Genomic DNA, 57671 nt, shown 5'->3' on the forward strand with positions numbered 1-57671 from the left:
CCCGATCGTGAAGAACCTGCACGATGCGGCCATTGCGGCGATCGTCGAGCGCACCGGCGCGCAGGACGGCGACATCGTGTTCTTCGCGGCGGACCGCGCGAAGGTCGTGAACGACAGCCTCGGAGCGCTGCGTCTGAAGATCGGCCATTCGGAGTTCGGCAAGGCGAACGATCTCGTCGAGAAGGGCTGGAAGCCGCTGTGGGTGATCGACTTCCCGATGTTCGAGTACGACGAGGAAGAGAACCGCTTCGTCGCCGCGCACCATCCGTTCACGAGCCCGAAGGACGAGCATCTCGAGTTCCTCGAAACCGATCCGGCCCGCTGCCTCGCGAAGGCGTACGACATGGTGCTGAACGGCTGGGAAATCGGCGGCGGCTCGGTGCGTATCTATCAGGAGCACGTGCAGAGCAAGGTGTTCCGCGCGCTGAAGATCGGTCCGGAGGAAGCGCGTCTGAAGTTCGGCTTCCTGCTCGACGCGCTGCAGTACGGCGCGCCGCCGCACGGCGGTATCGCGTTCGGCCTCGACCGCATCGTCACGATGATGGCCGGCGCCGACTCGATCCGCGACGTGATCGCGTTCCCGAAGACGCAGCGCGCGCAGTGTCTCCTGACGCAGGCGCCGAGCGAAGTCGACGAACGCCAGCTGCGCGAGCTGCACATCCGCCTGCGTCAGCCGGAGCAGAAGGCTTAACGGGTTTCAGGCGGGGCTTCAAGCGGCTGGCATGACGCGGCTGACATAGCGCGGTACGATGTCAGCCGTTCAAGGCCACGCATCGCGTGCGCCTCGAAGCTCCACCAACCAGGCGCCGGCGCAACACCGGCACCACTCGAAGAAAGGCGCATCTCGCGCCTTTTTCGCTTTTTGGATACAGTCGAAGCCTAGAACCTTTGACCCGACATGTGCTGCCCGTCCGCCTTCCCCGTGAGGCGACGGCGAGCGAGACAGCGTCGAGACCATGCCGAAACCGCCGAAGATTCCCGAGTCCGTCCTTGTCGTGATCCATACGCGCGAGCTCGACGTGCTGCTGATCGAGCGCGCGGGCCGTGCCGGCTTCTGGCAGTCGGTGACGGGCTCGAAGGATCGCGTCGACGAGCCGCTCGTGCAGACGGCGATCCGTGAAGTGGCCGAAGAGACCGGCATCGCGATCGGCGGCCCCGACGTGCCGCTCGATGCGCTCGTCGACTGGCGGCATCACATCGAATTCGAGATCTATCGGGTCTGGCGCCACCGCTACGCGCCGGGCGTCACGCACAACACCGAGCACTGGTTCAGCCTCGAAGTGCCGCACCGGCTCGACGTCACGCTCGCGCCCGACGAGCACACCGCCTTCCAGTGGCTGCCGTACGAAGCGGCCGCGGCGGCCTGCTTCTCATGGTCGAACCGTGACGCGATTCTCGAACTGCCTGGCCGGTTTCCCGGACACGCACTGGAGCGCCGCCGATGACGTCGGGCGTGCGCCGTTTCGCCCGCCTCCGGCAGAGTCTGCTGGGCCGTCGCTACTGGCTGCGCTACCGCTTCACCGCCGGTAACGACGTCCGGCTGTTCCGCTCCGGCACGAGCCTGTTCGAAGCGCTGATCAGCCGGATCGACGGCGCGACCCGGGACGTAATTCTCGAAACCTATATCTTCTGCGACGACAGCGCGGGCCGCCCGGTGTCCGACGCGCTGACGCGCGCCGCCGCGCGCGGCGTGCGCGTGCGCGTGATCACCGACGGCATCGGCACGGACCGGCTGCCGCTCTTCGACGAATGGCCGAAGGCCGGTATCCAGCATCGCATCTATAACCCGCATCTGTTCGGCCGCTTCGGCTTCTCGCGCACGCACCGCAAGCTCGCCGCGATCGACGGCGATTTCGCGTACTGCGGAGGCATCAATATCGTCGACGACTTCGACCAGAACGGCACACAGCTGCCGCACGCGCGCTGGGACTTCGCGGTCGAGCTGCGAGGGCCGGTGGTGTCCGACGTGCGCGACGCGCTCGAATCGCAGTGGCGGCGCATCCGTATCGGTCACCGGCCGCCGTCCGATCTGCGCCCCGATCTGAACGCCGACATGGCGCAGCAGCAGCTGGGCGGTCGCGGCCGGCGGCGCCGCTTCGGCGGCCGGCATTCGCCCGCCGGGGCGGCCGTCGCGTTCGTCGCGCGCGACAACCTGATCAACCGCCGCGCGATCGAAAAAGCGTATCTGACCGCGATCGGCCAGTCGCGCAGCGAGGTGCTGCTCGCGAATCCGTACTTCATGCCCGGCCGCAAGCTGCGTCGCGCGTTGATCTTCGCGGCCCGGCGCGGCGTCGACGTGCGGCTCGTGATCGGCCGCAAGGAGTTTCGCGCGCTCGATTACGCGGTGCCGTTCCTGTACCGGTCGCTGCTGAAGGCGGGCGTGCAGATCGCCGAATACGAGAAGACGATGCTGCATGGGAAGGTGGCGGTCGTCGATTCGGGTTGGGCGACGGTCGGCTCGTCGAACCTCGATGCGCTGAGCCTCGTGCTCAACAACGAGGCGAACGTCGTGCTCGTCCTGCATCCGGAGATCGACGCGCTGCGCGACGCGATCCTGACCGCGTTCGCGGAGGCGCGTCGCATCGACTTCGCAGGCTACGAGGCGCGCCCGGCCGGCGAGCGTCTGCTGAACTGGTTCGCGTACACCGCGTACCGGTGGGCGATGAAGCTGATCACGGTGGGCGGCTACGACTAGCCGACGATTCAAAAAAATCAGCCCCATCCAATTGTCGATGGCCCAGAATTGATGTCCGGTTAGAAACCGGTTTCTAATAAAGTCCTTGTTTCCCAGGCGGTCGATGCCAATAATGGTACGACCGTTCGATTTTATTGTCGGTCACACAGAACGGTACAAAGCTATGCGAAAAGGCGAACAGACGCGGGCCGCAATTCTGGAGGCAGCGCTCGATCTGGCAAGTCGTGACGGGCTCGAGGGCCTGACGATCGGGCTGCTGGCCGAGCGCATGCAGATGAGCAAGAGCGGCGTGTTTGCGCATTTCGGGTCGCGCGAGGACTTGCAGGTCGAAGTCGTGCGCGAGTACCACCGGCGCTTCGAGGAGGAAGTGTTCTTCCCGAGCCTGCGCGAGCCGCGCGGCCTGCCGCGTCTGCGGGCAATGCTGTCGCGCTGGATGGAAAAGCGCATCCAGGAGGTCACCACTGGGTGCATCTACATCAGCGGCGCCGTCGAATACGACGACCGCGCGGACAACCCGGTGCGCGAGCAGCTCGTCTCCAGCGTCACGACGTGGCGCGCGGCGCTGTTGCGGGCCATTTCGCAGGCGAAGGAAGAAGGGCATCTGCGCGCGGACACGGACCCGCAGCTGATGCTGTTCGAACTGTATAGCTTCACGCTCGGTCTGCATCACGACGCGCGCTTCCTGCATCTGCCGGACGCTGTGCGCCTGACGTGGGCCGCGCTGGAAAAACTGATCGTTTCGTATCAGAGCGAAAGCCGCTAGCGGCGCCGGCGCATCGACCGGCGTTCACCGTCCCGCAGCCACCCGCTGACAGGACCGGCGCGAACGGCCTCGCTCATGCCTACACCTTTGGAGATGAGTCATGGGACAGTACGCCGCGCCGCTGCGGGACATGCAATTCGTGCTGCACGAGCTGCTCGACGTCGAAGCCGAGCTGAAGCAGATGCCGAAGCACGCGGATCTCGATGCCGACACCATCAACCAGGTGCTCGAAGAGGCCGGCAAGTTCTGCGCTGAAGTGCTGTTCCCGCTGAACCAGAGCGGCGACCAGGAAGGCTGCACGTACGTCGGCGACGGTGTCGTGACCACACCGAAGGGCTTCAAGGAAGCGTATCAGCAATACGTCGAGGCCGGCTGGCCCGCGCTCGGCTGCGATCCCGAGTTCGGCGGCCAGGGGTTGCCAGCGTTCGTCAACAACGCGCTGTACGAAATGATGAACTCGGCGAACCAGGCCTGGACCATGTACCCGGGTCTCTCGCACGGCGCGTACGAATGTGTGCACGAGCACGGCACGCCCGAGCTGCAGCAGACCTATCTGCCGAAGCTCGTATCGGGCCAGTGGACCGGCACGATGTGTCTGACCGAGCCGCATTGCGGCACCGACCTCGGCATCCTCCGCACCAAGGCCGAAACGAACGGCGACGGCTCGTACTCGATCAGCGGCACCAAGATTTTCATCTCGAGCGGCGAACACGATCTCGCCGAGAACATCGTGCACCTGGTGCTCGCGCGTCTGCCGGATGCGCCGCAGGGCACGAAGGGCATCTCGCTCTTCATCGTGCCGAAGTTCGTGCCGGATGCCGACGGCAAACCGGGCGCGCGCAACGGCGTGAAGTGCGGCTCGATCGAACACAAGATGGGCATTCACGGCAACGCGACGTGCGTGATCAATCTCGACAACGCGAAGGGCTGGCTGGTCGGCGAGCCGAACAAAGGACTGAACGCGATGTTCGTGATGATGAACGCCGCGCGTCTCGGCGTCGGCATGCAGGGCCTCGGCCTCACGGAAGTCGCGTACCAGAACTCGCTGACCTACGCGAAGGAACGCCTGCAGATGCGTTCGCTGACGGGCCCGAAGGCGCCTGAGAAAGCGGCCGACCCGATCATCGTGCATCCGGACGTGCGCCGCATGCTGCTCACGCAGAAGGCTTATGCCGAAGGCGCGCGCGCGTTCACTTACTGGTCCGCGCTGCAGATCGACAAGGAGCTGTCACACGCGGACGAAAGCGTGCGCAAGGAAGCCGCCGACCTTGTCGCGCTGCTCACGCCGGTCATCAAGGCGTTCCTGACCGACAACGCATTCGAAGGCACGAACATGGCCATGCAGATCTACGGAGGCCATGGCTTCATCGCTGAATGGGGCATGGAGCAGTACGTGCGCGACGCGCGCATCAACATGATCTACGAAGGCACGAACTCGATCCAGTCGCTCGACCTGCTGGGCCGCAAGGTGCTCGGCGACATGGGCGCCAAGCTGAAGAAGTTCGGCAAGCTCGTCAGCGATTTCGTCGAGCAGGAAGGCGTGAAGTCGGAGATGTCGGAGTTCATCAATCCGCTCGCGGACATCGGCGACAAGGTCCAGAAGCTGACGATGGAAATCGGCATGAAGGCGATGCAGAACCCCGATGAAGTGGGCGCTGCTGCCGTGCCGTATCTGCGCACCGTTGGCCACCTGGTGTTCTCGTACTTCTGGGCGCGTATGGCACGCCTCGCGCTGGACAACCAGGCGTCCGGTGATCCGTTCTACAAGTCGAAGCTTGCCACAGCGCGGTTCTACTTCGCGAAGCTGCTGCCCGAAACGGCCGCGACGATCCGCGCCGCGCGCGCCGGATCGAAGACGCTGATGGACATCGACGAAGCGCTGTTCTGAGCAAGCGCGGTGATACGGCGTTGATGAACCAGCGGCCCCGCATCGCTCCCACTACCAAGCCATCACCATTCCCGCGCGGCAGCCACACATCTGACCGCCCATGCCCGGCACGCGGCGAGCACGTCGCGGCGTCGCCCGAGGCACCGGCGAACCACGCCTGCCGCGCCACCGCATCACTTTCTGGAGGAACGACGTGAGCAATCTGATCATTCGCAAGGTGGCCGTGCTCGGCGCCGGCGTGATGGGCGCGCAGATCGCCGCGCACCTGATCAACGCCAAGGTGCCGGTGCTGCTGTTCGACCTGCCCGCCAAGGAAGGTCCGAAGAACGCGATCGCGCTGAAGGCGATCGAGAACCTGAAGAAGCTGTCGCCAGCGCCGTTCGGCGTGAAGGACGACGCGCAGTACATCCAGCCCGCGAACTACGACGACGATATCGCGAAGCTCGCCGAGTGCGACGTCGTGATCGAAGCGATCGCCGAGCGCATGGACTGGAAGCATGACCTGTACAAGAAAGTCGCGCCGCACCTCGGCGCGAACGCGATCTTCGCGACGAATACGTCGGGTCTGTCGATCACCGAGCTCTCAAAGGGCTTCGACGACGAGCTGAAGGCGCGTTTCTGCGGCGTGCACTTCTTCAATCCGCCGCGCTACATGCACCTTGTCGAGCTGATCCCGACCGCCACCACGCGTCCGGAGATCCTCGACCAGCTCGAGACGTTCCTGACGAGCGTGGTCGGCAAGGGCGTCGTGCGCGCGAAAGACACGCCGAACTTCATCGCGAACCGCGTCGGCATCTTCTCGATCCTTGCGGTGATCACGGAGGCCGCGAAGTTCGGCCTGCGCTTCGACGAGGTCGACGATCTGACGGGCAGCCGCCTCGGCCGCGCGAAGTCCGCGACGTTCCGCACCGCGGACGTCGTCGGTCTCGACACGATGGCGCACGTGATCAAGACGATGCAGGACAACCTCGCCGACGATCCGTTCTTCCCGGTGTACGAGACGCCGCCCGTGCTGGCCGCGCTAGTGCAGAAAGGCGCGCTCGGGCAGAAGAGCGGCGCGGGTTTCTACAAGAAGGAAGGCAAGGCAATCAAGGTGCTCGACCCGAAGGCGGGCGAGTACGTGGAAGGCGGCGCGAAGGCCGACGAGATGGTCGGCCGCATCCTGAAGCGTCCGCCGGCGGAGCGCCTGAAGCTGCTGCGCGAATCGGACCATCCGCAGGCGCAGTTCCTGTGGTCGATCTTCCGCGACGTGTTCCACTACATCGCGGTGCATCTCGAATCGATCGCCGACAACGCGCGCGACGTCGATCTTGCGATCCGCTGGGGCTTCGGCTGGAACGAAGGCCCGTTCGAAGGCTGGCAGGCAGCCGGCTGGAAGCAGGTTGCCGAGTGGGTGCAGGACGACATCTCGGCGGGCAAGGCGCTCGCGAACGCGCCGCTGCCGGCATGGGTGCTGGAAGGCCCGGTCGCGGAGAGGGGCGGCGTGCACACCAGCGAAGGCTCGTGGTCACCGGCGGAGCAGCGCTTCGTGCCGCGTTCGTCACTGTCCGTCTATGAGCGCCAGGTGTTTCGCGCGCCGCTCGCGGGCGAGACCGGTGTCGATCCGAAGAACTACGGCAAGACGCTGTTCGAGACCGAGCACGTGCGTGCGTGGGTAGACGACCGAGCGGGCGAAGACGACGTCGTGATCGTCTCGTTCAAGAGCAAGATGAACACGATCGGGCCGGGCGTGATCGAAGGCCTTGAGCAGGCGATCGACGTTGCCGAGCAGGGCTACAAGGGCGTCGTGATCTGGCAGCCGGCGTCGCTGAAGCTCGGCGCGCCCGGTGGCCCGTTCTCGGCCGGCGCGAACCTCGAAGAAGCGATGCCCGCGTTCATGATGGGCGGCGCGAAAGGCATCGAGCCGTTCGTGAAGAAGTTCCAGCAGGGCATGCTGCGCGTGAAGTACGCGAACGTGCCGGTGGTGGCCGCGGTGTCGGGCATCGCGCTCGGCGGCGGCTGCGAGCTCGCGCTGCATAGCGCGAAGCGCGTCGCGCATGTCGAGAGCTATTTTGGGCTAGTCGAAGTGGGCGTGGGTCTCGTGCCCGCGGGCGGCGGCCTGAAGGAAGCGGCGCTGCGCGCGGCGGAAGCGGCGAACGCCGTCGGCGCGGGCGGCAGCGATCTGCTCAAGTTCCTGCAGAAATCGTTCGAAAACGCCGCGATGGCGAAGGTGTCCACTTCGGCGCTCGATGCGCGCGCAATGGGCTATCTGAAGCCGTCGGACACGATCGTGTTCAACGTGTTCGAACTGCTCGACACGGCGAAGAAGGAAGCGCGCGCGCTGGCCGCCGCGGGCTACCGTCCGCCGCTGCGCGCGGCGCAGGTTCCGGTGGCTGGCCGTTCGGCGATCTCGACGATCAAGGCGTCGCTCGTGAACATGCGCGATGGCCGCTTCATCAGCGATCACGATTTCCTGATCGCGGGCCGCATCGCGGAAGCGGTGTGCGGCGGCGACGTCGAGGCGGGTAGTCTGGTCGACGAAGAATGGCTGCTCGCGCTCGAGCGCCGCGCATTCGTCGAGCTGCTCGGCACGCAGAAGACGCAGGAACGGATCATGGGCATGTTGCAGACCGGCAAGCCGGTGCGCAACTGAGCGGCGCGGGCAAAACACTGGATGGAGCTGAGAACATGAGCAACAAACAACTGCAGGACGCTTACATCGTCGCCGCGAGCCGCACGCCGATCGGCAAGGCGCCGCGCGGCGTGTTCAGGAACACGCGCCCCGACGAACTGCTGACGCACGCGATCAAGGCCGCGGTCGCCCAGGTACCGGGCCTCGACACCAGCGTGATCGAAGACGCGATCGTCGGTTGCGCGATTCCCGAAGCGGAGCAGGGCCTGAACGTCGCGCGGATCGGCGCGCTGCTGTCGGGCCTGCCGAATTCGGTCGGCGGTGTGACGGTGAACCGTTTCTGCGCTTCGGGCGTGACCGCGCTTGCGATGGCGGCGGACCGCATCCGCGTCGGCGAAGCCGATGCGATGATCGCGGGCGGCTGCGAGTCGATGAGCATGGTGCCGATGATGGGCAACAAGCCGTCGCTGTCGCCGCACATTTTCGATCGCGACGAGAACGTCGGCATCGCGTACGGCATGGGCCTGACGGCCGAGAAGGTCGCGGAGCGCTGGAAAGTGAGCCGCGAAGCGCAGGACGCGTTCGCCGTCGAATCGCATCGCCGTGCGCTGGCGGCGCAGCAAGCCGGCGAATTCGCGGACGAGATCGCCGTGTACACGCTCGCCGAACGTTTCCCCGATCTGGCGACGGGCGAGATCAAGGTGAACAGCCGCGAAATCGCGCTCGACGAAGGTCCGCGCGCGGACACGACCATGGACGGCCTCGCGAAGCTGCGCGCGGTGTTCGCGAACAGGGGCTCGGTGACAGCGGGCAACAGCTCGCAGACGTCGGACGGCGCGGGCGCGCTGATCGTCGTGTCGGAAAAAATCCTGAAGCAGTTCAACCTGACGCCGCTCGCGCGCTTCGCGAGTTTTGCCGTGCGCGGTGTGCCGCCGGAGATCATGGGCATCGGGCCGAAGGAAGCGATTCCGGCCGCGCTGAAGGCGGCCGGCCTGAAGCAGGACGACCTCGACTGGATCGAGCTCAACGAAGCGTTCGCCGCGCAGTCGCTGGCGGTGATCCAGGACCTGGGCCTCGACACGTCCAAGGTGAACCCGATGGGCGGCGCGATCGCACTGGGCCATCCGCTCGGCGCGACGGGCGCGATCCGTGCGGCGACGGTGGTGCACGGCCTGCGCCGGCGCAACCTGAAGTACGGCATGGTGACGATGTGCGTCGGCACCGGCATGGGCGCGGCGGGCATCATCGAACGTCTGTAACGGTCGTACCTGCGATGCGCGGCTTGCGCGTCTCATGCGTCGCGTGACGCACTCCCAACGGTTCGCGGGCCTGTGGCTTGCGGACCGTTTTCGTATTCAGAAGGCACTGAGGAGATGACGATGGATATCCTGGTCGAGCGCGGCAACGGCGTGCTCACGATCGCGTTCAACCGGCCGGAGCGCAAGAACGCGATCACGGCCGCGATGTACCAGACGATGGCCGATGCGCTCGTCGCCGCGAAGACCGACACGGCGGTGCGCGCGATCCTGATTCACGGCAGCCCCGGCATCTTCAGCGCGGGCAACGATCTCGAAGACTTCCTGAAGTCGCCGCCTGCCGGCGAGAACGCGCCGGTGTTCCAGTTCCTGCGCGCGATCAGCGCGGCGGAGAAGCCGGTCGTCGCGGCGGTGACGGGGCACGCGGTGGGTATCGGCACGACGCTGCTGCTGCACTGCGACCTCGTCTACGCGGCTGACAGCGCGACGTTCTCGCTGCCGTTCGCGCAGCTGGGCCTGTGCCCGGAGGCAGCGTCGAGCCTGCTGCTGCAGCGCGTCGCGGGTTATCAGGCGGCGGCGGAAAGGCTGCTGCTCGGCGAAGCGTTCGATGCGCGCGAAGCACACCGGATGGGCATCGTGAACCAGGTGCTGCCCGCGGCCGACGTGCTGCGGCATGCGCAGGCGCAGGCGGCGAAGCTGGTCGCGCTGCCAGCGTCGTCGCTGCGTGTGACGAAAGCGCTGATGAAACGCGCGGCGCAGCATGAGATCGACACGCAGATGGTCGAAGAGGCGGTGCACTTCGGCAAGATGCTGCTCGCGCCGGAAGCGCGTGAAGCGTTCAAGGCGTTCTTTGAGAAGCGCAAGCCGGATTTCAGTTCGTTTTCGTAGGGGGAGGGGAGGCGCGTCGCGCCGTACTGCGGCCCCCCACCTCCCTCACTCGCTGTAATCCACATAGCTCCGTTCGCGGCAGAAGCTCGCGAGCCGGATACCGGCCGTGCGCGCGATCGTGATCGCGAGCGACGACGGCGCCGAGATGGTCGCGACCATCGGCACGCCGACGCGCGCCGCCTTTCGCACCAGTTCGTAGCTTGCGCGGCTCGACAGGAACACGAAGCCGTCATGCGTGTCCTGGCGGTCCAGCACCAGCTGGCCGATCAGCTTGTCGAGCGCGTTGTGCCGGCCCACGTCTTCGAACGCGCAGCGGATCGCGCCCTGCGCGTCGCACCACGCGGCCGCGTGCAGGCCGCCGGTCAGCTTCGTCAGCGCCTGATGGGCGGGCAGTTCGCGCGCCGCGCGAGCGATCGCATCCGGCGCCAGGCGCGCGAGAAAGCCGGTGTCCGGCACGCGCTCGGGCTGCAGGTCGAGCAGATCGATGCTCTCGATTCCGCACACGCCGCAGCCGGTGCGGCCCGCGAGCGCGCGGCGCCGCTCCTTCAGCGCGACGAAATGCTGCTGCACGATCTGCAGATGAACTTCCGCGTGCGGCAGGTCGCCCGCTTCGAAATACGCGACTTCGATATCGTGGATGTCGCTGCCGCGTTCGACGATCCCTTCCGATATCGCGAAACCGACCGCGAACGCCTCCAGATCGCGCGGCGTGCACATCATCACCGCGTGCGAAATGCCGTTGAATACCAGCGCGACCGGCCACTCCTGACCGACCTGATCGGTGAGCGATTCGGTCGCACCGTCACGATGCCGCCGCACCTGCTGTGCGATGACGCCGGGTTGCCCGGCCGTATCCAGATCGTTCAAGTGAAGCCTCCCGTTGCCGACCCGCCGCCATCCGACGCGTCGCGAATAAGGTTCTAAAATACCTCAAGCCGGCCCCGCGCGCCGGCCGCGGCTCGCACGGGCCGCACTGCGCGATTCTGCCGCACCGCATCGATTGCACGCACACCGAGCACACCGAGGACACTGCCATGGGCCTGAGCGAAGCGCCGATCCTGTTCGGTTTCGAAACCGTCTCTTCCGAGAATCTCACCTACATCCCGATGTCGGTGCGCTTCAACCTCGACCGCTTCGGGCTGCGGATCTCGCTGCAGCAGTGGCAGGCGCTGCCGCACGAAGACCGAGTGCTGCTGGCGCGCTTCCCGGTCGAGGAAGACGCGGCGATCGAGCCGAACTTCGATCATGCGCTGTTCGAAATGCTGCGCACGCACGCGAATGTCGAGCCGGAGTGGTTCACGCCGGAGGAATCGCCCGCGTGGCGCAACACCGACAGCGTGCCGGAAGGGATCGCCAACCAGGCGGCGCTCGCCAACGTCGGCACGCCCACGCCTGCCCAGTGGGCGCGGCTCGACGGCTTCCAGCGATACGTGCTCGCCAAGCTGTCCCGCAAGCCGGAAGGCAACCACGACTTCATTCCCGCGATGAAGGAGTTCGGTCTGCTCCAGTAACGGGTGGTAACGCTTCCAGAATTTGTAGGATAAGTCTCAACTCTGTCCCCTCGCTGCCGTTATCCAGAAGTTGGCACGTAGCAGCCGGCACCTTGCGGCATCCACTTCCACGCAAGGCGCCCGAGGCAGGCCGCGCCCCGTCCGGGCTGCGGCGCCGCTGGCGCGCACCGCCGGCTGCACGGACGAAGCTGGGAACCCATGAATCCTTTCCTATCGAAGCGGCTGCTGATCAATATCGCAGTCGTGGTGGTGGCAGTCGGCGCGAACGCGGTGGTGGCGTACACGCAGATCCGCGGCCAATGCCAGGCCGACGCGCGCACGATGCACGCCACCGCCATCCGTCAGACGCTCGACGCCTGGCGCGCGACCCTCGACGAGGGAACGGCTGCGCTCGGCCGTTTCGCGTCGAACGGCGCGCTCGAACCCGCCGCGCGGGCCAGCGAGCGCACGCGCACTTTCACCGGCCTCGAAGCGACGTTGCGCGACGCGTTTGCCGCCGACCCCGACGCCACGGCTCGCCTCGACCGGGTCTCGACCGAGACGCTGCAGTTCGAGCTGGATCTTCAGTCCGCACTGGCTCGCGGGGCCGACGCCGAACATCGGGAGGCCGCGCAGACAGGGTCAACCCCGGCAGCCGCCGTCCAGCTCGCAACAGCCCGCACGGCGGCCGCGGCGGCGTACGTGCGCATCGACCTCGCTACCGCGCACATCAACCACGACATCGCTGCGCTGCGGCAATGGGAGGACGCGCAGCTGAAGGCCGTCGTCGACCAGTCGACTCTGGCTGCGCGCCGCGGCGTGCTGATGCTGATCCTGACCATGCTCGGCGGCACGACGCTGCTGATCTACACGTTCGGCGTGCGCGAAAGCGCCGCGCGCGAGAAGCTGCGCATCGCGCGCTCGCTGTGGAGCAGCGACGGACGGTTCCGCGCGCTGTTCGACGCGCACCCGGTGCCGATGTACATCTTCGACCGCGAGACGCTGCACTTTCTCGCGGTGAACGCGGCCGCGACCGAGCAATACGGCTATACGGAAGCGGAATTCCTCGGCATGACGCTGGGCGCGATCCGCTCCGGCGACGAGTTCTCGCGGCTCGAAACCTACCTGCAGCGCAGCGTCTCCGCCGGGCATCAGAGCAGCACGATGGCGGGCATCTGGCAGCACCGGCGCAAGGACGGCTCGCAGGTGAGCGTGGACATCTCGTACCACGCGCTCAGCTTCATGGGCCGCGACGCGATCTTCGTGCTGGCCGACGATGTCACCGACCAGATCAACGCCGAAGCCGAGGCGCAGCGCTCGAAGCAGATGCTCGAGACGGTGATCCACAACATTCCGCAGCGCATTTTCTGGAAAGACCGCGAGTCGCGCTATCTGGGCTGTAATGCTGCGTTCGCGCGCGATGCGGGCCTCGCGTATCCGGAGCAGCTGATCGGCAAGACCGATTTCGAGCTGCCATGGCGCGCCTACGCGGACACGCTGCGCGCCGACGACCATGAGGTCGCCACGTCGGGCGTGCCGAAACTGCATTACGAAACCAGTCTGACGATCGACGGTGGCCCCGTCACCGTGATCACGAACAAGCTGCCGCTCACCGACAGCGACGGGCGCGTGATGGGCGTGCTCGGCGCCTATACGGACGTGACCGAGCGCCGCCGCGCCGATCTCGCGCTGCGTCTGCAGAGCCGCGCGCTCGATGCGAGCGTGAACGCGATCCTGATCACCGCGCCGTCCGACAACGGCAACCTGATCGAGTACGTGAACCCGGCGTTCAAGCGGATCACCGGCTACGACCCGTCCGAGGTGATGGGACAGGACTGCCGCGTGCTGCAGCGCGACGACCGCGACCAGGAAGGGCTCGCCGCGATCCGCCAGGGCCTCGCGATGAACCGCGAGGTCAGCGCCGTGCTGCGCAACTATCGCAAGGACGGCGCGCTGTTCTGGAACCAGCTCTACATCGCGCCGGTGCCGGACGCGGACGGCCAGACCACCCACCACATCGGCGTGATCAACGACGTGACCGAGCTGATCCGCTATCAGGAGCAGCTCGAATATCAGGCGAACTACGACGGGCTCACCCGGCTGCCGAACCGCAACCTGCTGCGCGACCGTCTGCAGCAGGCGCTGGTCGCGGCCACGCGCCGCGAACTCGGCGTCGCGGTGGTGTTCATCGACCTCGACGGCTTCAAGAACGTCAACGACAGCCTCGGCCATAGCGTCGGCGACCGGTTGCTGTCGGTGGTCGCGGAGCGGCTCGCGCGTTGCGCGCGGGCGAGCGATACGGTCGCGCGGCATGGCGGCGACGAGTTCGTGGTGGTGGTCACCGATACCGTCGACGAGCAGTCGCTGATCGCGTGGATGGAGCGCGTGCGCGCGGCGATCTCCGAGCCCGTGTGGCTCGACGGCACCGAGCTCTATGTGGGCTGCAGCATGGGCGCGAGCCTGTTCCCGCAGGATGGCGAGGACGTCGAAACGCTGATGAAGAAGGCCGACCTCGCGATGTACCGCGCGAAGGACATGGGCCGCAACACGTTCCAGTTCTACCAGCCGGAGATGAACGCGAGCGCGGGTGCGCGCCTGTCGCTCGAACGCCGGCTGCGCCGCGCGCTGCGCGACAACGAGTTCCTGCTGCACTACCAGCCGCAGGTCGATCTCTCGACGGGCCGCATCGTCGGTCTGGAGGCGCTGGTGCGCTGGCGCGATCCCGAAGTCGGGCTGGTGCCGCCGTCATCGTTCATCCCCGTTGCCGAGGAGAGCGGTCTGATCGGACCGTTGTCGGAGTGGGTGCTGCGCGAGGCGTGCGCGCAGAACAAGGCGTGGCAGGACGCCGGCCTGCCGCCGGCGCGCGTGTCGGTGAATCTTTCCGCGCGGCAGTTCGAACAGCACGACATCTCGCGGCTCGTCACCGACGTACTGGAGGAGACCGGGCTCGAGCCGCGCTATCTGGAGCTGGAACTGACCGAGAGCGCGATCATGCGCAATGCCGAAGGCGCGGTGTCGATGCTGAACGAGCTGCACGCGCTCGGCATCGGGCTCGCGATCGACGACTTCGGCACCGGCTACTCGAGCCTCAGCTACCTGAAGCGCTTCCCGGTGGACCGGCTGAAGATCGACCGCTCGTTCGTGTCGGACATCGGCGAATCCGATGACGACGAAACCATCACGTCCGCGATCATCGCGCTCGCGCATTCGCTGGAACTGGAGGTGATCGCGGAGGGCGTGGAGACACTCGAGCAGCTCGAGTTCCTGAGGGCGCGTGCCTGCGACGGCATGCAGGGCTTCTACTTCTCGAAGCCGGTGCCGCGCGACGCGGTGTCGGTGCTGTTGCAGCAGTACCGCTCGACGCCGGCGCTCGAAGCGGTTTAAAGCGCGGCCGCTGGTGTGTGCGCCGGCCGCGCGGATGATCAAACGATCAGCCGATCGACGGCAGCGCGCGCGGGCGGCGATCGCTGTCCGTCGCGACGTAGGTGAGCATCGCTTCGGTCACCTTGACGACCTCCTGTGCGAGGCTCATCCGCTGCGCGTACACCTCGACCGACACGGTGACCGACGTGTTGCCGGTCTTCACGATGTCCGCATAGAAGCTCAGCAGATCGCCGACGAATACCGGCTGCTTGAACACGAACGAGTTGACCGCGATCGTCGCGACCCGACCGTTCGCGCGGCGGCTCGCCGGGATCGAGCCGGCAATGTCGACCTGCGCCATGATCCAGCCGCCGAACACGTCGCCATGCACGTTCGCATCCGACGGTTGCGGCACGACGCGTAGCGCGCAGGATTTCTGGGGAAGTTGGAGCGATTCGGTCATCGTGGCACCCTGAAGAAAATGATGAGCCGCAGCGGAGGCGCATTTGGCGCGATCCCGTGGCAACTGCGCACGGCAACGGCCCGCGTTCGCGGCCGGATTGCGGCGACGGGACCGAAAGCGGCGCCAGCCGGCTTCTGCGACAATAGATCGATCAGGAATTGTACGGGAAAGCTCGCGACCGGAACGGCTCGTCACAAAAGCCGCGTCGCGTTGACTCGCAGGCGCAGCCGCTGCGCCACACCGTGCAATCCAGGCCCCGTCCCCCAATCGAATTCCATGCGCCGCTATTCCGCTTCGTCCGAGCCGCCTCCACCGGTCTCGAACCAACCTCGCAACGACTGGCAGACCATCCTGTCGCTGCTGCCGTATCTGTCTGCGTACAAGGCGCGCGTCACGTTCGCGCTGACCTGCCTGATCGGCGCGAAGGTCGCGAACCTCGGCGTGCCGGTCGTGATGAAGCACATCGTCGACAACCTCGCGGGCGTCCGGCATCTCGCGGCGCTCGGCCGCGCGGACCAGGCGCCCGGCGTCGTGCTCGTGAGCGGCATGGGTCTGCTGGTGATCGCGTATGCGGTGGTGCGGCTGTCCACGTCGCTCTTCACCGAGTTGCGCGAGATCCTGTTCTCGAAGGTCACCGAGAGCGCGGTGCGGCGCCTCGCGCTGCAGGTGTTCCGGCATCTGCATGCGCTGTCGCTGCGGTTTCACCTCGAACGGCAGACGGGCGGCATGTCGCGCGACATCGAACGCGGCACGCGCGGCATCACGCAACTGATCTCGTATTCCCTTTACAGCATCCTGCCGACGCTCGTCGAAGTCGGACTTGTGCTGACCTTCTTCGTGGTGCGCTACGAGGCGTACTACGCGATCGTCACGCTGATCGCACTCGTGCTGTACATCGGGTTCACCGTGAAGGTGACCGAGTGGCGCACGCATTTTCGCCGCACGATGAACGAGCTCGATTCGCGCGCGAACTCGCGGGCCATCGATTCGCTCCTGAACTACGAGACCGTCAAGTACTTCAACAACGAGGAGTGGGAAGCGCGCCGCTACGACGAAAACCTGCAGCGCTATCGCGCGGCCGCGATCAAGTCGCAGCATTCGCTGTCGGCGCTGAATTTCGGGCAGCAGGCGATCATCGGCACAGGGCTCGTGTTCATCCTGTGGCGCGCAACTCAAGGCGTGATGGCGGGGCGCCTGACGCTCGGCGATCTCGTGCTGATCAACACGTTCATGCTGCAGCTGTACATTCCGCTCAACTTTCTCGGCGTGGTGTACCGCGAGCTGAAGCAGAGCCTGACGGACATGGACCGCATGTTCTCGCTGCTCGGCCAGACGCGCGAAGTGCCCGACGCCGAGGGCGCCACGCCGCTCGCCGTGCGCGGCGCGGAAGTGCGCTTCGAGCACGTAAACTTTTCATACGAGGCGTCGCGCCAGATCCTGCACGACGTCAGCTTCACGATTCCGGCGGGCACGACGACCGCGGTGGTCGGCCATAGCGGCTCGGGCAAGTCGACGCTCGCGCGGCTCCTGTTCCGCTTCTACGATCTTGATCGCGCGGCGGGCGGCGCGATCCGCATCGACGGTCAGGATATTCGCGATGTGACACAGGATTCACTGCGCGCGTCGATCGGCATCGTGCCGCAGGACACGGTGCTCTTCAACGATTCGATCTACTACAACATCGCGTACGGCTGGCCGTCCGCGACGCGCGACGAAGTGATCGCGGCGGCGCGCGCGGCGCATATTCACGAGTTCATTGAGAGCCTGCCGAAGGGCTATGACACGCCGGTCGGCGAACGCGGGCTGAAGCTGTCGGGCGGCGAGAAGCAGCGCGTCGCGATCGCGCGCACGCTGTTGAAGAACCCGCCGGTGCTGCTGTTCGACGAGGCCACGTCGGCGCTCGATTCGCGCTCGGAACGCGCGATCCAGCACGAACTCGACCAGATCGCCCGCGACCGCACGACGCTGATCATCGCGCACCGGCTGTCCACGGTCGTGCACGCACAGCAGATCATCGTGATGGACCACGGGCGTATCGTCGAGTGCGGCACGTACGACGAATTGCTGCGCGCGGGCGGTCTGTTCGAGCAGATGTGGGCGCTGCAGCAGCGCGCGGCGCATGGCGAAGCGGCGATCGAGGCCGCGCAGGCGGCGGAGGCGAGTGGCGTCGCGGCTGTGGGCAGCCTGCCGGTCGGGAAGTAGGCGCGTTGGTGTTGCTGGTTCAGCCAGCCGCGGCTTTCAGTGCAACATCGAGCGCGCCGAGCTGCGCCGCCGTGCCGATGTTGTCCCAGCGTCCTTCATACAGCTCGCCGGTTGCGAGCCCACGGCCGATCGTGTCGAAGTAGTACGGTGTGAGCGGTCTGCGCGTGCCGCGCGACAGATCCCGGAACATCCGCGTGTCGTAGACGGCGATGCTGCCGAACGTCGCGCGCGCGCCGCCTTCGAGCGCCAGCGTGCCGTCGTCGCGCAGCACGAAGTCGCCGTTCGGATGGAACGGCGGATTCGGCACCATCACGAGATGCATGCCCGGCTCGGCGGCCGCGGCGAGGCGCGCGGCCGGGTCGCGCAGGCGCGCATAGTCGAAGTCCGCGTAGACGTCGCCGGCTACCGCGACGAAGACTCGCGGCGCGCCACCGGTTTCCAGCAGCGGCAGTGCGTGCGCGATGCCGCCGGCCGTTTCCAGCGCGTCGCCTGTTTCGGCCGAATAGCGCAGCGCGACGCCCCACTGCGAGCCGTCGCCTAGCGTCGCGGCGAACTGCTCGCCGAGCCACGCGTGATTGATCACGATCGTCGTGAAGCCGGCGCGCGCGAGCCGTTCGATCTGCCAGACGATCAGTGGCTTTCCGCCCGCTTCGAGCAGCGGTTTCGGGCAGGTGTCGGTGAGCGGACGCATGCGTTCGCCGCGTCCGGCGGCGAAGATCATCGCGAGATCGAGCGGTGCGGTCATCGTGTGGCTCAGAACGTGTAGCCGACGTCGACGCTGCGGCCTTCGAGCCGGTCGAGCAGCGCGCCGAACGGCGCGAGCGGCCGGTACCGTCCGCACACCTTGCGCGCATACTTGACGAAGCGCGGCAGATCCTTCAGATAATGCGGCTTGCCGTCGCGATAATTGATGCGCGCGAACAGGCCGAGCACCTTGATGTGCCGTTGCAGACCCATCCATTCGAGCTGGCGGTAGAACTCGCCGAAGTCGGGATCGACCGGCAGTCCGGCCTTTTTCGCACGCTCCCAGTAGTACGCGAAGCAGTCGAGTTCGAACGCTTCGTCCCAGCTGATGAACGCGTCGCGCAGCAGCGACGCGACGTCATACGTGATCGGGCCGTACACCGCGTCCTGGAAATCGAGCACGCCGGGGTTCGGCTCCGCGATCATCAGGTTGCGCGGCATGAAGTCGCGCAGCATGAACACCTGCGGCTGCGCGCGGGCGCTGGCGATCAGGAGCGCGAAGGTGCGGTCGAGCACGCCGCGGGTCGGCTCGTCGACTTCGAGGCCGAGATGGCGGCCGATATACCACTCAGGCATCAGTTCCATTTCCCGGCGCAGGAACGCTTCGTCGAACGGCGGCAGTACGTCTTCGCGCGATGTGGACTGCCAGCGGATCAGCGCGTCCAGCGCCCCGCGCATCAGCGGACGGGCGTTGTCTTCGTTCAGCACGTTGATGTACTGCGTGGTGCCCAGATCCGTCACGAGCATCAGGCCCGCGTCGAAATCGGTCTCGAGGATACGCGGCACGTGCACGCCGGCCGTGCCCAGCAGCTGCGCGACCTGCACGAACTCGCGGCACTTCTCGGGCGGCGGCGCATCGACGGCGATCGCCGTACCGCCTTCGAGGTTCGCCGCGTTCAGCCGGAAGTAGCGCCGGAAGCTCGCGTCCGACGAAGCGGGTGCGAGCGTCGCAACGTCGAGCCCGTAACGCGCGGCGTGCGTGCCGAGCCAGCTGGCCAGCAGCGCGACGCGCGCGTCCGTGGCGCACGGCGCAGCGGATGCGGCAGCGGAAACGGCGGTGGAAGGGACAGGAGAGGCAGTGGAAGTGGATTGAAACGTCATGAAAACCGGGCGCAGAGTCAGGTGGGCAACGTCTTGCCATATAATACCCCACGACTTTTTTGACGCGATCCGCGCCAGCCCGCTGTCATCCGGTTTGATCGCCCGCCTTATCCACGTGACCTCTGGCCTGTGAGCGGGTCGGTTCGCCAATCCATACATGCCGCCAAGACAGCTTTCCAGAACGACTCCCTCTTGTGACGGTGTGCCGCGCAAACGGCGGCTCGTCGCGGCGTTAATCGCCGTGCCGGGTCTTGTGCCCGCGCTCGCGCATGCCCAGTTGAGCGGCGACGCGGCCCAGCCGCAGGCGCTCGATGCGCCATGGGGATTGCGGCTCGCCCCCCAGCTCGAAGAACATCCGTTGCAGGGCGGCCAGGCGCCGGCCACCTTCGTGCTGGGCGATTCGACCACCGGCACGGCTGACCAGGACGTCGCGGCGAAGGGCTCGGCGGAACTGCGCCGCGGCGTGGCGACGATCAAGGCCGACGCGCTGCATTACGACGAAGACACCGACATGGCCGACGCGTACGGCAGCGTGCACGTGTCGCAGAACGGCAATACCTTCGTCGGTCCCGAAGCGCATCTGAAAGTGGAATCGAGCGAAGGCTACATGACCGCGCCGAAGTACCACTTCCAGATGACGGGCGGTTCCGGCAGTGCGGAACGGGTGGACCTGCTCGACAACGAGCGCTCGGTGTTCACGAGCGGCACCTATACCGCGTGCCAGTGCGAAACGAACCCCGCGTGGTACATCCGCGGCAGCGAGTTCGACTTCGACACCGGCGCCGACGAAGGTGTCGCGCACAACGGCGTGCTGTTTTTCCAGGGCGTGCCGATCTTCGGTAGCCCGTGGCTGTCGTTTCCGCTTTCCGGCGAGCGCCGTAGCGGTCTGCTGCCGCCGGTGTTCTCGGTCAGTTCGACGAACGGCCTCGAGCTGTCGGTACCGTACTACTTCAACATCGCGCCCGACCGCGATCTGACGCTCACGCCGCGTCTGATCTCGAAGCGCGGGGTGCAGACGCAGGCGATCTACCGCTATCTGTCGCCGAACTATTCGGGCACGATCACCGGCGAATTCCTGCCGGACGACGCGATCACGAAGACGAACCGGTACGCGCTGTACATCCAGCACAACCAGAACTTCGGCGATGGTTTCGGCGGCTACGTCTACTACAACAAGGTCTCGGACAACACCTATCCGGAAGATCTCGCATCGTCGACGAACCAGTTCCTGAACGGCACCCAGCTGCTGTACCAGCAGGAAGCCGGTTTGACCTACAACAACGGCCCGTGGTCGGTGCTCGCTCGCTACCAGCACTGGCAGACGCTGACGCCGTCGGTCGCACCGTACGGACGCGAGCCGGAACTGAACGTCAAGTACGCGAAGTACGACGTCGACGGTTTCGACTTCGGCGCGGTGGCCGATTATTCGCGCTTTCGCATCACTACGCCGGACACGACCCAGGGTGACCGGATCACGTTCGATCCGTACCTGTCGTATTCGGTCGTCGGCCCCGGCTACTTCGTCACGCCGAAGGTGCAGTGGCACTTCGCGTCGTACGATCTGAGCAATATCGGCACGGGCGCGCCCGCCGGCCAGCCGAAAGACTTCACCGAGCAGGTGCCCACCTTCTCGTTCGACACGGGCCTGATCTTCGACCGTTCGGTGCGGATCTTCGGCGAGGACTATATCCAGACGCTCGAACCGCGCCTGTATTACGTCTACACGCCGTATCACAACCAGAATTTCGCGCCGCTGTTCGATACCGCGGACTCCGACTTCGGCCTCGCGGAAATCTTCACGCCGAACACGTTCGTCGGCGACGACCGCATCGCCGATGCGAACCGTCTGACGGCCGCGGTCACCACGCGCTTCATCAACCCGGAAACCGGCGACGAGCGCGCGCGCTTCGTGCTCGCGCAGCAGTACTACTTCCAGGATCAGCGCGTGACGCTCGAGCCGGGCGAAAGCAACGCCCAGGCCACGCACTCCGACCTGATCGCGGGCGCGTCGCTCAAGCTCGGCGCCGGTTTCGCGTCGGAAACGGCGTTCCAATATAATGCTGACAATAACCAGCTGGTGAAATCGAGCATCGGTTTCGGCTTCAGCCCGGAAACCGGCAAGGTCGTGAACGTTTCGTACCGCTACACGCGCGCGAATACGACCCTTGACAACACGCCGATCAACCAGTTCCTCGTGTCTGGCCAGTGGCCGCTGACGCACCACATGTACGGCGTCGCGCGCTTCAACTACGACATGAACGGGCACCGGATCGTCGATGGCCTGCTCGGCCTGCAGTACGACGCCGACTGCTGGACGCTCGGCGTCGGTCTGCAGCGCTACGCGAACGGCGTCAATACGTCGGGCGAGCAGACGTCGGCCACGCGCTTCCTGGCGCAGATCACGTTCAAGGGGCTGTCGAACGTCGACAACGGGCTGTCCGCGGCTTTCCGCGCCAGCGTGCCGGGCTATACGCCGATCCCGGCGCCGCCGCCGCCCGAAGCGCGGTTCACGAACTACGAATGACGGTCGGCAGACCGGCTTGCGAGACCAAAGGACGGGCGGGCGCCCGATATCACTGGAGTATCTGTGGCAATCATGAAAAAGCTTAGCTTCACACTGTCCGCGGCATGGCTCGTCGCCGTCGCTTCCCTGATGCCCGCCGCTTCCGTGCAGGCTCAGGCGCTCAGCGACAACAATGGCCAGACCGTCGATACGATCGCGGCGGTGGTCAACAACGGCGTGATCACGCAGCGCGAGCTCGACCAGCGCGTCGGCCTGATCACGCGCCGCCTTCAGCAGCAGCACGCGCCCGTTCCGCCGGTCGACCAGCTTCGCCAGCAGGTGCTGAACCAGATGGTGCTCGAACGCATCCAGCTGCAAAAGGCGAAGGAAGACGGCATCACTGTCGACGACGCCGCGGTGAACCGCACGCTCGAGCGCCTCGCGCAGGCGAACAACATGTCGCTCGAAATCTACCGTGCGCGCATCGAGGCGGAAGGGGTGCCCTGGTCCACCTTCACGAACGACGCCCGCAACGAGCTGACGCTCTCGAAGCTGCGCGAGAAGGAAGTGGACAGCAAGGTGACGGTGTCCGACGCGGAAGTCGCGAACTACATCGCGAGCCAGCGCGGCCCGAACGCCGGCCTCACCAACGACCTGCGCTTCGAGCACATCTTCCTGAACGCACCGCTCAACGCGTCGGAAACCGATATCGAAGCGGCGCAGCGCAAGGCGCAGTCGCTCCTGTCGGAAGCGCAGAACGGCGCGAACTTCGAGAAGCTCGCGAAGAACAACTCGCAGGCGCCGGATGCTTCGAAGGGCGGCGACATGGGCTATCAGCCGCCTTCGTCGCTGCCGCCGAAGTTCGTCGAAGCCGCGGCGAACCTGCGCGCGGGTGAAGTCAACTCCACGGTGATCCGCACGGATAGCGGCTTCGAAGTGCTGCGCCTCGTCGATCGCCGCGCCAGCGACAGCACGCAGACCGGCGACGCGCCGAAGATCGTGCAGACGCACGTGCGCCACATCCTGCTGCGCGTCGGCGACGGCCTGTCCGAACAGCAGGCGCGCCAGAAGCTGCTCGATATCCGCCAGCAGATCGCGAACGGAGGCGACTTCGGCAACTACGCGCGTACGTACTCGCAGGACGGCTCGGCGTCGCAGGGCGGCGACCTCGGCTGGATCAGCCCGGGCGAAACGGTGCCGGAATTCGAGCGTGCGATGAACAGCCTGAAGGACGGCCAGATCAGCGAGCCGGTGCGCAGCGAATACGGCTATCACCTGATCCAGGTGCTCGGCCGCCGCGATGCGGAAGGCTCGGTCACCCAGCAGATGGATCTCGCGCGTCAGGCGATCGGCCAGCGCAAGGCCGAGCAGGCGTACTCCGACTGGCTGCGCGAACTGCGTGACAGCGCGTACGTCGAGTACAAGATCAGCGGCATGCAGCCGCCGCAAGTGCACTGACCATGAGCCGGGCCGCTACGCATCCGCCGGTGCAGATCGCGATCACGACCGGCGAACCCGCCGGCGTCGGTCCCGAACTGACCGCGCAGGCGCTGGCGGGCGCGGCCGCGCATTGGCCCGACGCGCGCTTCACCGTGCTCGGCGACGCCGCGCTGCTCGCTGGGCGGGCGAAGGCGGTCGGCGTCGACTGGGCGTCGCTTGCGTCGGGTGAGCGCATCCGCGTGCTGAACGTCGCGCTCGGCGCGCCTTCGGTGGCGGGCAAACTCGATGCGGCGAACGGCCGCTACGTGCTCGCGCTGCTCGACCACGCAATCGACGGTGCGCTCGCGCGCACGTTCGATGCGATCGTCACGGCGCCGCTGCAGAAGAGCACGATCAACGATGCCGGTGTGCCGTTCACCGGCCACACCGAATATCTCTCCGAACGCACCGGCACGCCACGCGTCGTGATGATGCTGGCCGGCACCGGGCAGCGTCCGCTGCGTGTCGCGCTCGCCACCACGCATCTGCCGCTGAAGGATGTGTCCGCGGCGCTTTCGATCGAAGGTCTCGTCGACACGCTGCGTATCATCGATCACGACCTGCGCGAACACTTCGGCCTGCCCGCGCCGCGCATTCTCGTGACCGGCCTGAATCCGCACGCGGGTGAAAACGGCTACCTCGGCCGCGAGGAAATCGACGTGATCGAGCCGGCGCTGAAAGCGGCCAACGCGAAGGGCATCGACGCCCGCGGGCCGTATCCGGCGGACACGCTGTTCCAGCCGCGCTATCTGGAGCACGCGGACTGCGTGCTCGCAATGTTCCATGACCAGGGCCTGCCGGTGCTGAAGTACGCAACCTTCGGCGAAGGCATCAACGTGACGCTCGGCCTGCCGATCGTGCGAACCTCCGTGGATCACGGCACCGCGCTCGATCTCGCCGGCTCGGGCCGCGCGGATGCCGGCAGTCTGATCGCCGCGATCGATACGGCCGTCACGATGGCGCGCAATCGCCGCGGCAACTGACCTCTTTCGTTTTTTCCATTGTCGATGTCGAACAGCAGACAGCACCAGGGCCATTTCGCGCGCAAGCGTTTCGGGCAGAACTTTCTGGTCGATATGGGCGTGATCGATGCGATCGTCGACATCATCCGTCCGCAGCGCGGCGAACGCATGGTCGAGATCGGGCCGGGCCTCGCTGCGTTGACCGAACCGCTCGCCGTGCGCATCGCCACGCCAGAGTCGCCGCTGCACGCGGTCGAACTGGACCGCGATCTGATCGCGCGGCTCAAGAAGCAGTTCGGCGACAAGCTCGAACTGCACGAGGGCGACGCGCTCGCGTTCGACTTCGGCTCGCTCGCGCTGCCAGGCGTGCCGGGGGTGCCGGACCACAAGCCGACGCTGCGCATCGTCGGCAACCTGCCGTACAACATTTCGAGCCCGCTGCTGTTTCATCTCGCAACGTTCGCGCACTGCGTCGTCGACCAGCACTTCATGCTGCAGAACGAGGTGGTGGAGCGCATGGTGGCCGAGCCGGGCAGCAAGGCGTTCAGCCGTCTCACGGTGATGCTGCAGTACCGCTACGTGATCGACAAACTGCTCGACGTGCCGCCCGAATCGTTCCAGCCGCCGCCGAAGGTCAATTCCGCGATCGTACGGATGATTCCGTACGCGCCGCATGAACTGCCGAAGGTCGATGAAGCCACGCTCGGTGCGCTCGTCACGGACGCGTTTTCGCAGCGGCGCAAGATGCTGCGCAACACGCTGTCGAACTGGCGCGAGCGGGTCGATTTCGACGCGCTCGGCTTCGACCTCGCGCGGCGCGCGGAAGACGTGCCGGTAGACGAATACGTGCGAGTCGCACAGACCGCGAAGCCGGCCGCGCAGGGCGAGTAATCGCCGATGCCGACTATCGGCTGCTAGCCACGAGCCGATCCCCGCCGTGCTGGCGCGTTCACGAGCGCGATGCCCGCGAGCACCAGCAGCGCCGCGGTCAGGAACCGCGTGCTGAACGATTCTCCGAGCAGCAGCACGCCGAACGTGACGCCGAAGAGCGGCGTCATGAACGAAAACACCGACAGCCGTGACGCGATATAGCGCGTGAGCAGCCAGAACCACAGCAGATAGCTGACGAACGCCACCACCACGGCCTGATACGCGAGGCTCATCGCCGCAAGCGGTGTGACGCTCGCCACCTTCACCTGTCCGAGCAGCAGCGCAAGACCCAGCAGCACGATCGCCGACACCGCGAGCTGATAGAACAGCGTCTTGCTCGCGCTGATATGCGCGAGACGCGTGCCGCGCACGACGAGCGTCGTCGCGGCCCACGCGATGCCGCCGAGCACGCCGAGCGCATCGCCGGCAACGCCCGCGAGCGGCGCACCATGCGCGGTGTGCGCCGCCTGCGCGACGTCTGCGCTGCGCACGAAGCCATCCGCGAACGCGAGCGCGATGCCCGCGAACGCGACGGCGATGCCAGTCCATTGCAGCCGCCGCAACCGCTCGCCCGGCACGAAGCAGTGCAGACTGAGCGCGGTAAAGCACGGCGCGGTGTAGAGGAACACGGCCATCCGCGATGCGCTCGTCAGTGTGAGGCCGAAGAAGATGCAGATGAATTCGGTGGCGAACAGCATGCCCGCCAGCACGCCGGCGCCGAGCGTGCCGTCGCGGCGAAAGAGCGGCGTGCCCCGCGTCGACGCCCACGCCCAGACGAGGAGCGTGGCGATCGTCGAGCGCAATCCAGCCTGAAACACGGGCTCGAACGTCGCGTTCGCCGTCTTGATCGCAACCTGCTGCATGCCCCAGATCGCGCACAGCAGAATCATCAGCAGGATCGCGAGGCTGTCGAGCGGGCGTCGAGTGTGCAGAGCGGCGGCGGTCGTGCTCATGAGCGGAATGCTGTCTCGTGTGATTTTTGACTGGAAGGCGCCGCGCGCAATGCGTGCGTTGCTGAACGGGGCCGCGCCTCATGCGACGCGCCCGTGCATTCTGACATCGGATCGCGGTGCCGGCGAGCCGACGGCGGTCGGGCGTTTTTGGTAGAGTCGGTGGTTTCGACGCAAGCAACACGGAGCCCCACGATGCGCCTGCTTCACACCATGCTCCGGGTCGGCGACCTGGACCGTTCGATCAAGTTCTACAGCGAGCTGCTCGGCATGAAAGTGCTGCGCCGCAACGACTATCCGGAAGGCCGCTTCACGCTCGCGTTCGTCGGCTATGAAGACGAACGCGACGGCACCGTGATCGAGCTGACCCATAACTGGGACACCGCTTCGTACGATCTCGGCACGGCGTTCGGTCACCTCGCGGTGGAAGTCGACGACGCCTATGCCGCGTGCGCGAAGATCAAGGAGCAGGGCGGCACGGTTGTGCGCGAAGCGGGCCCGATGAAGCACGGCACGACCGTGATCGCGTTCGTGACGGACCCGGACGGCTACAAGATCGAGTTCATCCAGAAGAAGACGCAGTAACGTCCTCTACTGATCGCCGGGTATTGCCGCCACGCAGGGAACACGATGACTCCGATCGCCACCTTCGCCGACGAGATCGCCGCCGTGAACGCGGCGGTGCAAACGTGGTTCAACGGCACAGAGGAAGCCGGTTTTCTCGACCGGCTGATGGATCATTTCAGCGACGACTGCTCGGTCGTGCTGCCCGACGGCACGCTGCTCGACAAGGTCTCGCTACGCGACGTCTTTGCGGCGCGCGGTGGACTGCGACCGAAGCTGACGATCGAGATCACGGAGATCGCACTGGTTGCCGAATGGGATGGCGGCGCGGTGGCGAGCTACGTCGAGCGCCAGAACGATGGGGTGGGTAATCGCAACGCGCGCCGCTCGACCGTGCTGTTCGTTCGCGACGAAGAGGGCACGCCGCGCTGGTGCCGGCTGCACGAGACATTCTTCAAGGAGTAGCGGCACACACGGCTTTTGCCGCTGTGCTTTTACAGCGTGGGCAGTAACTCGGGCGGATGATGCTTGAGCGTTTGCCGCGCTTCGCGGAATTCCGGAAAGATCGATTCCACCGTCTGCCAGAACGCGGGGCTGTGATTCATCTCGCGCAGATGCGCCAGCTCGTGCGCGACCACGTAGTCGACGATGGCGAGCGGAAAGTGGATCAGCCGCCAGTTGAGGCGGATGCGCCCGTCGCTCGAGCAACTGCCCCAACGCGTCGCCGCTGACGACAACCCATACGCACGGTAGCTCACGCCCAGCTTCTCCGCGTACACCTCGAGCCGTTCGCCGAACAGGCGTTTCGCTTCGGTCTGCAGCCAGCCTTGCACGCGGTCCTTGATCTGCTGCGGGTCGGCCGTGAGCGGCAGCGGCAGCGCAAGCGTGCCGCGCGCGGCATCGTAGGCGAGCGAGCCGGTCGGCGAGGCGAGCGTGACCGTGACCGGCTTGCCGAGGAACGGCACCTGCGCGCCGTCCTTCCAGTCGATCTTCGGCAGCGCGCGTTGTTCGACGCGCGTCTGCCACTCGGTGAGCTTCGTGAAGATCCAGCGCTGCTTGTCGGCGATCGCCGTCTCGATGTCCGCGATCGTGACCCAGCGCGGTGCGGTGATCATCAGCCCGGTACTGTCGATCGCGAAGCCGATCGTGCGGCGCGACGAGCGCTTGAGCGCGTAGTGCAGCGTCTGCGTGCCGAACGTGATGCTGCGCAGCTTCGAGCCATCCGGCGCGCGCAACACGACGGGGTTGTGGGGAACGGCGGGAGCGGGTGTGACCGGCGACAGCGGCGCGCTGCGCTCGTCGAAGAGCGGCAGGTCGAGTTGCCGGCTGTCGAGCGCCGCAGCGGGCTGCGGCCTGGAAGACTTCTGCATCGGTTTCCGCTTGGCGCCCAACAGTCCGCGTAACAGGTCGAGCGGGCGGATCGGGCGCATCAGATTCGGGCTGCGGCGGGCGTGCTGTCCGCGGCGCTATACGCGTTCGGATCGATACGGCGCATCTCTGCTTCGATCCAGGCTTCTACACGCGTATTCAGTTCGTCGGGTGTGAGACCCGCCGACTCGATCGGCTTGCCGATCGACACCGTGACTATACCAGGATATTTATAAAACGAATTGCGCGGCCACACGTGCCCCGCATTGTGTGCGATCGGCACGACAGGCGCGCCCGTTGCGATCGCGAAACGCGTTCCGCCCGTCTTGTACTTGCCTTGCTTGCCGACCGGCGTGCGCGTGCCTTCGGGGAACATGATCACCCACGCGCCTTCGCTCATCCGGTGCTTGCCCTGGCGCGTCACCGAGCTGAACGCGTTCTTGCCTTCCTTGCGATCGATGTGGACCATCTTCAGCATGCCGAGCGCCCAGCCGAAGAACGGCACATACAGCAGCTCGCGCTTGAACACGTAGCAGAGCGGACGCGGCATCAGCGCGGGAAAGGCGAGCGTTTCCCACGCGGACTGATGCTTCGACAGCAGCACGGCTGGGCCGTCCGGCAGATTCTCCCAACCTTGAATCTCGAAGCGGATGCCGTTCAGGTAGCGCGTGACGAAGATCGTCGCGCGGCACCAGCCCACCGCCATCCAGTAGCGCTTGTCCGCATGCAGGAACGGAAATGCGATGAAGCACGCGGTTGCGTACGGCACCGTGAACGCGGCGAAGTAGATGAGGAGCAGCAGCGAGCGGATGAAGAGCATCGGCGTGGTCATGCAGTGATGAGGACGCGCGCGCTGCGCGTCACTCGTGTTCTTCCGAAAGAAAGTCGAGTGCGAACGCGCGGAGGTCGTCGTGGACCTTTGTGCCCGGCGGCAGGTTGCCGGCCGCGAGCGTCTTTTCGCCCTTGCCGGTGCGCACGAGGTGCGTCGGAAAACCGAGCGCCGCGGCCGCCTGCAGGTCGCGCAGCGAATCGCCGACGGACGGCGTGTGCGCCGGATCGATCTCGAAGCGCTCCGCGATCATCTTCAGCATGCCGGGCTTCGGCTTGCGGCATTCGCAGTGATCTTCCGATGTATGCGGGCAGAAGAACACCGCGTCGATGCGCGCGCCGACCGCGGCGGCCGCGCGATGCATCTTCAGATGCATCGCGTTCAGCGTGGCCATGTCGAACAGACCGCGGCCGATGCCGGACTGGTTGGTCGCGACCGCGACGCGGTAGCCGGCGTGGTTCAGACGCGCGATCGCCTCGAGGCTGCCCGGCAGCGCGATCCATTCGTCCGGCGTTTTGATGTACGCGTCCGAGTCGACGTTGATGACGCCGTCCCGGTCGAGCACGATCAGCTTGCGGTTCGGATTGCCCATGACGATGCCTGCGTCAGGCTGCGAGCCGCGAGATATCCGCGACGCAGTTCATCTGCTGGTGCAGCGCGCCGAGCAGCGCGAGACGGTTCGCGCGCAACGCCGGGTCGTCCGCGTTCACCATCACGTCGTTGAAGAACGTGTCGACCGGTTCGCGCAGCGCCGCGAGCGCCGACAGCGCGCCGGTATAGCGGCGCTCGGCGAGTTGCGACTGCACCGCTGGCGTGACCGCTTCGAGCTGCGCGTGCAGCGCCTTCTCGGCCGCTTCCACGAGCAGCGCGGACTGCACGCTGTTCGTGGTCGCGCCTTTCGACTTCTTCAGGATGTTCGAGATGCGCTTGTTCGCCGCCGCGAGCGCCGCGGCTTCCGCCAGCGTCGCGAATTCGCGCACCGCATCCAGACGCGCGACGATGTCGTCGAGGCGTGTCGGGTTCAGCGCGAGCACTGCGTCGATTTCGCCCGCGGCATAGCCGCGTTCGCGCAGGATGCCGCGCAGGCGGTCCACGCAGAACTCGACAATCGCGACCGTCGATTCAGTCACAGCCGGTACGGCCGCGAACTGCGCATGCGCGGCGCGCAGCACTTCGACGAGATCGAGCGGCAACTGCTTTTCGACGAGAATACGCAGCACGCCGAGCGCGTGACGGCGCAGCGCGAACGGGTCTTTCTCGCCGGTGGGCTGCAGGCCGATGCCCCAGATGCCGACGAGCGTTTCGAGCTTGTCCGCGAGCGCGACGATCGTGCCGGTGGTGGTGGCGGGCAACGCGTCGCCGGAGAAGCGCGGCTGGTAGTGCTCGGTGCACGCGAGCGCAACCTCTTCCGGCTCGCCGTCGTGGCGCGCGTAGTAGGTGCCCATCGTGCCCTGCAGCTCGGGGAATTCGCCGACCATGTCGGTGATCAGGTCGGCCTTCGCCAGGTGCGCGGCGCGCTTCGCGAGCGCGACGTCGGCGTTCAGCATCGACGCGATCGCGCCCGACAGCGCTTCGACCCGCTCCACGCGTTGCAGCGCCGAGCCGAGCTTGTTGTGATAGACGACGTTCGCGAGCAACGGCACGCGGTCGGCGAGCGTCTTCTTCTTGTCCTGCTCGAAGAAGAACTTCGCATCGGCGAGACGCGGGCGCACCACGCGCTCGTTGCCTTCGACAATCTCGCCCGGCGTCGTCGTCTGGATGTTCGACACGATCAGGAAGCGCGAGCGCAGCTTGCCGGCTTGATCCGTCAGCGCGAAATACTTCTGGTTGGTCTGCATCGTGAGGATCAGGCATTCCTGCGGCACCTGCAGGAACTCGTCCTCGAAGCGGCACGAATACACGACCGGCCATTCGACGAGCGACGTCACTTCGTCGAGCAGCGACTCGGGCATCACCACGTCGTCGCCTTCCGCCTGCGCGAGCAGATGCGTGCGGATCGCTTCCTTGCGGTCAGCGAAACTCGCGACCACGTGGCCGCGATGCGCGAGCGTTTCCGCGTAGTGGTCCGCGTGCTGGATCTGCACGAAGCCTTCGGACAGGAAGCGATGGCCGAGCGTCGTGTCGTCGGCGTCGATGCCGAATGCCGAGACCGGCACCACGCGTTCGCCATGCAGCACTGTCAGACGATGCACCGGGCGCACGAACTGCACGCTCGATCCATCCGGACGCTGATACGTCATCACCTTCGGGATCGGCAGCTTCGAGATGGCGAGCGCTTCGTCGAGCGCGCCCTGCAGGCCGTCGGCGAGCGTCGCGCCCGGCGCGGCATAGCGCAGGAAGAACGCTTCGGCCTTGCCGTCCGATGCGCGTTCCAGATCGTTCACCGAGAAATCGGGAAAGCCGAGCGCGGCGAGCTTTTTCGCGAGCGGCGCGGTGGGCTGCCCGTTCGCATCGAGTGCGACCGACACCGGCAGCACTTTCTCGCGTACGTGTTTTTCCGGCGCGACGTCGCGCACGTTGCGGATCGTGACGCCGAGGCGGCGCGGCGTCGCATAGCGTTCGAACGACGGCTCGCCGTCGATCAGGTCGCGCGCCGCGAGGCGCTGCACGATGCCTTCGGCAAATGCGTCGCCAAGACGCGCGAGCGCCTTCGGCGGCAGCTCTTCGGTCAGCAGTTCGACGAGCAGGGTAGCGGTATGGGCTTGAGTCATTGTGTTCGTGTTCCCGTTATTGCTGGGCGTCGGGACGGCCGGGTTCGTTCTTCATCGGCGGCGCCCACGCCGGCCGGGCGGCGTCCTGTTCGTCGGTGGTGAGACCCGGCACGCCATGCACCGGGTTGCCGAGCATCGGGAAGCCGAGCTTTTCGCGCGAATCGTAATAGGCCTGCGCGACCTGACGCGACAGATTCCGGATGCGGCCGATGTACGCCGCACGCTCCGTGACCGAGATCGCGCCGCGCGCGTCGAGCAGATTGAACGTGTGCGCGGACTTCAGAACCAGTTCATAGGCCGGCAGCGCGAGCTGCGCTTCGATCATGCGCTTCGCTTCCGCTTCGTAGTTCGAGAAAAACGTGAACAGCAGATCGACGTTCGCGTGCTCGAAGTTGTAGGTGGACTGCTCGACCTCGTTCTGGTGGTACACGTCGCCGTAGGTGAGGCGGCGCAGCTCGGGGCCGTTCGGTCCCTGCTCTTCCCATTCCGTCCAGATCAGGTCGTAGACGTTCTCCACCTTCTGCAGGTACATCGCGAGACGTTCGAGACCGTAGGTGATTTCGCCGAGCACCGGTTTGCAGTCGAGACCGCCCACCTGCTGGAAATACGTGAACTGCGTGACTTCCATGCCGTTCAGCCACACTTCCCAGCCGAGACCCCATGCGCCCAGCGTCGGATTTTCCCAGTCGTCTTCGACGAAACGCACGTCGTTCTGCTTCAGATCGAAGCCGAGCGCGGCGAGCGAGCCGAGGTACAGGTCGAGGATGTTTTCCGGCGCCGGCTTCAGCACGACCTGGTACTGGTAGTAATGCTGCAGGCGGTTCGGGTTCTCGCCGTAGCGGCCGTCCTTCGGGCGGCGCGATGGCTGCACGTAGGCGGCGCGCCACGGTTCCGGGCCGATCGCGCGCAGGAACGTGTGGACGTGCGACGTGCCGGCGCCGACTTCCATGTCGATCGGCTGCAGAAGGGCGCAACCCTGCCGGTCCCAGTAGGACTGCAGCGTCAGGATGATTTGCTGAAACGTGAGCATGAAGTTGTCTTTCTGGCGTGGGGCCGCGACGCGCAGGCGGGTGCGCGCGGGACGGCCGTGGAGCAGACAGCTGCTAAACCGATGATTTTAGCGGAAAGGGCGGGCGGCGACGCTTTTTTGCCGCCGTGCGCGATGCGGCCGCAAACGGATGCGGAGCCACGCGCGGCGACCCCGCTCCGACCGTTATGCCTGACCGTTCCTGCGGCGCAATCCCGGTCCGAACGCGAAACCGAACGCCAGCAGCAGCACCGACACGGCGAGCACCGTGTTGTTGCCGGCGCTCACGTATGGCGTGCGTCCCGTCATGCCCTGCACGTGCGCTTCGATCGAGCCGATCGTGAACGGCGGCATGCGCGCGATCACGTTGCCGTGCGCATCGATCGCGGCGGTGGTGCCGGTGTTGGTGGCGCGCAGCATCGGGCGGCCGGTTTCGAGCGTACGCATCCGCGCGATCTGCAGATGCTGGTCCAGTGCGATCGTGTTGCCGAACCAGGCCAGGTTCGTCGAATTGACGAGCACGCCGGGCGGCGTGTCCGTGTCGCGGATCGACGCCGCGATCTCTTCGCCGAAGATGTCCTCGTAGCAGATGTCGACGGCGACCGCCTGGTTGTGCACGAAGAACGGCTTCTGCACGACCGCGCCGCGCGCGAAATCGCCGAGCGGAATTTTCATCAGGTCGACGAACCAGCGGAAGCCGTACGGCACGAACTCGCCGAACGGCACCAGATGATGTTTGTCGTAGCGGTACAGCGTGCCGCTGTTCGGCGTGATGCCGAACAGGCTGTTCGTGTAGTTCACGACGCGGCCCTCCGGCGTGACGTCGCCGCCGATCGCGCCGAACAGGATCGACGTACCGGTGCTATCCGAGAACTGCCGGATCGCCTGCGCGAACGACGGCGGCACCGCCTGCACGAGTACCGGAATCGCGGTCTCGGGCGTGACGACGAGGTCGGCGCGCCGTTCGGTGATCATCCGCTGATATTCGTCGATCGCGGCGATCACGCCGGCTTCCTCGAACTTCATGTCCTGCTTCACGTTGCCCTGCAGGAGGCGCACCGTGAGCGGCGCATTCGCGGGCACGGTCCATTGCACGAGCGGCAGCAGGAGACCCGCGACGATCAGCGCAACCGCCACGAGCGCGGGCGCCAGTGCGCGGGCGGTTTCACTGCGTGTTGAGTTTGCTTTCGCTTTCGAACCGTTGTTGCCAGCGCCGTTGCCTGAGCCTCGAGCCGCACGCGCATGCAGCAGCGCCTGCACGATCAGCGCGGCGACGAGCGCGAGCATCCAGCCGACGCCATACACGCCCGCGATCGGCGCGAAGCCGGCGAGCGGCCCGTCGACCTGCGCATAGCCGCTCGACAGCCACGGAAAGCCGGTGAACACGTAGCCGCGCAGCCATTCGCCGATCGCCCACGCGCTCGCGAACGCGAACGCGCCGTGCCACGTCGGCGCGAACGGAAGCTGCGGACGCGGGTCCGCGCGGCCGTTGCTCGCGTGCCCCGCGCAGAACGACCAGACACCGGCGGCCAGGCCCGGATAGATCGCGAGGTACAACGAGAACAGCACGAGCGCCGCACCCGCGAGCGGCGCCGCCATGCCGCCGTAGTCGTGCATGCTGACGTACAGCCACCAGACGCCCGTCACGAGATTGCCGAAGCCGAAGCCGAAGCCGGTGAGCGCCGCGCTTTTCCAGCCGGTGGTGCGGGTGAGCCACAGGTAGAAGAACGCGAAGATCGCGATTTCGAGCCAGCCGCCGTGCGGCGTCGGCGCGAAAGAAAGCGTATTGGCCGCTCCCGCCGCGACCGCGACGAGATAGTGCCAGCGGGGCAGCGCGCGGCCGCCTTCTGCGGCGGCGGACGACGTCACGCCGGGGCGCAGACGGGAGGAGATCGGGTCGGCCATGCGTGATGCGGGAAAAGAATAGACGGGTGGATCAGGTGCCGACGTGCTGCGCTTCGCGTTCGCGCTGACCCGCGAGCGGGTCGCGGCGCACGAGCAGCATATGGATCTGGCGGGCGTCGGCGCGCAGCACTTCGAAAATCAGGTCGTCGATGCGCACTTTCTCGCCGCGATGCGGCACGCGCCCGAAATGATGGGTGACGAGTCCGCCGATCGTATCGACTTCCTCGTCGGAGTACTGCGTGTTGAAAGATTCGTTGAACTGCTCGATTTCCGTCAGTGCGCGGACGCGGTAACGGCCGTCCGGCGACGGGATGATGTTGCCGCTTTCCTCGTCGAAATCGTATTCGTCTTCAATGTCGCCGACGATCTGTTCCAGCACGTCTTCGATGGTAATCAGGCCCGCGACGCCGCCGTATTCGTCGACGACGATCGCGATGTGATTGCGGTTCATCCGGAAGTCATGCAGCAGCACGTTGAGCCGCTTCGATTCGGGGATGAATACCGCGGGGCGCAGCATGCCGCGCACGTCGAACTCTTCTTCCGCGTAGAAGCGCAGCAGGTCTTTCGCGAGCAGCACGCCGATCACGTTGTCGCGATTGCCTTCGTACACCGGGTAGCGCGAGTGCGCCTTTTCCAGCACGAACGGCATGAAATCGTGCGGATTGTCCGCGATGTTGATCGCGTCCATCTGGGCGCGGGGAATCATGATGTCGCGCGCGCTGAGATCTGCGACCTGGAACACGCCTTCGATCATCGACAGCGAGTCCGCGTCGATCAGATTGCGCTCGTGCGCGTCTTGAAGGATTTCCAGCAGTTCGGCGCGCGAGTCGGGCTCGGGCGAGATGAGGTCGGTCAGTCGCTCGAGCAGAGAGCGCTTTTCCTGAGGCTTGTCGGTGTGTCGTCGACTGGGATAGGCGTCGTTCATAGTGTGGCGCCCGTCCAGTCTGGGCGCGCTGTTGCAGGAAGTTAAGGATACACCACGCTCATGGCAGGACCATGTCCCGCCGGCTCAGGCCAAACGGACGATGCGCGGCGCGCGGTGGCGCGTCGGTGTTACCGGGGTTGCGTCGGGTCTGCGTCGGGGATGCCTGAGTCCCCATGCTAGCGCAGATCGGCCGCGCGGCGCAGGTACGTCAAAAAAGGGGCGGGTGACGGCACGCTCGTTCGCGGGAAGCGAAATTACCGCGCCTGCCGCCGGCACCGCGCCAGCAGCGCTTCCAGCGCACGGTCGGGCATGCCGCTGTCGCGCAGCGCTTCGACGGTGCGGCTCACGTAGTCGAGCGTCGTGCCGTAGCGGCCGGTCGCGCAGCCGAACACCGTCTGCACGGTGAGGTCGGACAGCTTGCCGGTGTAGGTCGGCACGTCGCGACGCATCACGAACGCGAGCGCGGCCACGCGGCGGCCGTCGGCGAGCGAACAGGGCAACCACATCGGCCGGTACGAGCCCATCGCCATCTCGCGGCGCCACAGCGTGACGAGATGCGGCATCGCGCCCTCGGCCGCGAGCCGGAACGCGATGCCGCTGCACGAGCCGCCGCGGTCCAGCGCGAGCACGAGCCCAGGCTGCTCGGGTGTGCCGCGGTTCACGCGCGACCACAGATACAGCCCGCGGTGATAACCATGCACCTTCGCGCGCACGCTTTCGGCGGTTGGCAGCCCGGGGTTCCAGATCAGCGAGCCATAACCGAAGAGCCACAGGTCGGACGCGCGGTCCCAGTTGCCGAGCGTGCACTCGAGCGATTCCGTGAGTTCGGCTTCGGTGAGGAGACGCGATTCGCCGAGCGAAGGCGGGTAGTTCGGGCAACGCGCGTCGACGGCGTTCAGCGCGTCGACGGCGTTCAGCGCATCGGCGGCGGCTTGCGCGCCGGCGGCGGAACTGGAGAGATCGGCGGGATCGGAAGTGTCGGACGGATCGCGGGCAGTCACGGTGTGCTCAAGACAGCAGCTACAGATACGGGTCAGGATACCCGAGCGAGGTCAGGACCTCGGTTTCGATCGACTCCATCTCCTCCGCTTCGTCTTCCTCTTCGTGATCGTAGCCTTGCGCATGCAGCGTGCCGTGCACGAGCAGATGCGCGTAGTGCGCGGCGAGCGGCTTGCCCTGCTCCGCGGCCTCTTTCTCGACGACCGGACAGCACAGGATCAGATCGCCCGCCACCGGGTCGTCCTCGGACTCGGCATACGCAAAGGTCAGCACGTTCGTCGCGTAATCCTTGCCGCGATAGGTGCGGTTCAGCGTGCGGCCTTCGTCGGCATCGACGAAGCGCACGGTGAGCTCCGCGTCTGCGAAGAGCGCGGCCTTGATCCAGCTGGCCACCGTCGCGCGCGGCAGAACGGCCTTGTGCGACGGGAAGGCCCTGGCTGCGGGGAACTGCACGGTCAGTTTGAGTTTGGGCGCGCGGGGCATGCAGGTTCGATTGTCGTGGCTGCGGGTGGCGGCTCGTGGTTGCGGAAGCGGGACGGCGTCAGGCCGCGCCCTTCGTGTCTTCCTGCTTCGCGTGCGCGTCGTAGGCCTCGACGATCCGCGCGACGAGCGGATGCCGCACCACGTCCGCGCTCGTGAAGCGCGTGAGCGCGATGCCGCGCACGTTGTGCAGCACCTGCTGCGCTTCGATCAGGCCGCTCTTGTTGCCGCGCGGCAGGTCGATCTGCGTGGTGTCGCCGGTGACGACCGCCTTCGAGCCGAAGCCGATGCGCGTGAGGAACATCTTCATCTGCTCGGGCGTCGTGTTCTGCGCCTCGTCGAGAATGATGAACGCGTGATTCAGCGTGCGGCCGCGCATGTACGCGAGCGGCGCGATCTCGATCATCTGGCGTTCGAACATCTTCGCAGTCTTGTCGAAGCCGAGCAGGTCGTACAGCGCGTCGTAGAGCGGCCGCAGGTACGGGTCGACCTTCTGCGCGAGATCGCCCGGCAGGAAGCCGAGCCGCTCGCCTGCTTCCACTGCCGGACGCGTTAGCACGATGCGCTTCACCTGGTCGCGTTCGAGCGCATCGACCGCGCACGCCACCGCGAGGTAGGTCTTTCCGGTGCCGGCCGGGCCGACGCCGAACGTCACGTCGTGCGAGACGATCTGCTTCAGGTATTCGCGCTGCGCCGGCGTGCGGCCGCGCAGATCGGCGCGGCGCGTGTAGAGCCGCGGGCCGGCCTCTTCGGCGTCTTCGCCGCTGACCGAAGCGGGTTCGTCGAACGGATGATCGGGGTCGCCGCGAAAGCGCGGGTCGAGTTCCTCGTCGCCGCCGTTCGTGGCCGCGGGGCTGCCCGGATGCCGCGCTTCGACGAGCGCGAGCTGGATGTCGTCGACGGACAGCGGTTCGCGGGCGCGGTTGTAGAAGTTCTCGAGCGCGGTCATCGCGACCTTGGCGCCTCGTCCGCGGATCGCGATGCGGTGGCCGCGGCGTTGCAGCGTGACGTCGAGCGCCTGCTCGATCTGCCGCAGGTTTTCGTCGAGCGGGCCGCAGAGGTTGGCAAGCCGCGCGTTGTCGTCGCGCGGCGCGTTGAATTCCAGTTGCTGGATGGGCTTCAAGGTGATCGAAAGCTCCTGTGTCGGCGCGATGGCCGTGTTGCCGTGAGCGGGTCAGCCGGACATCGGTAAATGGTGGCTGCGCGTCACGGCTTCAATCCCTGCGTCAGTGGGTGGTAACGGGGACGTCGTCGTGCGCGAGCACCAGTTCGCCGCGCAGCGAATGCGGATACGCGCGCACGATCTTCACGTCGACCATCTGGCCGGTCAGCCGTGCGTGCGACGCCGCCGGCGCCGGGAAATTGACCACCCGGTTGTTCTCGGTGCGACCCGCGAGTTCGTTCGGGTCCTTGCGCGCCGGCCGCTCGACGAGAATGCGCTCGACCTTGCCGACCATCGATTCGCTGATGCGCGCGACGTTTGCCTCGATCGTGGCCTGCAGGTGTTGCAGACGGTGCAGCTTCAGTTCGCGCGGCGTGTCGTCATGCAGGTTCGCCGCCGGCGTGCCAGGACGCGGGCTGTAGATGAACGAGAAGCTCGTGTCGTAGCTCATCTCGTGCACGAGCGCCATCGTCTTCTGGAAATCGTCTTCGGTTTCGCCCGGGAAGCCGACGATGATGTCGGTGGACAGCGACAGGTCCGGACGGATCGCTCGCAGCCGGCGGATCACCGACTTGTATTCGAGCACCGTGTAGCCGCGCTTCATCGCCATCAGGATGCGGTCCGAGCCGTGCTGCACCGGCAGATGCAGGTGGTTCACGAGCTTCGGCACCTTCGCGTAGGTGTCGATCAGGCGCTGCGTGAATTCCTTCGGATGCGACGTCGTATAGCGGATCCGCTCGATGCCGGGGATATCGGCGACGTATTCGATCAGCGTCGCGAAATCGGCGATTTCATGCGAGCCCGGCGCCACCATGCCGCGATACGCGTTCACGTTCTGTCCGAGCAGCGTGACTTCGCGCACGCCCTGGTCGGCGAGACCGGCAATCTCCGTCAACACGTCGTCGAGCGGGCGCGACACTTCCTCGCCGCGCGTGTACGGCACGACGCAGTAGCTGCAGTACTTGCTGCAGCCTTCCATGATCGACACGAACGCGCTCGGGCCATCGACTCGCGCCGGCGGCAGGTGGTCGAACTTCTCGATTTCCGGGAACGAGATGTCGACCTGCGGACGGCCGCTCGCGCGGCGCTGGTCGATCATCTGCGGCAGACGGTGCAGCGTCTGCGGACCAAACACCAGATCGACGTACGGCGCGCGCGAGACGATCGCCGCGCCCTCCTGGCTCGCGACACAGCCGCCGACGCCGATCAGCAGGTTCGGGTTCGCTTCCTTCAGCTCGCGCACGCGGCCTAGGTCGGAGAAGACCTTTTCCTGCGCCTTTTCGCGGACCGAACAGGTGTTGAACAGGATCACGTCCGCGTCTTCGGGCGTATCGGTCTTGACGAGGCCTTCCGCCGCGCCGAGTACGTCGACCATCTTGTCGGAGTCGTACTCGTTCATCTGGCAGCCGAAGGTCTTTACATAAACTTTCTTGGTCATCGAGATTCGCCGTTCGCGGTGGTTTATCCGGGGGCGTCGTTCAAAGGGTGAAAAGGGTGCGCGGCCATCTGGCAGGGCCCACTGCCGCGACTGCCAGTGCGCGCGATCGTGCGAGCGATTCCGGGCTCGACCGGTTCGCCGAGGCGCTGTGACTGACGTGGAGTGTAGTCCGGCATTATAGCCGGTCACGCCCCGCGCTTCATGCCGCGGACCGCTGCGGCGGCAAGCCCAGCAACGCTTCCAGTTCGTCCGACACCTGCGCGAACCGTGCGGCGAGAAAATCGAGCAGCACCCGCACGCGCGGGGCCATGAAGCGGTTGCGATGGTAGAGCGCGTGCAGCGGCGCGTCGGGGTAGCGCCAGTCGGTCAGGAGCGGCTTCAGCCCGTCGCAGCGCAGGTCCGCCTCGACGTCCCACATCGACTTCACCGCGATGCCGTAGCCGCGCAGCACCCACTCGCGGGCGACCGCGCCGTCGTTCGTGTCGCGCGCCGATTCCAGCGGCACCGTGTACACCTGCTCCTCGCTGCCGCGCGTGAAGCGCCAGTCGTTGATCGCGCCGGACGCCGTTACCAGCACGATGCAGTCGTGATCCGCCAGATCGCGCGGCTCCTTCGGCACGCCGCGGCGCGCGATGTAGTCGGGCGACGCGCACACCACCCGCGAGTTCGGCGCGAGCGGCCGCGCGACGAGCGAGCTGTCGGACGGCACGCCGAAGCGGATCGCGAGATCGATGTCGTCCTGCACGAGGTTCGACAGCGAATCGGACAGCACGAGTCCGAACGTGACGTCCGGGTATTGCTCGTTGAACTCGTCGAGCCAGTGCATCAGCAGGTTGCGGCCGAAATCCGACGTGGTCGAGATCCGTACCTTGCCGCGCACCGCCGTCTGGCCGGCCTGCACGGCGGCTTCGGCGTCCTCGAGTGCCTGCAGCGCCTGCTCGCAGCCCGCAAGGTAGAGCCGGCCTTCGTCGGTGAGGCGCAACTGGCGCGTGGTGCGCTCGAAGAGACGCGTCTTCAGCTGCGCTTCGAGCTTCGCGAGCCGCGCGCTCGCGGCCGCGGGCGTGAGACCGAGCCGTCGGCCCGCCGCGGACAGACCGCCTAGCCGCGCCGCTTCCACGAACAGCCGGATGTCGCCGAGGTTGTCCATCAATTATTCGATCATATTTGAAAATGCTTCAAATGCTACGCCAATTATCAAAATCGATCTGCAGGCCGACAATGCACGCGTTTACCCTGACTCCTTTCCGGAGAGCCGCATCATGCCTATCCCACTCCTCGCGCTGGCGATCAGCGCTTTCGCCATCGGCACCACCGAGTTCGTCATCATGGGCCTGTTGCCCGAGGTGGCGCGCGACCTGTCGGTGTCGATTCCGTCCGCCGGTCTGCTCGTCAGCGGCTATGCACTTGGCGTCGCAGTCGGCGCGCCGCTGCTCGCCGTGCTCACCGCACGCATGACGCGCAAGGGCGCGCTGCAACTGCTGATGGCGGTGTTCATCGTCGGCAACGTGCTGTGCGCGACGGCCGCGAGTTATTCGCTGCTGATGGTCGCGCGCGTCGTCACGTCGTTCGCGCATGGCTCGTTCTTCGGCATCGGCGCGGTGGTGGCGGCTTCGCTCGTGCTGCAGGAAAAGCGCGCTAGCGCGATCGCGCTGATGTTCACCGGCCTGACGCTCGCGACCGTGCTCGGCGTGCCGTTCGGCACCTTCATCGGCCAGCAGTTCGGCTGGCGCGTCGCGTTCTGGATCGTGTCCGGCTTCGGTGTGCTGTCGCTCGCGGGTATCACGGCGCTCGTGCCGAACCGTCACGATGCGGCGCCTGTTGGTCTGGGACATGAAGTGCGCGTGCTGCGGGATCCGCAGGTGTGGATCGCGCTCCTGATGACGGTGCTCGGCTTCGGCGGTGTGTTCGTCGTGTTCACCTACATCGCGCCGATTCTCGAGCAGGTGAGCGGTTTCTCGCCGCGCGGCGTGACGCTGATGCTGGTGGTGTTCGGCATCGGCCTGACAGTGGGCAATACGATCGGCGGCAAGCTCGCGGACCGCGCGCTGATGCCGTCGCTGATGGGCATTCTCGTCGTACTTTCGATCGTGATGGCGGTGTTCGCGCATACCGCGCACTCGACGGTGGCCGCGGCGATCACGGTGTTCGTGTGGGGCATCGCGGCATTCGCGACGGTGCCGCCGCTGCAGATGCGCGTGGTCGAGAAGGCAGCGGCCGCGCCGAATCTCGCGTCGACGCTCAACATCGGCGCGTTCAACGTCGGCAATGCGGGCGGCGCGTGGTTGGGCGGCCTCGCGATCGGTCATGGTTTCGGCTACGACGCGCTGCCGTATGTAGCTGCGGTGGTTGCGGTCGCCGCGCTGCTGCTGACGTGGCTCGCCGCGCGGATGGATGCGCCGGCGAGGATCGCGCAGCAGGCTTGCTGAGCGAGGCGTGCCAACGTCCTCTGCAATGCTGATAACAGTGTGACGATAACTTCGTTGGGACACGCGAAAGCCGATGCTAGTCTTGCTTCCACTCAACGCCAGCCGCTGGTTCATTGCAGCGCATCCGGCGGCGTTCCTGGAGGCCATCATGAATTCTCCGCTTGCGCTGGTTCGCGATGCGGTGACGGACGCGCACGACGGCGCTTCGGTTGCCGAAACGTTCGACGGGCTCGAACAGCTCGTCGGCGTGAATCTCGCGCGGCTGCGCGCCGAGCGCCAGCTGTCGCTCGATGCGCTGGCGCGGGCGTCCGGCGTATCGCGCGCCATGCTCGCGCAGATCGAGTCGGGTCGCAGCGTGCCGTCGATCAAGGTGCTGTGCAAGGTCGCGGCGGCTCTGAAGGTCTCGGTGGCGGCGTTTCTGAGGCGGCACGCACTGCAGGGTTTCGAACATCTGCCGGCGGACCGCGCGACGCGCGTCGTCAGCTCGAACGGACGCTATTCGGCGCGGCCGCTGTATCCAGAAGGCGAGGCGGCGACGGCCGAGTTCCATGAACTGCGCATCGCGCCGCTGCACACCGAAGCCGGCGTGCGGCGCGCGCCGGGCACGACGGTGAATCTCGTCGTGAGCGAAGGGACGCTCGAAGTGAGCGTGCACGACCAGCGGCAACTGCTTGCCACGGGCGACGCGATCCTGTTCGACGCCGACCAGCCGCACAGCCTGCGCAACCCCGGCGACACCGAGGCGCGCGCGTTTCGCGTGACGGTGAACGCCGAGACGCCGCCGCGCTGGGACGTGCCGGCCGCGGCCGCGGACGATCCGGCACGGCAGCGCCCGTCGCCGGTTTGAACGGGCATCGAGTGGACATACCCGTCATGTCGTAAACAGACAGCTTCAACGTGTCTTACCGCTCTGCAGGAATGGAGCGGCTGTTGTATCCTTCAGTCGCCGGTTGATTCCGGCAATCAGTGCGTCTTCAGGGCGGGGCGAAATTCCCCACCGGCGGTATGTCGTTGCGCAACCACGCAGCGGCGAGCCCGCGAGCGCCCGCAGTCGTGCGTCCGGCAGCATCGGACGGTGCGGGGTCAGCAGATCTGGTGCGAAGCCAGAGCCGACGGTCATAGTCCGGATGGAAGAAGATGTGCAGATGGTCATGACCGTCCGGTCTGGCCGCGTCGCCTGCTGCTTTTGCATCCGGCGTGCGGCCCGCGGGCGCGCTGCGGATTGTCCGTTGCGAGCGTTCGTCGTGCCTCGTCGAAGGCATGCGCGTTATCGTGGCGGCAGGGTTGCGGCGTCGGTTCCTGTCTATTTGCAATGCCCTGAAACGTTTTTCGCCCAACTTCCGCGAGGAGCGTTTCACATGTCTTTGTCTGCTGCTGTGTCTCATCACGCCACCATGGCGTCTCCGGCTTCCGCATCCGTTGACGATGCATTCGCTGACCTTCCGCTGCTTGCCACCGAAGCCATTCCGCCGCGCATCGCCGCTGCACTCGAAGCGCTGCGCGACGGGCGCCCCGTCGTGCTGCAGGATGACCACGACCGCGAGAACGAAGCCGATCTCGTGATCGCCGCCGAACGCATGAGCGTCGAGACGATGGCGCTTTTCATCCGCGAATGCAGCGGCATCGTGTGCCTGTGCCTGCCGGACGAGACGGTCCGAAAGCTCGAGTTGCCGCAGATGGTCTCGCGCAACGAGAGCCGCAACGGCACCGCGTTCACCGTATCGATCGAGGCGCGCGAAGGTGTGTCGACCGGCGTGTCCGCCGCGGACCGCCTGACGACGATCCGCGCCGCGATCGCCGACGACGCGAAACCTGCGGACATCGTGAGCCCTGGCCACGTGTTTCCGCTGCGCGCGTCGCGCGGTGGCGTGCTCGCGCGGCGCGGCCACACCGAAGGCACGGTCGATCTCGCGATTCTCGCGGGCCTGAAGCCGGCCGGCGTGCTGTGCGAGCTGATGAACGAGGACGGCACGATGACGCGTGGCGCGGATGTCGAGCGCTTCGCGGCGAAACACAATCTGCCGATGCTGACGATCGCGGAACTGGCGGAGTTTCGCGCGGCGCTGGCAGCCGTGCGCGAGTGTGTTGCTGAAGAGGCGTGAGGTGGGATAGAGCCTGAGCGGCGACGCAAAGAGCGCGAAGCTCAGGTTTCAAGCTTCACGTTCAGGCACGCGATCCGCGCCGCGATGAAGCGGCGTGGATCGCGCTTGCGCAAATCTGGCGGCCAGCTTGAAACCTCAAGACTGCACGTCGCCGAACTCGCCGCGCATGGCCGCGTCGATCAAACCGGGCAGCTCGTCCATGTGCGACATCACGCGCGTCATGCCCATCTTGCGCAGCACGTCCGCGTAGCCATCGGGGATGTGGCTTGCGCCGACGAACGCGATCGTCTTCATGCCGGCCGCGCGTGCCGCATTCAATCCGGCGATGCTGTCTTCCACCACGACACAACGCGTCGGATCGACGCCGAGCTGATGCGCCGCGAACAGATAGACGTCCGGGTAGGGCTTCGGCCGCTCGACCTGCTCCGCGCTGAACACGCGTTCGCCGAAAATCTCGGTGAGCCCCGCGCGCCGCACCGATGCGTGCACGCGGTTGAGCCGGCTGTTCGACACCACCGCGACGGGCAGCGGCAGCTGCTGCAGCGCATTGCGCACGCCCGCGATCGGACTTAGAGACGTGGACAACGCATGCTCGACGTTGTGTTCGACCGTTTCAAGAAAATTCGCGGGTAGCCGGATGTCGAATTCGCTTTCGACGCTCGCGAGAAATCGCGACGTCTGCTGCCCGAACGCGGTTTTCACGACGGGTTCGAAGTCGATACCGGGGAACGTGACAGTGAGCGTTTCGAACAGGACGCGGTCGGCGATGACTTCGCTGTCGACGAGGACGCCGTCGCAGTCACAGATGAGGTGGTCGATCATGCAGGGAAGCGCGAAGCGGAGATGAATCGCGAAACGCGGAAAAGCGTCATCATACTCCGCCGCGGTAGTAGGGCAGCGTTGCTGCCCCGCGCGTCCGCTTCAACCGGCGGCTAGCGGCAAAAGGGGCAAAGCGGCAAAGGGCTCACCTTCCACGTGGCCCCGTACCGCCAGCCACACGCGTCGGTCAATGCACGTGCAGATACAGCAGCGACGCGACCGACCCGCCCGCAATCGGGCCCGCCACCGGAATCCACGCGTAGCGCCAGTCGCTGTCGCGCTTGTTCGGGATCGGCAGCAGCGCGTGCATCAGGCGCGGCGACAGGTCGCGCGCCGGGCTCATCGCGTAGCCCGTCGGGCCGCCGAGCGAAATGCCGATGCCGAGCACGAGCAGCCCGACCGGCAATGCATCGAGCGCGCCGAGACCCACCTGCGGCGACGCGAGATACAGCACGCCGAGAATCAGCACGAACGTCGCGATCATCTCCGTCAGGAAGTTGTGCGGCACGCTGCGAATTGCGGGCGCGGTGCAGAACACGCCGAGTTTGATGTCGGCGTCCGTCTCTTTCGCGAAGTGCTGGCGGTAGGCCATCCACACGAGCAGCGCGCCCGCCATGCCGCCAAGCATCTGCGCGGCGATGTAGCCCGGCACCTTGCTCCACGCGAACTTGCCTGCGAGCGCGAGGCTCAGCGTGACGACCGGATTCAGATGCGCGCCGCTGAACGACGCGGTGATGTAGACGGCCACGAAGACGGCCATCGCCCAGCCCATCACGATGACGATCAGATCGGCGCCCTTGCCCTTGGTGCGCGCGAGCAGCACGTTCGCGACGGCGCCGTCGCCGAGCAGCACGAGCATCGCCGTGCCGACGAATTCAGCAATATAAGGTGACATGATCAGCTCTCTTGACTATTTTTTCAGCTTGCCGCCACGTCGAACGGCCGCCCTCGGAGGCGGTTCTGGATCGTTCGACGGGTAGCGCCTGTAGAGTCTCGATACCCCTGATCGAGCGGGATGAAACGGCGCTGTCAGTGCGTGTCGTCGGCCCAGGCCTTCGCGGCGCGTACCGCGCGTTGCCAGCCGGCGAGGCAGGTGGTCACGGCGCTGGCCTGCATCGACGGCGAGAAGCGCTGGTCGAGCGCCCACTGGTTCTGCAGCTCGCCGACGTCCTTCCAGTAGCCCACCGCGAGACCGGCCAGATACGCCGCGCCGAGCGCCGTCGTTTCGCTGACCTTCGGGCGCACCGCATCCACGCCGAGAATGTCGGCCTGGAACTGCATCAGCAGGTTGTTCGCGGTCGCGCCGCCGTCCACGCGCAGCTCGCCGATCTTGATGCCCGAATCCGCTTCCATGGCTTTCAGCACGTCAAGCGACTGATACGCGATCGAATCGAGCGCCGCGCGGGCGATGTGCGCGTCGGTCGTGCCGCGCGTGACGCCGAACAGCGTGCCGCGTGCGCGCGCATTCCAGTGCGGCGCGCCGAGACCGGCGAACGCGGGCACCAGATACACGCCGTCGCTATGCTCGACACTGCGCGCGAGCTTCTCGATCTCGGGCGCGCTCTTGATGATGCCGAGGCCGTCGCGCAGCCACTGCACGACCGCGCCCGCGATGAAGATGCTGCCTTCGAGCGCATAGGTCGTCTTGCCGCCGATCTGCCACGCGATCGTCGTGACGAGGTTGTTCTCCGATTCGATCGGCTTGTCGCCCGTGTTCATCACGAGGAAGCAGCCGGTGCCGTAGGTGTTCTTCACCATGCCGCTTTGCGTCGCCATCTGGCCGAACAGCGCGGCGTGCTGGTCGCCCGCGATGCCGGCGAGCGGAATCTTCGACGCGAACACGGTGGTCTTCGTCGGCGCGACGACTTCGGACGACTGGCGCACTTCGGGCAGCATACTGCGCGGAATCTCGAGCACGTCGAGCAGCTCGTCGTCCCATTGCAGCGTGTGGATGTTGAAGAGCATCGTGCGCGACGCGTTGGTGACGTCGGTGGCGTGCACTTCGTGCTTCGTGAAATTCCACAGCAGCCAGCTGTCGACGGTGCCGAATGCGAGGCGGCCGTTGCGGGCCTTCTCGCGCGCGCCGTCGACGTTGTCGAGAATCCAGCGGATCTTGGTTGCTGAGAAGTATGAATCGATCGGCAGACCGGTCTTCGCGCGAACCCTCGCTTCGTGGCCTTGCGCCTTCAGCTTGTCGCAGAAATCCGCAGTGCGGCGGTCCTGCCAGACGATCGCGTTGTAGACGGGCTGACCGGTGTCGCGGTCCCAGACGATCGTCGTCTCTCGCTGGTTCGTGATGCCGATCGCGGCGATCGACGTGCCGTTGAGTCCTGCGTGCGTCACGCACTCGGCGGCGACGCCCGCCTGAGTCGACCAGATTTCCCAGGGGTCGTGTTCGACCCAGCCGGGCTGCGGATAGATCTGGCGGAACTCCTTCTGCGCGACGGAGCGGACGTTGCCGTCGTGGTCGAACAACATGGCACGCGAGCTGGTCGTGCCTTGATCGAGGGCGAGAATGTACTGATCCTGCATCTGTCTCTTCTCCATGTTGTTGTGGACGCCGGGGATGCCGGCGGAGGGTTGCCCGCTGGCCAGCCGGGGTGGTGCGATTCACTGGATGCTACCGGTGGCATTGGCCGCGAGGCGAGTCGCGGGAGATGCCGGAACCGCAGGCGAACAGATTTCGCCTTTTGGCGGTGGCGTAGTGCCACCGTACAGTGACGGTGTTTAGACCGTCGATACCGTTACGACGGGTTCGCGCGCGAGCCACGCATCGATCGCGTGCGAAACCGGTTCGAGCTGCGCGGGATCGATGTGCAGCCCGAGCTTCGAGCGGCGCCACAGCACGTCGCGCGCGCTCCGCGCCCATTCGACGTCGTGCAGATAGTGCAGCTCGGCTTCGAAGAGACCCGGCGCGAACTCGTGACCGAGATCCGCGAGCGAGCGCGCATCGCCGAGCAGCTTCTCGGCGCGCGTGCCGTAGGCGCGCGCATAGCGTCGCGCGACATCGGCCGGCAGCCACGTGTGACGCGCGGCGAACTGCTCGACGAAGCGCCCGAAGTTCGCGTTCGCGATGTCGCCACCGGGCAGCGGTACGCCGGCGGTCCACGATGGCGCGGACCGGCCGAGCGATTGCGTGAGCGTATCGACGGCTTCTTCGGCGAGCTTGCGGAACGTCGTGATCTTGCCGCCGAACACCGACAGCAGCGGCGCCTCGTTGGGCGGCGCATCGAGTTCGAGCTTGTAGTCGCGCGTGACCGCGGACGGGTTGTCCGCACCTTCCTCTTCTAGCAACGGCCGCACGCCCGAGTAGGTCCAGCGCACGTCGGCCGGCGAGATCTTGCGCTTGAAGTAACGGTTGATCGACTCGCACAGGTACTGCGTTTCGTCGGCGGCGATCGAAACCTGCGCGGGATCGTCGCGGTATTCGACGTCGGTCGTGCCGATCAGCGTGTAGTCGTGCTCGTACGGGATTGCGAAGATGATCCGCTTGTCCGGGTTCTGGAAGATGTACGCGTGGTCGTGTTCGAAGATGCGCGGCACCACGATGTGGCTGCCCTTCACGAGCCGCACGCTGTGCCGCGCGCCGCGGCCGAGCGCGCCGTGCAGCAGCTCGCCGACCCACGGGCCCGCCGCGTTCGCGATCGCGTTCGCGCGCACGTCGAGGGTCGAGCTGTCAGCGCGCTGCAGCTGAGCGTGCCACTGCTTGCCGGCGCGCACCGCGTTCACGAGCTTCGTGCGCGTCAGCACTGTCGCGCCGTGTTCGGTTGCGTCGAGTGCGTTCAGCACGACGAGCCGCGCATCGTCGACCCAGCCGTCCGAATAGACGAAGCCGCGCCGGATCGAGTCGATCAGCGGCTGGCCGGCCGGATGGCGGCGCATGTCGATGCCGCGCGAGCCCGGCAGCAGCTCGCGGCGCGCGAGATGATCGTAGAGGAACAGGCCGGCGCGGATCATCCACGCGGGGCGCAGGTCCGGCATATGCGGCATCACGAAGCGCAGCGGCCACATGATGTGCGGCGCCGCGCGCAACAGCGTTTCGCGCTCCTGCAGCGCCTTGCGCACCAGTCCGAACTCGCGGTACTCGAGATAGCGCAGGCCGCCATGGATCAGCTTGGTGCTCGACGACGACGTGTGCGCCGCGAGGTCGTCCTGCTCGCAGAGCAGCACCGACAGGCCGCGACCCGCGGCGTCGCGCGCGATGCCCGCGCCGTTGATCCCGCCACCGACGACGAGCAGATCGTAACTGGAGCCTTGCGTCACCTGCGGTGTCCTTTGCGCTGTGAAGTAAAGGGGAGCCAACGGGCCGCCGTTCTTCCGACGAAACCGCTGAACTTCGCGAAAAGCGATGTTATGCGAAACGAACACACCAAATGAACATCGCGTTTTCGTTTTCGAACTTTAGTGAACATATTCGAAAAAGTAAAGTTCGATCACGCGGGTTCTGAGCAGAACGGTGGCGCGATGGCGCGGCACGGACGATACTCGCGGCACGAGCTGGATCCGATTGGCAATCGAGGTGAGTTGATGAAGCGACTTTGGCGGGGACTCTGGGCAGGAATGGGTGTAGCGGGGGCAGTGCTCGTGGCCGGATGTGTCGGGCAGCCGACCAGCCTGAGCGGCGGGTTGGGCGCGCCGTCGTTCGCCCAGTTGCAGCAGATGTGCGACGGCACGGCAAAGAACTACGGCGAGGACTCGCGCGCGGTGTATTCGACGCTGCTCGATGCTTACGTGGCGCAGCGCCACCACCGGCTGTCGAAGGAGGAATACTGCGCGTTCCAGACGTCGATCGCGCAGCAGTACACGGCGCTCGGCGCAAGCGGCGACCCGAAGGCGCGCAGCGAGTGGGCGTCCTTCTTCAACGACCAGCGCGCGAAGGCGATCAGCTGGCGCGCGGACGTGGATCCGATGCTGCGGGGCGGTTGAAGATTCGCGGTTGAGCGTGTGTTAACGACAGACGGCGCGCCGAAGCGCGCCGTCTGAACGGATGGGTATCTTGCAGTCCGGCCGGTGAGCTGTGCCGGCCCGGATGATCAGGAGAAGCGCTTGATTGCGCGTAATGCCGATTGGCCGATCTCCGTCACGCTCCACTGTTCGAGTCCGGTGGCGAGCCGTTCGAGGTGAACCAGTTGCCGTTCCAGCAAGGCGTCCAGTTCGTCGCGTTCCATCTCTGCCTGGTCGGGCGCGTCCTTCACTAGCATCAGCGTGGCGAATTCGTGCGGACTCAGCATCGTTCTCTCCTTTATCGGACAACTCGACTGCATGCAGGCAGGCGCCGGATGGTCGGGACCGGGGCATTACCGCACGGCCTGTGCGGGAGCATCGGGGAACTGGAGTGTAGTCAACCGCACACAGAACCCCAAACCGTCCCTGTGAAATATTCCCTTTGACAATTTCGGGATTGAGAAGCGGTTTCGATCAGCCGCTAACTTCGCGAATTCACTCGAAGTTTCGGTTGCGACGCAGCATGGTGGCGCGCGGTATGCATCGCGCGATGACTGCCGCTCAGTGACGACTACTGCGCGATGTACAGCTGGGTCTTGACGCTTGCGAGCGTCTCGGCCATCTCGGCGGGCGGCGCCGCGTTGGTGAAGAGCGCGTCGATCTGGTCGAGATGACCCTGGCGCACGAGCGCCGGGCGGCCGAACTTCGAATGATCGGCGGCGAGGAACACGGTGCGCGCGTGCTCGATGATCGCCTCGGCGACGCGCACCTCGCGCGTATCGAAGTCGCGCAGCGTACCGTCGAACTCGATGCCCGACGTGCCGATGATCGCGAAGTCCACCTTGAACTGCCGGATGAAGTCGATCGCCAGTTCGCCGACGATGCCCTTGTCCCACGGCCGCACGATGCCGCCCGTCACGAGCACCTCGCAGTCCGGATAGCCGCTCATCATGCTGGCGACGTTCAGGTTGTTGGTGATCACGCGCAGCCCGCGATGCCGGTTCAGTGCGCGTGCCACTTCCTCGGTGGTCGTGCCGAGGTTGATGAAGAGCGACGCCTGATCGGGAATGTGAGTGGCCACTAGCGCACCGATGTGCCGCTTCTCGTCATGGAACATCCGCTGCCGCGCCGTGTACGACACGTTCTCGGAGCTGGTCGGCAGACTCGCGCCACCGTGATAGCGGCGCAGCAGGTTCATGTCGGAGAGCCAGTTGACGTCGCGGCGGATGGTCTGCGGCGTCACGTCGAAGTGCGCGGCGAGATCGTCCACGGTGACGAAGCCGTCGCGTTGAACCCATTCGAGCAGTTCCTGCTGGCGGGCGTTCAGGGTCAGGCGCGGGTCTCGGGTCATGGTGTGAGCGTGGTGGCCGGCTTGCGGAGCGAGGGCCGCGCCGGCTTTCGTCATCGTGGGTTCGGGTGAGCTATTGTAAAGGCCTGCGCGCCGCGCGCCGGCCGATGCGCGATCGAGTCGCTGCGATTGAGCAATCGCGCGCATCGGTTCATGTGACCAATGCATTTGCCTTTTGGACGGTGCTGCGCTGCAATGGCCGACTTCGGTGCGCGGCGCTCGCCGGCCCTGCACAATACGCTGTCTTCTCCGAGAGCTTCCGACATGACCCGCTTCGACTGGCACAACCCGTATCCCACCACGCGCCTTCCGGTTTTCGCCCGCAACGTCGTTTCCACGTCGCAGCCGCTCGCCGCGCAGGCCGGCCTGCGCATGCTGTGGAAGGGCGGCAATGCGGTCGATGCCGCGATCGCCGCCGCGGCCGCGATCATGATCGTCGAGCCGGTGTCGAACGGGCTCGGCAGCGATGCGTTCGCGCTCGTCTGGGACGGCGCGAAGCTGCACGGACTGAACGCGTCGGGCGTCGCACCGGCGGCGTGGAGCGTCGACTATTTCCGCTCGCGCCACGGCGAGGCGAACGGTCTCGCGAAGCAGCCGGTGCGCGGCTGGGACGCGGTCACGGTGCCCGGCGCGATCGCCGGCTGGGAAGCGCTGCATGCGAAGTTCGGCAAGCTGCCGTTCGGCGACCTGCTGGAGCCGGCCATCGACATTGCCGAGCGCGGCCATGCGGTCGCGAGCGTCGTCGCGCACAAGTGGGCCGCGGCGATCCCCGACCTGAAAGACCAGCCCGGTTTCGCCGACGTGTTCATGCCGCGCGGCCGCGCGCCCGAGGTGAGCGAACTGGTGCGCTTCCCCGGCCATGCGAAGACGCTGCGCGTGCTCGCCGAGCAGGGCCCGCGCGCGTACTACGAAGGCGAGATCGCCGAGCGGATCGCGGCGTTTTCGCGCGAGTGCGGCGGCGCGATGACGCTCGACGATCTGCGCAACTACCGCGCGGACTGGGTCGAGCCGATCGGCAAGTCATATCGCGGCCACACCGCGCACGAGATTCCGCCGAACGGCCAGGGCATCGGCGCGCTGATCGCGCTCGGCATTCTCGAGCAGTTCGACATCGCGTCGCTGAAGGTGGACAGCATCGAGTCGCAGCACCTGCAGATCGAAGCGATGAAGCTCGCGTTCGCCGATGTCTACCGCTACGTCGCCGATCCGCGTTCGATGGAAGTGACGCCCGAACAGATGCTCGACGACGCGTACCTGAAGTCGCGCGCGAAGCTGATCGACCCGAAGCGCGCGACGCATTTCGGCTTCGGCATGCCGAAGTCGGGCGGCACGATCTATCTGTCCGCCGCCGACGAAAACGGCATGATGGTGAGCTTCATCCAGTCGAACTACATGGGCTTCGGCTCGGGCGTCGTGGTGCCGGATACCGGCATCGCGCTGCAGAACCGCGGCTGCGGCTTCTCGATGGATCCGAAGTCGCCGAACGTGGTGGAAGCCGGCAAGCGCCCGTTCCATACGATCATTCCGGCGTTCCTCACGCAGCAGGTGGATGGCCGCGAGGAGGCCGTGATGAGCTTCGGCGTGATGGGCGGCGACATGCAGCCGCAGGGTCACCTGCAGACGGTGGTGCGGATGCTCGACTACGGCCAGCAGCCGCAGGCTGCATGCGACGCGCCGCGCTGGAAAGTGAACCGCGACTTCTCGATCGATGTGGAAGCGACGCTTGACCCCGCATGCGTGCGCGCATTGCAGGAGTGCGGCCACACGATCAAGTCGATCGACGATCCGTACATGGACTTCGGCTCCGGCCAGTTCATCTGGAAGCTCGACCGCAACGAGCCGGACCGCGGCTACGTCGCAGCCAGCGACAGCCGGCGCGATGGCCTCGCCGCCGGGTTCTGAAGCAAGCCGTCGAACCCAAGCCGAACCCCGACGCCAACCCAACTCGTTGTTGCAGCAAGCGAACCGCCCCGATCGTTCGCTTGCGGCGCCATGCCGCGCGTCATTTTGCGTAATCCTGCAAGCGCGAAATTCGAGGATTTCCGCCACCTGCGGGCGGAACCATGACGCCCCAGGCACGGTCAGTGCTCATACCCTATTCAGCACAGTCTTGAAACACAGGCTAAGATGCAAGTCAGTAGGGGTTAACCACTTCAATCGCTGTTGTCGATACCGTTGGCGGCGAGGGGTAGCGCGAAGCAAGCGCGATACACGCGCCGCGTTCGTAGCGCCAACGTCACGATGCAGCATTGGGAGCACGACGCAATGAAAGACGAGTCAACCCATGTGATGCCCTGGCGTATCGAAGACATCGACCTGACGCGGGTCGAGCGTCAGCGCGCCGCGACCAACGAAGACCTGCTGCTGCTGCTGTGCGCGGCATCGTTCATCGAAAGCGGTACCGATCTCTACACCAGCAACCTCAGCAAGTTCTTCAACGACGACCCCGAGGTCTCTTCGTGGCTTAACCATGAATGGGAACCCGAGGAAATGCAGCATGGCCGCGCGTTGAAGACCTACATCAACTACGTGTGGCCCGAGTTCGACTGGGATACCGCGTTCGCGAACTTCTTCGACGAGTATTCGAAGACCTGCGATGTCGAAGGCTTCGAGAAGACCCGCGCGCTCGAGATGGTGGCGCGCTGCGTGGTCGAGACGGGCACCGCCACGCTCTACCGCGCGATCAACGAGTGCTCGGACGAGCCGGTGCTGAAGGAGATCACCGACAACATCCGCACCGACGAAGTCCGCCACTACAAGCACTTTTTCAAGTATTTCAAGAAGTACAACAAGATCGAAGGCAACGGCCGGCTTGCCGTGCTCGGCGCGCTGATGCGCCGTGTGATGGAGATCAAGAACGAAGACTCGGAGATCGCGCTGCGTCATGTGTTCGCGATCCGCTATCCGGAGCGCAAGGACGACTTCGCGTACAACCGCAACCTGTCCGCGCGTGTGAATTCGCTCGTGCGGCGCAATCTGTCCGCGGACCTGTGCGTGAAGATGCTGCTGAAGCCGCTCGATCTGCCCGCGCGCATCCAGCCGGGCATTCACTATCCGCTCGCGAAGATCACGCAGCACGTGTTTTTCCGCTGAGCGACGCCGCGCGAATGCGAGCGCGGCAATCCGGCCTTCGGATCGCTGCACATGCACTACGATGAAATGGCCTGCCGGAGCGCGCGTCGCCCGGTGGGCCATGTCTATTTCGTTTCGCCAACCGGATCGGGAGAGTATCGATGAACCAGTCCGCCAGCCGTTCCGGTGCGCTCGAACAGGAAGCCTTCGACACCTGGCCGCCGCAGATCCAGACTCTGCTCGACGGTGCGTCGCTCGCGTCGAAGGAGGGCTTCACCGCATCGCTGCTCGTCGTCGACGCGAAGGGGCAGTTGCGTACCACGCTGCTCGGCATCGGCGAACTGTTCGCGCCCGATCCGCTTACGGTGTGCTTCGCGCTCTGGTCGCACTCGCGCGCCGCGCGCGCATTGATGCAAGGCGGTCGTGCCGGGTTGACCTTCGTCGAAGGCGAGGCGTTCTATCAGATCCAGCTGAAGGTCGAGCCGCTACCGGAACTCGATGGTGAAGATGGGGAAACTGCGCTTGCGCGCTTCGCCGGCACGATCGAGATCGGCGAGATGCAGCGGGTGCGCTATGCACGCCTCACGCACGGCATCTCGTTCGAACTCGAAGCAGAGGAGAAGCACGCGACGCTCGAGCGCTGGCAGGCGCAGATCGCGGGCTTGAAGCAGGCCGCCGCGGCGTTGCCGCGTGCGGAGGGGGCGGAGTAAACAGGCTGAATGAGCGGGCCGAATGCGCGAGCGGCGGGCTGGCCGTTCGATGCGGAGACACGCGTCGCAACGAGTCTCTCCCGCCCTGATCGCTATGCAGATCAGCCGCGCTCGCTATCGCGCGCCGGCCGCTTGGGCGACTTCGGCGCGTCGTTGCGCGGCTTGCCGCCGAGCAGCGCGCCAGGGTTCGCCGCCGGACGGCGCGATGCGTAAGACGACGCGTTGTCATGCGTTTGCCCGGCCGCACGCGGCTTGTCCTGCGACTGACGCGGCGCGTCCTTGCGCGCGGACGCGTGCTGGCCGCCTTGCGACGCCGCCTTCGCGCCGCCCGGCTTGCCGGCATGCGACTTCTGCGCCGGATTGCCGTTCGAGCGCGGCTGCCCATCGGCCTGCGCGCGATTGCGCGGTTGAGCGCCGCCACGCGGTTCGCTCTTCGACTGAGCCCCCGCCCGCGACGTGCCAGCCGACTGACGGCCCGAACCCTGCGGCGCACGGCCTTCGCCATCGCGGCTCTGCGCCGGCTTCGCGCGCGCTTGTCCCTGGCGCGGCTCACGGCCGCCGCCACCCTGGCTGCGCCGCTGGATCGGCTCCGGCTTCGCGTTCGGATCGGGCTCGAAGCCCGCGATCACTTCCTGGGGCACCGCGCGCTTGATCAGCCGCTCGATGTCCTTCAGCAGCTGCAGTTCGTCGACGCAGACGAGCGACACCGCTTCGCCCGTCGCACCCGCGCGGCCCGTGCGGCCGATCCGGTGCACGTAGTCTTCCGGCACGTTCGGCAGGTCGTAGTTGACGACGTGCGGCAGCTGGTCGATATCGATGCCGCGTGCCGCGATATCGGTTGCGACCAGCACCTGCAGCGTGGCGTCCTTGAACTCGGACAGCGCGCGCGTACGCGCCGACTGGCTCTTGTTGCCGTGGATCGCGAGCGCGCTGATGCCGTCCTTCGTCAGCTGTTCGGCGAGGCGGTTCGCGCCGTGCTTCGTGCGCGTGAACACCAGCACCTGAAACCAGTTGTGGCGCTTGATCAGATGCGTGAGCAACTCACGCTTGCGATCGCGGTCGACGGGATGGATCTTCTGCGCGACCGTTTCGGCCGTCGTGTTGCGGCGCGCGACTTCGATCAGCGCGGGCGAATCGAGCAGGCTGTCGGCGAGCGTCTTGATCTCGTCGGAGAAGGTGGCCGAGAACAGCAGGTTCTGGCGCTTCGGCGGCAGCTTCGCGAGCACGCGCTTGATGTCGTGGATGAAGCCCATGTCGAGCATGCGGTCGGCTTCGTCGAGCACGAGGATCTCGAGCTGCGACAAATCGATGGTCTTCTGCTGCATGTGGTCGAGCAGACGGCCCGGCGTCGCGACGACGATGTCGACGCCGCGTTTCAACGCGTCGATCTGCGGATTGATGCCGACGCCGCCGAACATCACGGTGGACTTCAGCTTCACGTGCTTGCCGTACGCGCGCACGCTTTCCTCGACCTGCGCGGCGAGTTCGCGCGTCGGCGTGAGGATCAGCGCGCGCACGACGCGCTTGCCGCCCGCGGCGGGCGGCATCGACAGCAGGCGTTGCAGGATCGGCAGCGTGAAGCCGGCCGTTTTGCCGGTGCCGGTCTGCGCGCCGGCGAGCAGGTCGCCGCCGTTCAGGACAGCCGGAATGGCCTGCAGCTGGATCGGGGTGGGAGAGGTGTAGCCAAGTTCATTGACTGCGCGGACCAGCGGTTCGGACAAGCCGAGAGATTCGAAAGACATAAAGCAGTTGCTATCCAGTGTGGGCGGCCGGCAGGTGCACGCGGCCATCAAGGCGCAGTGCACGGCGCAAGGCGAAAGCCTTGACCGGTCGCTGGGAAAACGGCGTTGCGCAGGTGGCGCAACAAGAGTTCTGGCAACAGCGCGCGCGTATCACGCACCCGCGAGACATGCGCGCAACGGCGCGCATTCAAGACACGCCGGCCGGCATCAAGTTCCATTCGCCGCCGAAGCGGTCACGCGACATACCGCGCGACGCTGACGAATTGACACAAACTCCCCGCCAGTACGAACAGATGCCAGATGCCGTGTCCGTGGCGGATGCGCTCGTCGTTGATGAAAAACCAGATGCCGCCTGTGTAGATCAGCCCGCCGGCCAGCAGCCACGCGGTGCCCGCCGCCGGCAACGCGCCGATGAGCGGGTGGACGGCTACGAGCGCGAGCCATCCCATCAGGACATACAGCACCATCGATACGCTGCGGGTGCGGCGCCCGAGCGTCAGTTCCTGCACGATACCGAACAGCGCGAGCCCCCAGCTCACGCCGAACAGCGACCAGCCCCACGGTCCACGCAACGTGACGAGCGTGAACGGCGTATAGCTGCCGGCGATCAGCAGGTAGATCGCCGCGTAGTCGCATTTGCGCAGCACCGCCTTGAGTCGCGGGCGATGCGTGCTGTGATACAGCGTGGACACCGTGTAGAGCAACAGCAGCATCGCACCATAGATGCTGAAGCTCACCACCTTGTACGGATCGCGCTCGACGGCGGCCATCGTGACGAGCACCGCCAGCCCGGCCACCGACAGCACGGCGCC

49 protein-coding genes and 1 riboswitch (2 of these 50 cut by a window edge) are annotated in these 57671 nt (G+C 66.1%); of the genes, 24 read left to right on the forward strand and 25 right to left on the reverse strand.

What is annotated here, in order from left to right:
- The 8 genes from aspS to DVS29_RS13215 all read left to right on the forward strand — a co-directional run.
- Window positions 1-691, forward strand: partial view of an aspartate--tRNA ligase gene (aspS, locus tag DVS29_RS13180; RefSeq protein WP_118180904.1) — the end only. The gene continues 1109 nt to the left of window position 1, outside the view; only the last 691 of its 1800 coding nucleotides appear in the window; its start codon lies off the left edge, out of view; it ends in the stop codon at window positions 689-691.
- A 265-nt stretch (window positions 692-956) separates the two neighbouring features.
- Window positions 957-1445, forward strand: a complete 489-nt coding sequence (gene nudB, locus DVS29_RS13185) for a dihydroneopterin triphosphate diphosphatase (protein WP_118180905.1) — start codon at window positions 957-959, stop codon at window positions 1443-1445.
- A complete protein-coding gene (locus DVS29_RS13190) occupies window positions 1442-2695 on the forward strand; it encodes a phospholipase D-like domain-containing protein (RefSeq protein ID WP_118180906.1) in 1254 nt (417 codons plus the stop codon). Before nudB ends, DVS29_RS13190 begins: the two co-directional genes overlap by 4 nt.
- Before the next feature lie 163 nt (window positions 2696-2858).
- Window positions 2859-3458, forward strand: a complete 600-nt coding sequence (locus DVS29_RS13195; RefSeq protein WP_118180907.1) for a TetR/AcrR family transcriptional regulator — start codon at window positions 2859-2861, stop codon at window positions 3456-3458.
- A 100-nt stretch (window positions 3459-3558) separates the two neighbouring features.
- Complete coding sequence (locus DVS29_RS13200) at window positions 3559-5346, forward strand: acyl-CoA dehydrogenase C-terminal domain-containing protein (RefSeq protein WP_118180908.1); 1788 nt, start codon at window positions 3559-3561, stop codon at window positions 5344-5346.
- Window positions 5347-5539: 193 nt separating this feature from the next.
- Complete coding sequence (locus tag DVS29_RS13205) at window positions 5540-7978, forward strand: 3-hydroxyacyl-CoA dehydrogenase/enoyl-CoA hydratase family protein (protein WP_118180909.1); 2439 nt, start codon at window positions 5540-5542, stop codon at window positions 7976-7978.
- Between the two features lie 35 nt (window positions 7979-8013).
- Window positions 8014-9216, forward strand: a complete 1203-nt coding sequence (locus DVS29_RS13210) for an acetyl-CoA C-acyltransferase (protein WP_118180910.1) — start codon at window positions 8014-8016, stop codon at window positions 9214-9216.
- 120 nt (window positions 9217-9336) lie between these two features.
- Complete coding sequence (locus DVS29_RS13215; RefSeq protein ID WP_205962444.1) at window positions 9337-10101, forward strand: enoyl-CoA hydratase; 765 nt, start codon at window positions 9337-9339, stop codon at window positions 10099-10101.
- Between the two features lie 45 nt (window positions 10102-10146).
- Here DVS29_RS13215 and fdhD read toward each other — a convergent pair whose 3' ends face one another.
- Window positions 10147-10968 (reverse strand): formate dehydrogenase accessory sulfurtransferase FdhD, encoded by an 822-nt coding sequence (fdhD, locus tag DVS29_RS13220; protein WP_118180912.1) that lies wholly within the window; start codon window positions 10966-10968, stop codon window positions 10147-10149.
- 167 nt (window positions 10969-11135) lie between these two features.
- Between fdhD and DVS29_RS13225 the strand changes: the two genes are divergently transcribed.
- Both DVS29_RS13225 and DVS29_RS13230 read left to right on the forward strand, forming a co-directional pair.
- Complete coding sequence (locus DVS29_RS13225; RefSeq protein ID WP_118180913.1) at window positions 11136-11612, forward strand: nitrate reductase associated protein; 477 nt, start codon at window positions 11136-11138, stop codon at window positions 11610-11612.
- Window positions 11613-11810: 198 nt separating this feature from the next.
- A complete protein-coding gene (locus DVS29_RS13230) occupies window positions 11811-14975 on the forward strand; it encodes a sensor domain-containing protein (protein WP_118180914.1) in 3165 nt (1054 codons plus the stop codon).
- Window positions 14976-15021: 46 nt separating this feature from the next.
- On the opposite strand, the gene DVS29_RS13235 is transcribed toward DVS29_RS13230, so the two are convergent.
- Complete coding sequence (locus DVS29_RS13235) at window positions 15022-15417, reverse strand: acyl-CoA thioesterase (protein WP_118180915.1); 396 nt, start codon at window positions 15415-15417, stop codon at window positions 15022-15024.
- 276 nt (window positions 15418-15693) lie between these two features.
- On the opposite strand from DVS29_RS13235, the gene DVS29_RS13240 reads away from it, so the two are divergent.
- Window positions 15694-17619 carry an ABCB family ABC transporter ATP-binding protein/permease gene (locus DVS29_RS13240; protein ID WP_118180916.1) on the forward strand — a complete coding sequence of 642 codons (1926 nt, stop codon included), beginning with the start codon at window positions 15694-15696 and terminating at the stop codon, window positions 17617-17619.
- A gap of 19 nt (window positions 17620-17638) precedes the next feature.
- Here DVS29_RS13240 and murU read toward each other — a convergent pair whose 3' ends face one another.
- Entirely contained in the window at window positions 17639-18364 is a 726-nt protein-coding gene (gene murU / locus DVS29_RS13245; protein ID WP_118180917.1) for an N-acetylmuramate alpha-1-phosphate uridylyltransferase MurU, read from the reverse strand.
- An 8-nt stretch (window positions 18365-18372) separates the two neighbouring features.
- Entirely contained in the window at window positions 18373-19464 is a 1092-nt protein-coding gene (locus DVS29_RS13250; RefSeq protein ID WP_118180918.1) for an aminoglycoside phosphotransferase family protein, read from the reverse strand.
- A 157-nt stretch (window positions 19465-19621) separates the two neighbouring features.
- Here DVS29_RS13250 and DVS29_RS13255 point away from each other — a divergent pair, with 157 nt between their 5' ends.
- The 4 genes from DVS29_RS13255 to rsmA all read left to right on the forward strand — a co-directional run bounded on the left by DVS29_RS13255 (window position 19622) and on the right by rsmA (window position 25299).
- Window positions 19622-21988 (forward strand): LPS-assembly protein LptD, encoded by a 2367-nt coding sequence (locus DVS29_RS13255; protein ID WP_118180919.1) that lies wholly within the window; start codon window positions 19622-19624, stop codon window positions 21986-21988.
- A 63-nt stretch (window positions 21989-22051) separates the two neighbouring features.
- The gene (locus tag DVS29_RS13260; protein ID WP_118180920.1) at window positions 22052-23425 is read left to right on the forward strand and encodes a peptidylprolyl isomerase; all 1374 of its coding nucleotides are present in this window, start codon (window positions 22052-22054) and stop codon (window positions 23423-23425) included.
- A 2-nt stretch (window positions 23426-23427) separates the two neighbouring features.
- Complete coding sequence (pdxA, locus tag DVS29_RS13265) at window positions 23428-24429, forward strand: 4-hydroxythreonine-4-phosphate dehydrogenase PdxA (RefSeq protein WP_118180921.1); 1002 nt, start codon at window positions 23428-23430, stop codon at window positions 24427-24429.
- A 24-nt stretch (window positions 24430-24453) separates the two neighbouring features.
- A complete protein-coding gene (rsmA, locus tag DVS29_RS13270; protein WP_205962445.1) occupies window positions 24454-25299 on the forward strand; it encodes a 16S rRNA (adenine(1518)-N(6)/adenine(1519)-N(6))-dimethyltransferase RsmA in 846 nt (281 codons plus the stop codon).
- Between the two features lie 23 nt (window positions 25300-25322).
- Here rsmA and DVS29_RS13275 read toward each other — a convergent pair whose 3' ends face one another.
- Window positions 25323-26291 carry a DMT family transporter gene (locus tag DVS29_RS13275; protein ID WP_118180923.1) on the reverse strand — a complete coding sequence of 323 codons (969 nt, stop codon included), beginning with the start codon at window positions 26289-26291 and terminating at the stop codon, window positions 25323-25325.
- A gap of 192 nt (window positions 26292-26483) precedes the next feature.
- Here DVS29_RS13275 and gloA point away from each other — a divergent pair, with 192 nt between their 5' ends.
- Together gloA and DVS29_RS13285 are read left to right on the forward strand one after the other, a co-directional pair.
- Window positions 26484-26873 carry a lactoylglutathione lyase gene (gene gloA, locus DVS29_RS13280; RefSeq protein WP_118180924.1) on the forward strand — a complete coding sequence of 130 codons (390 nt, stop codon included), beginning with the start codon at window positions 26484-26486 and terminating at the stop codon, window positions 26871-26873.
- A gap of 45 nt (window positions 26874-26918) precedes the next feature.
- Entirely contained in the window at window positions 26919-27317 is a 399-nt protein-coding gene (locus DVS29_RS13285) for a DUF4440 domain-containing protein (protein WP_118180925.1), read from the forward strand.
- Between the two features lie 29 nt (window positions 27318-27346).
- Here DVS29_RS13285 and DVS29_RS13290 read toward each other — a convergent pair whose 3' ends face one another.
- The 12 genes from DVS29_RS13290 to DVS29_RS13345 form a co-directional block, all read right to left on the reverse strand.
- Window positions 27347-28222, reverse strand: a complete 876-nt coding sequence (locus tag DVS29_RS13290) for a M48 family metallopeptidase (RefSeq protein WP_118181009.1) — start codon at window positions 28220-28222, stop codon at window positions 27347-27349.
- A 59-nt stretch (window positions 28223-28281) separates the two neighbouring features.
- Window positions 28282-29040, reverse strand: a complete 759-nt coding sequence (locus DVS29_RS13295) for a lysophospholipid acyltransferase family protein (RefSeq protein WP_118181010.1) — start codon at window positions 29038-29040, stop codon at window positions 28282-28284.
- A 40-nt stretch (window positions 29041-29080) separates the two neighbouring features.
- On the reverse strand, window positions 29081-29641 hold the full coding sequence (gmhB, locus tag DVS29_RS13300; RefSeq protein ID WP_118180926.1) for a D-glycero-beta-D-manno-heptose 1,7-bisphosphate 7-phosphatase: 561 nt from the start codon (window positions 29639-29641) through the stop codon (window positions 29081-29083).
- A gap of 13 nt (window positions 29642-29654) precedes the next feature.
- Complete coding sequence (gene glyS, locus DVS29_RS13305; RefSeq protein WP_118180927.1) at window positions 29655-31760, reverse strand: glycine--tRNA ligase subunit beta; 2106 nt, start codon at window positions 31758-31760, stop codon at window positions 29655-29657.
- 16 nt (window positions 31761-31776) lie between these two features.
- On the reverse strand, window positions 31777-32790 hold the full coding sequence (gene glyQ, locus DVS29_RS13310; RefSeq protein WP_118180928.1) for a glycine--tRNA ligase subunit alpha: 1014 nt from the start codon (window positions 32788-32790) through the stop codon (window positions 31777-31779).
- Between the two features lie 183 nt (window positions 32791-32973).
- Window positions 32974-34692, reverse strand: coding sequence for an apolipoprotein N-acyltransferase (gene lnt / locus DVS29_RS13315; protein WP_118180929.1), 1719 nt, complete (start codon window positions 34690-34692; stop codon window positions 32974-32976).
- Between the two features lie 31 nt (window positions 34693-34723).
- Window positions 34724-35617 (reverse strand): HlyC/CorC family transporter, encoded by an 894-nt coding sequence (locus tag DVS29_RS13320; protein ID WP_118180930.1) that lies wholly within the window; start codon window positions 35615-35617, stop codon window positions 34724-34726.
- Between the two features lie 254 nt (window positions 35618-35871).
- Window positions 35872-36534 carry a gamma-glutamylcyclotransferase gene (locus DVS29_RS13325; protein ID WP_118181011.1) on the reverse strand — a complete coding sequence of 221 codons (663 nt, stop codon included), beginning with the start codon at window positions 36532-36534 and terminating at the stop codon, window positions 35872-35874.
- A gap of 103 nt (window positions 36535-36637) precedes the next feature.
- Complete coding sequence (ybeY, locus tag DVS29_RS13330; RefSeq protein WP_118180931.1) at window positions 36638-37099, reverse strand: rRNA maturation RNase YbeY; 462 nt, start codon at window positions 37097-37099, stop codon at window positions 36638-36640.
- Between the two features lie 58 nt (window positions 37100-37157).
- Entirely contained in the window at window positions 37158-38219 is a 1062-nt protein-coding gene (locus tag DVS29_RS13335; protein ID WP_118180932.1) for a PhoH family protein, read from the reverse strand.
- A 103-nt stretch (window positions 38220-38322) separates the two neighbouring features.
- Window positions 38323-39696, reverse strand: a complete 1374-nt coding sequence (gene miaB, locus DVS29_RS13340) for a tRNA (N6-isopentenyl adenosine(37)-C2)-methylthiotransferase MiaB (RefSeq protein WP_118180933.1) — start codon at window positions 39694-39696, stop codon at window positions 38323-38325.
- Window positions 39697-39895: 199 nt separating this feature from the next.
- Window positions 39896-40843 (reverse strand): LysR family transcriptional regulator, encoded by a 948-nt coding sequence (locus DVS29_RS13345; RefSeq protein WP_205962446.1) that lies wholly within the window; start codon window positions 40841-40843, stop codon window positions 39896-39898.
- Window positions 40844-40955: 112 nt separating this feature from the next.
- On the opposite strand from DVS29_RS13345, the gene DVS29_RS13350 reads away from it, so the two are divergent.
- The 3 genes from DVS29_RS13350 to ribB all read left to right on the forward strand — a co-directional run bounded on the left by DVS29_RS13350 (window position 40956) and on the right by ribB (window position 44224).
- Window positions 40956-42122 carry an MFS transporter gene (locus DVS29_RS13350; protein WP_118180935.1) on the forward strand — a complete coding sequence of 389 codons (1167 nt, stop codon included), beginning with the start codon at window positions 40956-40958 and terminating at the stop codon, window positions 42120-42122.
- Between the two features lie 148 nt (window positions 42123-42270).
- Complete coding sequence (locus DVS29_RS13355) at window positions 42271-42969, forward strand: helix-turn-helix domain-containing protein (RefSeq protein ID WP_118181012.1); 699 nt, start codon at window positions 42271-42273, stop codon at window positions 42967-42969.
- A gap of 119 nt (window positions 42970-43088) precedes the next feature.
- A riboswitch (FMN riboswitch) is annotated at window positions 43089-43265 on the forward strand.
- 215 nt (window positions 43266-43480) lie between these two features.
- Entirely contained in the window at window positions 43481-44224 is a 744-nt protein-coding gene (gene ribB, locus DVS29_RS13360) for a 3,4-dihydroxy-2-butanone-4-phosphate synthase (RefSeq protein WP_420816103.1), read from the forward strand.
- A gap of 135 nt (window positions 44225-44359) precedes the next feature.
- Here the strand turns inward: ribB and DVS29_RS13365 are convergent, their stop codons facing one another.
- The 4 genes from DVS29_RS13365 to glpD form a co-directional block, all read right to left on the reverse strand.
- Entirely contained in the window at window positions 44360-45046 is a 687-nt protein-coding gene (locus DVS29_RS13365; RefSeq protein ID WP_118180937.1) for an HAD family hydrolase, read from the reverse strand.
- Window positions 45047-45230: 184 nt separating this feature from the next.
- Window positions 45231-45938: an MIP/aquaporin family protein gene (locus tag DVS29_RS13370; RefSeq protein ID WP_118180938.1), complete on the reverse strand. Its 708-nt coding sequence runs from the start codon at window positions 45936-45938 to the stop codon at window positions 45231-45233.
- Window positions 45939-46072: 134 nt separating this feature from the next.
- Window positions 46073-47575, reverse strand: a complete 1503-nt coding sequence (gene glpK, locus DVS29_RS13375) for a glycerol kinase GlpK (RefSeq protein WP_118180939.1) — start codon at window positions 47573-47575, stop codon at window positions 46073-46075.
- Between the two features lie 195 nt (window positions 47576-47770).
- Window positions 47771-49306 (reverse strand): glycerol-3-phosphate dehydrogenase, encoded by a 1536-nt coding sequence (gene glpD, locus DVS29_RS13380; protein WP_118180940.1) that lies wholly within the window; start codon window positions 49304-49306, stop codon window positions 47771-47773.
- Window positions 49307-49570: 264 nt separating this feature from the next.
- On the opposite strand from glpD, the gene DVS29_RS13385 reads away from it, so the two are divergent.
- The gene (locus DVS29_RS13385) at window positions 49571-49969 is read left to right on the forward strand and encodes a hypothetical protein (RefSeq protein ID WP_240655575.1); all 399 of its coding nucleotides are present in this window, start codon (window positions 49571-49573) and stop codon (window positions 49967-49969) included.
- 107 nt (window positions 49970-50076) lie between these two features.
- On the opposite strand, the gene DVS29_RS13390 is transcribed toward DVS29_RS13385, so the two are convergent.
- Together DVS29_RS13390 and DVS29_RS13395 are read right to left on the reverse strand one after the other, a co-directional pair.
- Window positions 50077-50274 carry a hypothetical protein gene (locus DVS29_RS13390; RefSeq protein ID WP_118180942.1) on the reverse strand — a complete coding sequence of 66 codons (198 nt, stop codon included), beginning with the start codon at window positions 50272-50274 and terminating at the stop codon, window positions 50077-50079.
- A gap of 284 nt (window positions 50275-50558) precedes the next feature.
- Window positions 50559-51338, reverse strand: a complete 780-nt coding sequence (locus DVS29_RS13395; RefSeq protein ID WP_118181013.1) for a DeoR/GlpR family DNA-binding transcription regulator — start codon at window positions 51336-51338, stop codon at window positions 50559-50561.
- Between the two features lie 261 nt (window positions 51339-51599).
- Here DVS29_RS13395 and DVS29_RS13400 point away from each other — a divergent pair, with 261 nt between their 5' ends.
- The 3 genes from DVS29_RS13400 to DVS29_RS13410 all read left to right on the forward strand — a co-directional run bounded on the left by DVS29_RS13400 (window position 51600) and on the right by DVS29_RS13410 (window position 55117).
- Complete coding sequence (locus DVS29_RS13400) at window positions 51600-53237, forward strand: gamma-glutamyltransferase family protein (protein ID WP_118180943.1); 1638 nt, start codon at window positions 51600-51602, stop codon at window positions 53235-53237.
- Between the two features lie 363 nt (window positions 53238-53600).
- Window positions 53601-54428 (forward strand): ferritin-like domain-containing protein, encoded by an 828-nt coding sequence (locus DVS29_RS13405; protein WP_118180944.1) that lies wholly within the window; start codon window positions 53601-53603, stop codon window positions 54426-54428.
- 140 nt (window positions 54429-54568) lie between these two features.
- A complete protein-coding gene (locus tag DVS29_RS13410) occupies window positions 54569-55117 on the forward strand; it encodes a hypothetical protein (RefSeq protein WP_118180945.1) in 549 nt (182 codons plus the stop codon).
- A 101-nt stretch (window positions 55118-55218) separates the two neighbouring features.
- Here the strand turns inward: DVS29_RS13410 and DVS29_RS13415 are convergent, their stop codons facing one another.
- Both DVS29_RS13415 and trhA read right to left on the reverse strand, forming a co-directional pair.
- On the reverse strand, window positions 55219-56859 hold the full coding sequence (locus tag DVS29_RS13415; RefSeq protein WP_118180946.1) for a DEAD/DEAH box helicase: 1641 nt from the start codon (window positions 56857-56859) through the stop codon (window positions 55219-55221).
- Window positions 56860-57092: 233 nt separating this feature from the next.
- Window positions 57093-57671, reverse strand: the 3' portion of a protein-coding gene (trhA, locus tag DVS29_RS13420) for a PAQR family membrane homeostasis protein TrhA (RefSeq protein WP_118180947.1). The gene runs 42 nt beyond the window's last position; only the last 579 of its 621 coding nucleotides appear in the window; its start codon lies beyond the right edge, outside the window — the gene reads right to left on this strand; it ends in the stop codon at window positions 57093-57095.

The organism is Paraburkholderia phosphatilytica (genome assembly GCF_003443895.1).
Classification (GTDB): domain Bacteria; phylum Pseudomonadota; class Gammaproteobacteria; order Burkholderiales; family Burkholderiaceae; genus Paraburkholderia; species Paraburkholderia phosphatilytica.

Bases quoted from the DNA above. Each gene is read 5' to 3' on its own strand.
- nudB (WP_118180905.1), top strand. From the start codon at position 957: ATGCCGAAACCGCCGAAGATTCCCGAGTCCGTCCTTGTCGTGATCCAT.
- DVS29_RS13190 (WP_118180906.1), top strand. From the start codon at position 1,442: ATGACGTCGGGCGTGCGCCGTTTCGCCCGCCTCCGGCAGAGTCTGCTG.
- DVS29_RS13195 (WP_118180907.1), top strand. From the start codon at position 2,859: ATGCGAAAAGGCGAACAGACGCGGGCCGCAATTCTGGAGGCAGCGCTC.
- DVS29_RS13200 (WP_118180908.1), top strand. From the start codon at position 3,559: ATGGGACAGTACGCCGCGCCGCTGCGGGACATGCAATTCGTGCTGCAC.
- DVS29_RS13210 (WP_118180910.1), top strand. From the start codon at position 8,014: ATGAGCAACAAACAACTGCAGGACGCTTACATCGTCGCCGCGAGCCGC.
- DVS29_RS13215 (WP_205962444.1), top strand. From the start codon at position 9,337: ATGGATATCCTGGTCGAGCGCGGCAACGGCGTGCTCACGATCGCGTTC.
- DVS29_RS13225 (WP_118180913.1), top strand. From the start codon at position 11,136: ATGGGCCTGAGCGAAGCGCCGATCCTGTTCGGTTTCGAAACCGTCTCT.
- DVS29_RS13230 (WP_118180914.1), top strand. From the start codon at position 11,811: ATGAATCCTTTCCTATCGAAGCGGCTGCTGATCAATATCGCAGTCGTG.
- DVS29_RS13235 (WP_118180915.1), bottom strand. From the start codon at position 15,417: ATGACCGAATCGCTCCAACTTCCCCAGAAATCCTGCGCGCTACGCGTC.
- DVS29_RS13240 (WP_118180916.1), top strand. From the start codon at position 15,694: ATGCGCCGCTATTCCGCTTCGTCCGAGCCGCCTCCACCGGTCTCGAAC.
- murU (WP_118180917.1), bottom strand. From the start codon at position 18,364: ATGACCGCACCGCTCGATCTCGCGATGATCTTCGCCGCCGGACGCGGC.
- DVS29_RS13250 (WP_118180918.1), bottom strand. From the start codon at position 19,464: ATGACGTTTCAATCCACTTCCACTGCCTCTCCTGTCCCTTCCACCGCC.
- DVS29_RS13255 (WP_118180919.1), top strand. From the start codon at position 19,622: ATGCCGCCAAGACAGCTTTCCAGAACGACTCCCTCTTGTGACGGTGTG.
- pdxA (WP_118180921.1), top strand. From the start codon at position 23,428: ATGAGCCGGGCCGCTACGCATCCGCCGGTGCAGATCGCGATCACGACC.
- rsmA (WP_205962445.1), top strand. From the start codon at position 24,454: ATGTCGAACAGCAGACAGCACCAGGGCCATTTCGCGCGCAAGCGTTTC.
- DVS29_RS13275 (WP_118180923.1), bottom strand. From the start codon at position 26,291: ATGAGCACGACCGCCGCCGCTCTGCACACTCGACGCCCGCTCGACAGC.
- gloA (WP_118180924.1), top strand. From the start codon at position 26,484: ATGCGCCTGCTTCACACCATGCTCCGGGTCGGCGACCTGGACCGTTCG.
- DVS29_RS13285 (WP_118180925.1), top strand. From the start codon at position 26,919: ATGACTCCGATCGCCACCTTCGCCGACGAGATCGCCGCCGTGAACGCG.
- DVS29_RS13290 (WP_118181009.1), bottom strand. From the start codon at position 28,222: ATGCAGAAGTCTTCCAGGCCGCAGCCCGCTGCGGCGCTCGACAGCCGG.
- DVS29_RS13295 (WP_118181010.1), bottom strand. From the start codon at position 29,040: ATGCTCTTCATCCGCTCGCTGCTGCTCCTCATCTACTTCGCCGCGTTC.
- gmhB (WP_118180926.1), bottom strand. From the start codon at position 29,641: ATGGGCAATCCGAACCGCAAGCTGATCGTGCTCGACCGGGACGGCGTC.
- glyS (WP_118180927.1), bottom strand. From the start codon at position 31,760: ATGACTCAAGCCCATACCGCTACCCTGCTCGTCGAACTGCTGACCGAA.
- glyQ (WP_118180928.1), bottom strand. From the start codon at position 32,790: ATGCTCACGTTTCAGCAAATCATCCTGACGCTGCAGTCCTACTGGGAC.
- lnt (WP_118180929.1), bottom strand. From the start codon at position 34,692: ATGGCCGACCCGATCTCCTCCCGTCTGCGCCCCGGCGTGACGTCGTCC.
- DVS29_RS13320 (WP_118180930.1), bottom strand. From the start codon at position 35,617: ATGAACGACGCCTATCCCAGTCGACGACACACCGACAAGCCTCAGGAA.
- ybeY (WP_118180931.1), bottom strand. From the start codon at position 37,099: ATGCCCCGCGCGCCCAAACTCAAACTGACCGTGCAGTTCCCCGCAGCC.
- miaB (WP_118180933.1), bottom strand. From the start codon at position 39,696: ATGACCAAGAAAGTTTATGTAAAGACCTTCGGCTGCCAGATGAACGAG.
- DVS29_RS13345 (WP_205962446.1), bottom strand. From the start codon at position 40,843: ATGGACAACCTCGGCGACATCCGGCTGTTCGTGGAAGCGGCGCGGCTA.
- DVS29_RS13350 (WP_118180935.1), top strand. From the start codon at position 40,956: ATGCCTATCCCACTCCTCGCGCTGGCGATCAGCGCTTTCGCCATCGGC.
- DVS29_RS13355 (WP_118181012.1), top strand. From the start codon at position 42,271: ATGAATTCTCCGCTTGCGCTGGTTCGCGATGCGGTGACGGACGCGCAC.
- ribB (WP_420816103.1), top strand. From the start codon at position 43,481: ATGTCTTTGTCTGCTGCTGTGTCTCATCACGCCACCATGGCGTCTCCG.
- DVS29_RS13365 (WP_118180937.1), bottom strand. From the start codon at position 45,046: ATGATCGACCACCTCATCTGTGACTGCGACGGCGTCCTCGTCGACAGC.
- DVS29_RS13370 (WP_118180938.1), bottom strand. From the start codon at position 45,938: ATGTCACCTTATATTGCTGAATTCGTCGGCACGGCGATGCTCGTGCTG.
- glpK (WP_118180939.1), bottom strand. From the start codon at position 47,575: ATGCAGGATCAGTACATTCTCGCCCTCGATCAAGGCACGACCAGCTCG.
- DVS29_RS13385 (WP_240655575.1), top strand. From the start codon at position 49,571: ATGAAGCGACTTTGGCGGGGACTCTGGGCAGGAATGGGTGTAGCGGGG.
- DVS29_RS13390 (WP_118180942.1), bottom strand. From the start codon at position 50,274: ATGCTGAGTCCGCACGAATTCGCCACGCTGATGCTAGTGAAGGACGCG.
- DVS29_RS13395 (WP_118181013.1), bottom strand. From the start codon at position 51,338: ATGACCCGAGACCCGCGCCTGACCCTGAACGCCCGCCAGCAGGAACTG.
- DVS29_RS13400 (WP_118180943.1), top strand. From the start codon at position 51,600: ATGACCCGCTTCGACTGGCACAACCCGTATCCCACCACGCGCCTTCCG.
- DVS29_RS13405 (WP_118180944.1), top strand. From the start codon at position 53,601: ATGAAAGACGAGTCAACCCATGTGATGCCCTGGCGTATCGAAGACATC.
- DVS29_RS13410 (WP_118180945.1), top strand. From the start codon at position 54,569: ATGAACCAGTCCGCCAGCCGTTCCGGTGCGCTCGAACAGGAAGCCTTC.
- DVS29_RS13415 (WP_118180946.1), bottom strand. From the start codon at position 56,859: ATGTCTTTCGAATCTCTCGGCTTGTCCGAACCGCTGGTCCGCGCAGTC.